61 protein-coding genes (2 of these 61 running past the window's edge) are annotated in these 53,304 nt (G+C 69.1%); 30 read left to right on the top strand and 31 right to left on the bottom strand.

Annotated elements, in window-relative coordinates:
• Together gap and AT699_RS24480 are read left to right on the top strand one after the other, a co-directional pair.
• Positions 1-303, top strand: partial view of a type I glyceraldehyde-3-phosphate dehydrogenase gene (gene gap, locus AT699_RS24485; protein WP_006385607.1) — the final stretch only. 708 nt of this gene lie to the left of the window's left edge; only the last 303 of its 1,011 coding nucleotides appear in the window; its start codon lies beyond the left edge, outside the window; its stop codon occupies positions 301-303.
• Between the two features lie 97 nt (positions 304-400).
• Positions 401-1,594 carry a phosphoglycerate kinase gene (locus AT699_RS24480; protein WP_024070157.1) on the top strand — a complete coding sequence of 398 codons (1,194 nt, stop codon included), beginning with the start codon at positions 401-403 and terminating at the stop codon, positions 1,592-1,594.
• 88 nt (positions 1,595-1,682) lie between these two features.
• Here the strand turns inward: AT699_RS24480 and AT699_RS24475 are convergent, their stop codons facing one another.
• Positions 1,683-2,666, bottom strand: coding sequence for a Bug family tripartite tricarboxylate transporter substrate binding protein (locus tag AT699_RS24475; RefSeq protein ID WP_024070156.1), 984 nt, complete (start codon positions 2,664-2,666; stop codon positions 1,683-1,685).
• A 297-nt stretch (positions 2,667-2,963) separates the two neighbouring features.
• Here AT699_RS24475 and AT699_RS24470 point away from each other — a divergent pair, with 297 nt between their 5' ends.
• Complete coding sequence (locus AT699_RS24470; RefSeq protein ID WP_006385603.1) at positions 2,964-4,655, top strand: SulP family inorganic anion transporter; 1,692 nt, start codon at positions 2,964-2,966, stop codon at positions 4,653-4,655.
• 29 nt (positions 4,656-4,684) lie between these two features.
• On the opposite strand, the gene fabI is transcribed toward AT699_RS24470, so the two are convergent.
• From fabI to AT699_RS24430, 8 genes are all read right to left on the bottom strand, one after another.
• On the bottom strand, positions 4,685-5,458 hold the full coding sequence (gene fabI, locus AT699_RS24465) for an enoyl-ACP reductase FabI (RefSeq protein WP_006385602.1): 774 nt from the start codon (positions 5,456-5,458) through the stop codon (positions 4,685-4,687).
• Complete coding sequence (locus AT699_RS24460; protein WP_020926697.1) at positions 5,455-6,639, bottom strand: acetate/propionate family kinase; 1,185 nt, start codon at positions 6,637-6,639, stop codon at positions 5,455-5,457. The genes fabI and AT699_RS24460 overlap by 4 nt, the downstream gene beginning before the upstream one ends.
• 76 nt (positions 6,640-6,715) lie before the next feature.
• Complete coding sequence (locus AT699_RS24455) at positions 6,716-7,660, bottom strand: phosphate acetyltransferase (protein WP_024070154.1); 945 nt, start codon at positions 7,658-7,660, stop codon at positions 6,716-6,718.
• Entirely contained in the window at positions 7,657-10,059 is a 2,403-nt protein-coding gene (locus AT699_RS24450; protein WP_024070153.1) for a DUF3141 domain-containing protein, read from the bottom strand. Before AT699_RS24450 ends, AT699_RS24455 begins: the two co-directional genes overlap by 4 nt.
• Before the next feature lie 184 nt (positions 10,060-10,243).
• Complete coding sequence (locus AT699_RS24445) at positions 10,244-10,645, bottom strand: VOC family protein (protein WP_006385598.1); 402 nt, start codon at positions 10,643-10,645, stop codon at positions 10,244-10,246.
• A 19-nt stretch (positions 10,646-10,664) separates the two neighbouring features.
• Complete coding sequence (gene yfcF / locus AT699_RS24440) at positions 10,665-11,300, bottom strand: glutathione transferase (RefSeq protein ID WP_024070152.1); 636 nt, start codon at positions 11,298-11,300, stop codon at positions 10,665-10,667.
• 158 nt (positions 11,301-11,458) lie between these two features.
• On the bottom strand, positions 11,459-11,788 hold the full coding sequence (locus AT699_RS24435; RefSeq protein WP_024070151.1) for a DHCW motif cupin fold protein: 330 nt from the start codon (positions 11,786-11,788) through the stop codon (positions 11,459-11,461).
• Between the two features lie 49 nt (positions 11,789-11,837).
• The gene (locus AT699_RS24430) at positions 11,838-12,323 is read right to left on the bottom strand and encodes a GNAT family N-acetyltransferase (RefSeq protein ID WP_026383191.1); all 486 of its coding nucleotides are present in this window, start codon (positions 12,321-12,323) and stop codon (positions 11,838-11,840) included.
• 190 nt (positions 12,324-12,513) lie between these two features.
• Between AT699_RS24430 and AT699_RS24425 the strand changes: the two genes are divergently transcribed.
• The 3 genes from AT699_RS24425 to AT699_RS24415 all read left to right on the top strand — a co-directional run bounded on the left by AT699_RS24425 (position 12,514) and on the right by AT699_RS24415 (position 14,523).
• The gene (locus AT699_RS24425; protein ID WP_035181969.1) at positions 12,514-13,464 is read left to right on the top strand and encodes a DnaJ C-terminal domain-containing protein; all 951 of its coding nucleotides are present in this window, start codon (positions 12,514-12,516) and stop codon (positions 13,462-13,464) included.
• Positions 13,465-13,466: 2 nt separating this feature from the next.
• Positions 13,467-13,784 (top strand): chaperone modulator CbpM, encoded by a 318-nt coding sequence (locus AT699_RS24420; protein WP_006385593.1) that lies wholly within the window; start codon positions 13,467-13,469, stop codon positions 13,782-13,784.
• Between the two features lie 124 nt (positions 13,785-13,908).
• Complete coding sequence (locus tag AT699_RS24415; RefSeq protein ID WP_006385592.1) at positions 13,909-14,523, top strand: glutathione S-transferase family protein; 615 nt, start codon at positions 13,909-13,911, stop codon at positions 14,521-14,523.
• Here AT699_RS24415 and AT699_RS24410 read toward each other — a convergent pair whose 3' ends face one another.
• From AT699_RS24410 to AT699_RS24400, 4 genes are all read right to left on the bottom strand, one after another.
• Positions 14,524-15,171 (bottom strand): DsbA family protein, encoded by a 648-nt coding sequence (locus tag AT699_RS24410; protein ID WP_006385591.1) that lies wholly within the window; start codon positions 15,169-15,171, stop codon positions 14,524-14,526.
• A gap of 99 nt (positions 15,172-15,270) precedes the next feature.
• On the bottom strand, positions 15,271-16,746 hold the full coding sequence (locus AT699_RS24405) for an inorganic phosphate transporter (RefSeq protein WP_006385590.1): 1,476 nt from the start codon (positions 16,744-16,746) through the stop codon (positions 15,271-15,273).
• A gap of 154 nt (positions 16,747-16,900) precedes the next feature.
• Positions 16,901-17,026, bottom strand: a complete 126-nt coding sequence (locus tag AT699_RS32405; protein WP_020926707.1) for a hypothetical protein — start codon at positions 17,024-17,026, stop codon at positions 16,901-16,903.
• A gap of 43 nt (positions 17,027-17,069) precedes the next feature.
• On the bottom strand, positions 17,070-18,194 hold the full coding sequence (locus tag AT699_RS24400) for a D-alanyl-lipoteichoic acid biosynthesis protein DltD (protein WP_024070150.1): 1,125 nt from the start codon (positions 18,192-18,194) through the stop codon (positions 17,070-17,072).
• Between the two features lie 265 nt (positions 18,195-18,459).
• Between AT699_RS24400 and mog the strand changes: the two genes are divergently transcribed.
• From mog to AT699_RS24385, 3 genes are read left to right on the top strand one after another with little or no spacing between them, the layout of a single operon-like run.
• Positions 18,460-19,107, top strand: coding sequence for a molybdopterin adenylyltransferase (gene mog, locus AT699_RS24395; RefSeq protein WP_024070149.1), 648 nt, complete (start codon positions 18,460-18,462; stop codon positions 19,105-19,107).
• 39 nt (positions 19,108-19,146) lie between these two features.
• Entirely contained in the window at positions 19,147-19,494 is a 348-nt protein-coding gene (locus AT699_RS24390; protein WP_006385587.1) for a hypothetical protein, read from the top strand.
• Positions 19,494-20,378 (top strand): peptidoglycan DD-metalloendopeptidase family protein, encoded by an 885-nt coding sequence (locus AT699_RS24385; RefSeq protein ID WP_172561412.1) that lies wholly within the window; start codon positions 19,494-19,496, stop codon positions 20,376-20,378. The genes AT699_RS24390 and AT699_RS24385 overlap by 1 nt, the downstream gene beginning before the upstream one ends.
• A gap of 14 nt (positions 20,379-20,392) precedes the next feature.
• Here the strand turns inward: AT699_RS24385 and AT699_RS24380 are convergent, their stop codons facing one another.
• From AT699_RS24380 to AT699_RS24360, 5 genes are all read right to left on the bottom strand, one after another.
• Complete coding sequence (locus AT699_RS24380; protein WP_006385585.1) at positions 20,393-20,719, bottom strand: hypothetical protein; 327 nt, start codon at positions 20,717-20,719, stop codon at positions 20,393-20,395.
• A 162-nt stretch (positions 20,720-20,881) separates the two neighbouring features.
• Positions 20,882-21,145: a translation initiation factor IF-1 gene (gene infA, locus AT699_RS24375; protein ID WP_006385584.1), complete on the bottom strand. Its 264-nt coding sequence runs from the start codon at positions 21,143-21,145 to the stop codon at positions 20,882-20,884.
• Between the two features lie 517 nt (positions 21,146-21,662).
• On the bottom strand, positions 21,663-22,202 hold the full coding sequence (locus AT699_RS24370; RefSeq protein ID WP_006385583.1) for an SRPBCC family protein: 540 nt from the start codon (positions 22,200-22,202) through the stop codon (positions 21,663-21,665).
• Positions 22,199-22,558, bottom strand: a complete 360-nt coding sequence (locus AT699_RS24365; RefSeq protein WP_006385582.1) for an ArsR/SmtB family transcription factor — start codon at positions 22,556-22,558, stop codon at positions 22,199-22,201. Before AT699_RS24365 ends, AT699_RS24370 begins: the two co-directional genes overlap by 4 nt.
• A 52-nt stretch (positions 22,559-22,610) precedes the next feature.
• On the bottom strand, positions 22,611-23,042 hold the full coding sequence (locus AT699_RS24360; protein ID WP_024070146.1) for a GFA family protein: 432 nt from the start codon (positions 23,040-23,042) through the stop codon (positions 22,611-22,613).
• Positions 23,043-23,240: 198 nt separating this feature from the next.
• On the opposite strand from AT699_RS24360, the gene phnC reads away from it, so the two are divergent.
• From phnC to phnE, 3 genes are all read left to right on the top strand, one after another.
• Positions 23,241-24,083 (top strand): phosphonate ABC transporter ATP-binding protein, encoded by an 843-nt coding sequence (phnC, locus tag AT699_RS24355; RefSeq protein WP_024070145.1) that lies wholly within the window; start codon positions 23,241-23,243, stop codon positions 24,081-24,083.
• A 29-nt stretch (positions 24,084-24,112) separates the two neighbouring features.
• Positions 24,113-25,093: a phosphonate ABC transporter substrate-binding protein gene (gene phnD / locus AT699_RS24350; RefSeq protein WP_006385579.1), complete on the top strand. Its 981-nt coding sequence runs from the start codon at positions 24,113-24,115 to the stop codon at positions 25,091-25,093.
• Between the two features lie 77 nt (positions 25,094-25,170).
• On the top strand, positions 25,171-25,965 hold the full coding sequence (gene phnE / locus AT699_RS24345) for a phosphonate ABC transporter, permease protein PhnE (protein ID WP_020926712.1): 795 nt from the start codon (positions 25,171-25,173) through the stop codon (positions 25,963-25,965).
• Between the two features lie 33 nt (positions 25,966-25,998).
• On the opposite strand, the gene AT699_RS24340 is transcribed toward phnE, so the two are convergent.
• Genes AT699_RS24340 through AT699_RS24330 form a run of 3 tightly spaced genes read right to left on the bottom strand, consistent with a single transcriptional unit; the run spans position 25,999 to position 29,347 of the window.
• The gene (locus AT699_RS24340; protein ID WP_024070144.1) at positions 25,999-26,490 is read right to left on the bottom strand and encodes a hypothetical protein; all 492 of its coding nucleotides are present in this window, start codon (positions 26,488-26,490) and stop codon (positions 25,999-26,001) included.
• Positions 26,487-27,458 (bottom strand): Bug family tripartite tricarboxylate transporter substrate binding protein, encoded by a 972-nt coding sequence (locus AT699_RS24335; RefSeq protein ID WP_024070143.1) that lies wholly within the window; start codon positions 27,456-27,458, stop codon positions 26,487-26,489. The genes AT699_RS24340 and AT699_RS24335 overlap by 4 nt, the downstream gene beginning before the upstream one ends.
• Positions 27,459-27,514: 56 nt before the next feature.
• Positions 27,515-29,347: a gamma-glutamyltransferase family protein gene (locus AT699_RS24330; protein ID WP_024070142.1), complete on the bottom strand. Its 1,833-nt coding sequence runs from the start codon at positions 29,345-29,347 to the stop codon at positions 27,515-27,517.
• A 107-nt stretch (positions 29,348-29,454) separates the two neighbouring features.
• Here AT699_RS24330 and AT699_RS24325 point away from each other — a divergent pair, with 107 nt between their 5' ends.
• Complete coding sequence (locus tag AT699_RS24325; protein ID WP_024070141.1) at positions 29,455-30,414, top strand: LysR family transcriptional regulator; 960 nt, start codon at positions 29,455-29,457, stop codon at positions 30,412-30,414.
• Positions 30,415-30,455: 41 nt separating this feature from the next.
• On the opposite strand, the gene phnN is transcribed toward AT699_RS24325, so the two are convergent.
• The 4 genes from phnN to phnF all read right to left on the bottom strand — a co-directional run bounded on the left by phnN (position 30,456) and on the right by phnF (position 33,793).
• A complete protein-coding gene (phnN, locus tag AT699_RS24320; protein ID WP_006385572.1) occupies positions 30,456-31,034 on the bottom strand; it encodes a phosphonate metabolism protein/1,5-bisphosphokinase (PRPP-forming) PhnN in 579 nt (192 codons plus the stop codon).
• Positions 31,031-31,774: a DUF1045 domain-containing protein gene (locus tag AT699_RS24315; protein WP_024070140.1), complete on the bottom strand. Its 744-nt coding sequence runs from the start codon at positions 31,772-31,774 to the stop codon at positions 31,031-31,033. The genes phnN and AT699_RS24315 overlap by 4 nt, the downstream gene beginning before the upstream one ends.
• 2 nt (positions 31,775-31,776) lie before the next feature.
• Positions 31,777-32,973: an alpha-D-ribose 1-methylphosphonate 5-triphosphate diphosphatase gene (locus AT699_RS24310; protein ID WP_020926717.1), complete on the bottom strand. Its 1,197-nt coding sequence runs from the start codon at positions 32,971-32,973 to the stop codon at positions 31,777-31,779.
• Positions 32,974-33,070: 97 nt separating this feature from the next.
• A complete protein-coding gene (gene phnF, locus AT699_RS24305) occupies positions 33,071-33,793 on the bottom strand; it encodes a phosphonate metabolism transcriptional regulator PhnF (protein ID WP_006385569.1) in 723 nt (240 codons plus the stop codon).
• A 184-nt stretch (positions 33,794-33,977) separates the two neighbouring features.
• On the opposite strand from phnF, the gene phnG reads away from it, so the two are divergent.
• The 8 genes from phnG (at position 33,978) to AT699_RS24265 (ending at position 40,324) form a co-directional block, all read left to right on the top strand.
• Complete coding sequence (gene phnG, locus AT699_RS24300) at positions 33,978-34,448, top strand: phosphonate C-P lyase system protein PhnG (RefSeq protein WP_006385568.1); 471 nt, start codon at positions 33,978-33,980, stop codon at positions 34,446-34,448.
• A gap of 1 nt (position 34,449) precedes the next feature.
• Positions 34,450-35,067, top strand: a complete 618-nt coding sequence (gene phnH / locus AT699_RS24295) for a phosphonate C-P lyase system protein PhnH (RefSeq protein ID WP_024070139.1) — start codon at positions 34,450-34,452, stop codon at positions 35,065-35,067.
• Between the two features lies 1 nt (position 35,068).
• On the top strand, positions 35,069-36,184 hold the full coding sequence (locus AT699_RS24290; RefSeq protein WP_020926721.1) for a carbon-phosphorus lyase complex subunit: 1,116 nt from the start codon (positions 35,069-35,071) through the stop codon (positions 36,182-36,184).
• The gene (locus AT699_RS24285; protein WP_024070138.1) at positions 36,181-37,071 is read left to right on the top strand and encodes an alpha-D-ribose 1-methylphosphonate 5-phosphate C-P-lyase PhnJ; all 891 of its coding nucleotides are present in this window, start codon (positions 36,181-36,183) and stop codon (positions 37,069-37,071) included. Before AT699_RS24290 ends, AT699_RS24285 begins: the two co-directional genes overlap by 4 nt.
• On the top strand, positions 37,068-37,844 hold the full coding sequence (gene phnK, locus AT699_RS24280) for a phosphonate C-P lyase system protein PhnK (protein ID WP_006385564.1): 777 nt from the start codon (positions 37,068-37,070) through the stop codon (positions 37,842-37,844). The genes AT699_RS24285 and phnK overlap by 4 nt, the downstream gene beginning before the upstream one ends.
• 2 nt (positions 37,845-37,846) lie before the next feature.
• Positions 37,847-38,563, top strand: a complete 717-nt coding sequence (phnL, locus tag AT699_RS24275; protein ID WP_047993249.1) for a phosphonate C-P lyase system protein PhnL — start codon at positions 37,847-37,849, stop codon at positions 38,561-38,563.
• Positions 38,564-38,565: 2 nt separating this feature from the next.
• Entirely contained in the window at positions 38,566-39,771 is a 1,206-nt protein-coding gene (locus AT699_RS24270; RefSeq protein WP_024070136.1) for an alpha-D-ribose 1-methylphosphonate 5-triphosphate diphosphatase, read from the top strand.
• 118 nt (positions 39,772-39,889) lie between these two features.
• A complete protein-coding gene (locus AT699_RS24265; protein ID WP_006385561.1) occupies positions 39,890-40,324 on the top strand; it encodes a hypothetical protein in 435 nt (144 codons plus the stop codon).
• A gap of 113 nt (positions 40,325-40,437) precedes the next feature.
• Here the strand turns inward: AT699_RS24265 and AT699_RS24260 are convergent, their stop codons facing one another.
• Positions 40,438-41,748 (bottom strand): dicarboxylate/amino acid:cation symporter, encoded by a 1,311-nt coding sequence (locus AT699_RS24260; RefSeq protein WP_006385560.1) that lies wholly within the window; start codon positions 41,746-41,748, stop codon positions 40,438-40,440.
• 334 nt (positions 41,749-42,082) lie between these two features.
• On the opposite strand from AT699_RS24260, the gene AT699_RS24255 reads away from it, so the two are divergent.
• Together AT699_RS24255 and fba are read left to right on the top strand one after the other, a co-directional pair.
• Positions 42,083-42,982: an SMP-30/gluconolactonase/LRE family protein gene (locus AT699_RS24255; protein ID WP_053499955.1), complete on the top strand. Its 900-nt coding sequence runs from the start codon at positions 42,083-42,085 to the stop codon at positions 42,980-42,982.
• Positions 42,983-43,155: 173 nt separating this feature from the next.
• Positions 43,156-44,220 (top strand): class II fructose-bisphosphate aldolase, encoded by a 1,065-nt coding sequence (fba, locus tag AT699_RS24250; RefSeq protein WP_006385558.1) that lies wholly within the window; start codon positions 43,156-43,158, stop codon positions 44,218-44,220.
• Between the two features lie 85 nt (positions 44,221-44,305).
• On the opposite strand, the gene AT699_RS24245 is transcribed toward fba, so the two are convergent.
• Positions 44,306-44,761, bottom strand: a complete 456-nt coding sequence (locus tag AT699_RS24245) for a GFA family protein (protein ID WP_024070134.1) — start codon at positions 44,759-44,761, stop codon at positions 44,306-44,308.
• 171 nt (positions 44,762-44,932) lie between these two features.
• Between AT699_RS24245 and AT699_RS24240 the strand changes: the two genes are divergently transcribed.
• The 6 genes from AT699_RS24240 to AT699_RS24220 all read left to right on the top strand — a co-directional run bounded on the left by AT699_RS24240 (position 44,933) and on the right by AT699_RS24220 (position 49,658).
• Positions 44,933-45,814 carry a phosphoribosylaminoimidazolesuccinocarboxamide synthase gene (locus AT699_RS24240; RefSeq protein WP_006385556.1) on the top strand — a complete coding sequence of 294 codons (882 nt, stop codon included), beginning with the start codon at positions 44,933-44,935 and terminating at the stop codon, positions 45,812-45,814.
• A 258-nt stretch (positions 45,815-46,072) separates the two neighbouring features.
• On the top strand, positions 46,073-46,231 hold the full coding sequence (locus AT699_RS32020; RefSeq protein ID WP_006385555.1) for a DUF5993 family protein: 159 nt from the start codon (positions 46,073-46,075) through the stop codon (positions 46,229-46,231).
• Positions 46,232-46,242: 11 nt separating this feature from the next.
• Entirely contained in the window at positions 46,243-46,815 is a 573-nt protein-coding gene (locus AT699_RS24235) for a disulfide bond formation protein B (protein WP_024070133.1), read from the top strand.
• 74 nt (positions 46,816-46,889) lie between these two features.
• Entirely contained in the window at positions 46,890-47,411 is a 522-nt protein-coding gene (gene purE / locus AT699_RS24230) for a 5-(carboxyamino)imidazole ribonucleotide mutase (RefSeq protein ID WP_026383173.1), read from the top strand.
• Positions 47,412-47,416: 5 nt separating this feature from the next.
• A complete protein-coding gene (locus AT699_RS24225) occupies positions 47,417-48,607 on the top strand; it encodes a 5-(carboxyamino)imidazole ribonucleotide synthase (RefSeq protein ID WP_024070131.1) in 1,191 nt (396 codons plus the stop codon).
• 4 nt (positions 48,608-48,611) lie between these two features.
• Positions 48,612-49,658, top strand: coding sequence for an L-threonylcarbamoyladenylate synthase (locus AT699_RS24220; RefSeq protein WP_024070130.1), 1,047 nt, complete (start codon positions 48,612-48,614; stop codon positions 49,656-49,658).
• 16 nt (positions 49,659-49,674) lie between these two features.
• On the opposite strand, the gene AT699_RS24215 is transcribed toward AT699_RS24220, so the two are convergent.
• Genes AT699_RS24215 through AT699_RS24200 form a run of 4 tightly spaced genes read right to left on the bottom strand, consistent with a single transcriptional unit; the run spans position 49,675 to position 52,894 of the window.
• Positions 49,675-50,502 (bottom strand): IclR family transcriptional regulator domain-containing protein, encoded by an 828-nt coding sequence (locus AT699_RS24215; RefSeq protein ID WP_006385550.1) that lies wholly within the window; start codon positions 50,500-50,502, stop codon positions 49,675-49,677.
• A complete protein-coding gene (locus tag AT699_RS24210) occupies positions 50,502-51,143 on the bottom strand; it encodes a 3-oxoacid CoA-transferase subunit B (protein WP_006385549.1) in 642 nt (213 codons plus the stop codon). Before AT699_RS24210 ends, AT699_RS24215 begins: the two co-directional genes overlap by 1 nt.
• Positions 51,144-51,152: 9 nt before the next feature.
• Positions 51,153-51,833, bottom strand: a complete 681-nt coding sequence (locus tag AT699_RS24205) for a 3-oxoacid CoA-transferase subunit A (protein WP_006385548.1) — start codon at positions 51,831-51,833, stop codon at positions 51,153-51,155.
• Between the two features lie 44 nt (positions 51,834-51,877).
• A complete protein-coding gene (locus tag AT699_RS24200; RefSeq protein ID WP_024070129.1) occupies positions 51,878-52,894 on the bottom strand; it encodes a Bug family tripartite tricarboxylate transporter substrate binding protein in 1,017 nt (338 codons plus the stop codon).
• Positions 52,895-53,249: 355 nt separating this feature from the next.
• Here AT699_RS24200 and AT699_RS24195 point away from each other — a divergent pair, with 355 nt between their 5' ends.
• Positions 53,250-53,304 carry the 5' portion of an amino acid ABC transporter substrate-binding protein gene (locus tag AT699_RS24195; protein ID WP_006385546.1) on the top strand. Its footprint extends 968 nt past the window's final position, so 55 of the gene's 1,023 nt are visible here — the first part of the coding sequence; its start codon is at positions 53,250-53,252; its stop codon lies off the right edge, out of view.

Below are 53,304 nucleotides of genomic sequence, written 5' to 3'. Positions count from 1 at the left end.
GTCCCGACCATCAACGTGTCGATCGTCGACCTGTCCTTCGTGGCCAAGCGCGACACGACCGTCGAGGAAGTGAACGGCATCCTGAAGGCCGCCTCGGAAGGCGAGCTCAAGGGCATCCTGGACTACAACACCGAACCCCTGGTCTCGGTGGACTACAACCACAACCCGGCCTCCAGCACCGTTGACGCGTCGCTGACCAAGGTCTCGGGCCGCCTGGTCAAGGTTTCGTCCTGGTACGACAACGAGTGGGGCTTCTCGAACCGCATGCTCGACACCACCGTCGCGCTGATGTCGGCCAAGTAAGCATCGCTGTCGGATCGAAGGGGACGAACAGGTTTTCCGCCACGGCGGAAAGCGGGTTCGTCCCCTTCGTTCGCCAACTCTAGGAGACGCAAAGCATATGTCCAAGGTCAATACCCTGTCCGCGCTGGCCAAGGCCGGCGCCCTGTCCGGCAAGCGCGTGTTCATCCGCGCCGATCTGAACGTGCCGTTCGATGACGCCGGCCGCATTTCCGAAGACACCCGCATCCGCGCCTCGGTGCCCGGCATCCGCCTGGCGCTGGACGCCGGCGCCGCGGTGATGGTCACCTCGCACCTGGGCCGCCCCAAGGAAGGCGAGCTGACCGAGGCCGATTCGCTGGCCAAGGTCGGCCAGCGCCTGTCCGAGCTGCTGGGCATGCCCGTGCCGCTGGTGCGCGACTGGGTCGACGGCGTCAAGGTCGAGCCGGGCCTGGTGGTGCTGCTGGAAAACTGCCGCGTCAACGTCGGCGAGAAGAAGGACGACGAAGCGCTGTCGCGCAAGATGGCGGCGCTGTGCGACGTCTACGTCAATGACGCCTTCGGCACGGCGCACCGCGCCGAGGCCACCACGCACGGCATCGCGCGCTTCGCGCCGGTGGCCTGCGCCGGCCCGCTGCTGGAAGCCGAGCTGGACGCGCTGGGCCGCGCGCTGCACGAGCCGAAGCGTCCGCTGGTCGCGATCGTCGGCGGCTCCAAGGTGTCGACCAAGCTGTCGATCCTGCAATCGCTGGCCGACAAGGTCGACCAGCTGGTGGTGGGCGGCGGCATCGCCAACACCTTCATGCTGGCGGCCGGGCTGCCGATCGGCAAGTCGCTGGCCGAGCCGGACCAGGTGGAGCAGGCGCGCGCCGTGATCGAGCTGATGAAGCAGCGTGGCGCGGATGTGCCGATCCCGGTGGACGTGGTGTGCGCCAAGGCGTTCGGCGCGGACGCCGAGGCCACCGTCAAGGCGGCCGATGACGTGGCCGCCGACGACATGATCCTGGATATCGGCCCGCAGACCGCGCAGCAGCTGGCCGAGATCCTCAAGCAGGCCGGCACCATCGTCTGGAACGGCCCGGTCGGCGTGTTCGAGTTCGACCAGTTCGCCAACGGCACCAAGGTGGTGGCGCAGGCGATCGCGGATTCCGAGGGCTTCTCGATCGCGGGAGGCGGCGACACGCTGGCCGCGATCGCCAAGTACGGCATCGGCGAGCAGGTCGGCTACATCTCGACCGGCGGCGGCGCGTTCCTGGAATTCCTGGAAGGCAAGACCCTGCCGGCGGTGGCGGTGCTGCAAGAGCGGGCCCAGTAATCTTTCCGCCCGCGCGATGAAAAAGCCGCTCCGAAAGGAGCGGCTTTTTTTTCATGGGCCGGAGACCACATTGTCCGCCGCGGGGCATTTATTCCATCTTCGCGCCCGACAGCTTCACGATGCCGCCGTAGCGGCCGACCTCGGCGCGCATGAAATCATCGAAGGCCGCGGGCGTCTGGCCGGCGGGGACGATGGCGCCCATGGATTCCATGCGCTGGCGCATGGCCGGGTCGCTGGTGATGGCGTTGATGTCGCGGTTCAGGCGGGCGACGATGTCGTCGGGCGTGCCGGCCGGGGCGACGATGCCGTACCAGGCCGAGGCATACATGTCGCTGACGCCCACTTCGGCAAAGGTGGGCACGTCCGGCAAAGCGGGCAGGCGCTGGCGCGAAGCGACGGCGAGGGCGCGCAGGGCGCCGGCCTGGACCTGGGCCAGCGAGCCGGTGTCGATCATCATGTCGACCTGGCCCGCGAGCAGGTCGGATACGGCGGGGCCGCTGCCTTTGTAGGGGATGTGCAGGATGTCGACGCCGGTACGCGCCTTGAACATGGCGCCAGCCAGATGCTGCGACGAGCCGACGCCGCCCGAACCGTAGTTGAGCTTGCCGGGCGCGGCCTTGGCGGCGTCCACCAACTGCTGCACCGACCGGTAGGGCGACTGCTTGGGCACTTCCAGGATGTTGGGAATCTCGGCGACGAAGGCGACGGGCGTGAAGTCCTTGACCGGGTCGAAGCCCAGGCGCGCATACAGGTGCGGGTTGGCGGCGTTGGTCGAGCTGGTGGCGACCAGCAGGGTGTAGCCGTCTGGTTTCTCGCGCACGAATGCGGCCGTGCCGATGTTGCCGCCGGCGCCGGCCTTGTTGTCGACGATGACGGTCTGGCCCAGGCGTTCGGTCAGGCGCTGCGCCAGCATGCGCCCCAGGGCGTCGGTGGCGCCGCCCGGAGGCCATGGCACGACCAGCTTGATGGGACGGTCGGGGTAGGCCTGGGCGTGGGACAGCGCGGGGAAGGCGGCAAGTGCGGCGAATGCGAGCGCGGCGCCGGCGGCGCGGCGCAGGAATGCGTGGGGCATGCTGGGGTCTCCTGGCGCGCGGTCCATGGGTTCGGCCGCGCTCTTGTTCAAGGGCCGCTGGACGGCCCCGTGAGCGGCCGCGAGGCCGCATCTGTTGTGCCCCAGACTCTACGCAATCCCCAGATTGATAAAAAGGGATAAATATTTAAGGAAGTCGATTCCTTTTTGGAATGAAGGCGCGTTTACGGTCGATCGGCGCTTGATTCTCCCCCGGTTTGGGGGACGCGGACTGGTGTAGGCTTGGCGCTCGCCCGCGCTCCGCGGTATCCGTCCACGTTTCGCCTGCCCCGCAGCACCATGAACCTACGTTTTCTTCCTGGCCTGAACAATTTCCGGGGCATGACCCGGGAGTCCGCGGGCCGCGATATTGCCGCGGGCCTGAGCGTGGCCGCGGTGGCGCTGCCGGTGGGGCTGGCGTATGCCGCGATGATGGGCGTGCCGCCGGTGGCGGGGCTGTGGGCGGCCATCGCGGGCATGCTGGGGTACGCGCTGTTCGGGTCGTCGCGCACCTTGATCGTGGGGCCGGACACGGCCACCTGCACACTGATCGCGGCGACGCTGACCGGCATGGCGCTGACCTCGCCCGAAGACCGCCTGGTGGCGGCGACCGGCATTGCGCTGACCGTGGGGGTGGGCTGCCTGATCGCGCGGCTGCTGCGGCTGGGCGTGCTGGCCAACCTGCTGTCGCGGCCGGTGCTGATCGGCTACATGGCGGGCGTGGCGGTGACGCTGGCGCTGTCGCAACTGAGCGGCCTGACCGGCGTGGGCCTGCGCAACAGCGGGCTGGTGCATCCGTTCCTGGAACTGTCGCGGCGCGTGTCGGAGATCCGCATTCCGACGCTGTGCCTGGGGCTGGCGTCGTGCCTGCTGCTGGTGGCGATCAAGCGCTGGCGGCCGACCTGGCCGGGGCCGATCATGCTGGTGGTGGGCGCCTGCCTGCTGTCGTGGCTGTTCGATTTTCCCAGCCTTGGCATCGCGGTGGTGGGCGAGGTGCCGGCGGGCCTGCCGGCGCTGCGCCTGCCGGTGCGGCTGGACGGCGTGGACAACATCCTGCTGGGCGCGGCGGGTGTGCTGGTGGTGAGTTTTTCCAGCGGCATCGTGACGGCGCGCAGCTTTGCCGCGCGCACCGGCGAACACGTCGATCCGAACCGCGAGCTGGTCGGTTTCGGCGCGGCCAACGTGGCGGCCGGGCTGTTCCAGGGCTTCGTGGTGACGGGGGCCGATTCGCGCACGGCGGTGGGCCTGGCCGCGGGCGGCTCGTCGCCATTGGTGGGCGTGAGCGCGGCGGTGGCGCTGGCCGTCGTGGTGGGCCTGCTGAGCGCGCCGCTCTATTGGCTGCCGCAGGCGGTGCTGTCGGCGATCCTGCTGCTGGCGGCCGCCAGCCTGTTCGACGGCCAGGCCTTCATGCGGCTGGCGCGCATTTCGCGCATCGAGCTGGCCTTCGGCATCCTGGCGGCCGTGGGCGTGGTGGGCTTCGGCGTACTGCAGGGCGTGGCGGTGTCGGTGGGCGCGACCCTGCTGTACGCCATGTACGTGTCCGGCAATCCGCGCGATGCGCTGCTCGGGCGGCTGCCGGGCGAGTCGGTGCTGGGCAAGATGCACCTGAACCCGCAGGCGCAGCCGGTGCCGGGCGCGGTGATCTGGCTGTTCGAGTCGTCGGTGTGGTTCTTCAACGCGGACGCTTTCCGCCGGCGCGCGCGCGAAATCATCGAGCAGGCCGGCGATGTCACCTGGTTCGTGCTGGACGCCGAAGCCATGACGCAGGCCGATGCCGACGCCATCGAGGCGCTGTACGAATTGCGGCGCGAGCTGCGCGACCGCGGGATGGTGCTGCTGGTGGCGGGCGGCCACGGCCAGTTCCGCATGGCGCTGGAGCGCTCGGGCCTGGCCGAGCGCATCGGCCGTGACAAGATCTTTGCGTCGCCCGAACAGGCGGTCGAGGCCATCGAGCGCTGGCGCCAGGGGCCGGCGCCAGCCACGCTCTCCTGATACTCGGCGCGGGCCGTGGCGCCCGCGCCTCAATCGATGATGTGATAGCCGCCGTCGATATACAGCGTCTGCCCGGTCATGCGGCGGGCGGCGTCGGTGGCGAGCCAGGCGGTGGCCTCGCCGACGTCGTCGATCGACACCAGGCTGCGCGCCGGCGCCTTGGCCTGGGCGCGGTCGAGCAGCGCGTCGAACTCGGCAATGCCCGAGGCGGCGCGGGTCTTGAGCGGTCCGGGTGAGATCGCATGCACGCGGATGCCCTGCGGGCCGAGCTCGGCCGCCAGGTAGCGGGTGGCCGATTCCAGCGCGGCCTTCACCGGGCCCATCATGTTGTAGTGCTCGACCACCATCTGCGAGCCGTAGTAGCTCATGCAGAACAAGGTGCCGCCGGTCGGCATCAGCGGCTCGGCCAGCTTGGCCATGCGGATGAACGACCAGCACGACACGTCCATGGCCGTCAGGAAGCCGGCGCGCGAGCAGTCGGTGACGCGGCCGTGCAGGTCGTCGCGCGGGGCGTAGGCGATGGAATGCAGCACGAAGTCCAGGCCGCCCCATTCGGTCGCGATGCGCTCGAACACCGCCTCCAGCTCGCCCTCGCGCAGCAGGTCCAGCGGCATCAGCAGCGGCGCGTCGACCTGGCGCGCCAGCGGCTCGACGTGCGGGCGGGCCTTGTCGTTCAGGTAGGTCACGGCCAGTTCCGCGCCCATGGCGCGGAACGCCTTGGCGCAGCCCCAGGCGATGGAGTCGGCGTTGGCGATGCCGGTGACCAGGCCGCGCTTGCCGGCAAGAGGCAGGGCGGCGCTCATCGTTGCTTCACCAGGGCCAGCGTGTGCTGCGCGATGATCAGTTCTTCGTTGGTGCGCACCACGTACACGCCGATGCGGCTGTCGTCGCTGGAAATGCGCGGCCCGTGATGCGCATTGCGCTCGGGATCCAGCTTGATGCCGAGCCAGCCCCAATGCTCGCTGATGGCCTGGCGGATCTCGGCCGAGTTCTCGCCGACGCCCGCGGTGAAGACGATGCCGTCGATGCCGTTCATGGCGCAGCCCAGGCCGATCATGCCTTCGGCCACGCGCCAGGCGAAGTACTTGAGCGCCAGCCTGGCCGACGGCGCGTCGCTGGCCAGCAGCTCGCGCATGTCGTTGCTGATGCCCGACAGGCCCTTCATGCCGCAGTCGTGGTACAGCAGGTGCTCGATGTCGTCGTGCGACATGCCCTGTTCCATCATCCACAGCACCACGCCCGCATCCAGGCGCCCGGGGCGCGTGCCCATGGGCAGGCCTTCGAGCGCGGTGAATCCCATGGTGCTGTCGACGCTCCTGCCCTGGTGCATGGCGCAGGCCGACACGCCCGAGCCCAGGTGCGCCGCGATGATCTTGCCCATCGCGATCTCGGGCAGCGCCTGGCGCAGCCGCTGCGCGATGTACTCGTACGACAGGCCGTGGAAGCCATAGCGGCGCACGCCCTGCTGGTAGAGGTTCTCGGGCAGGGCGTAGCGGTCGGCCACGTCGGAATGGCTGCGATGGAAGGCGGTGTCGAAGCACGCCACCTGCGGAATCCACGGGCGCCGCTCGCGGATCACGCGGATCGGCGCCAGGTTGTTGGGCTGGTGCAGCGGCGCCAGCGGCGTGAAGGTGTCCAGCTTGGCGAGGATGGCGTCGTCGATCAGCACCGGCTCGGCCAGGTCGGGGCCACCGTGCACCACGCGATGGCCCACGGCCAGCGGCGCGCCGCCCAGGTGGCCGCTGAGCCAGGTGCCGACCACTTCCTGGCCGTTGGGCACGTCGGGCGCGTGGCTGGGCGCGATGTCGCGTTCCACCAGCGTCTGGCCGGCGGCGTCGCGCACCCGCAGGCGCGGATGGCTGGTGCCGATGCCTTCGAGCTGGCCGCCCAGGCGCGGCGCCAGGGCCTGCTTGCCGTCGATGTCGTACAGGTAGAACTTGATGCTGGAACTGCCGGCGTTGATGACGAGAATGGTGTCGGACATGGAGTCGATCGCCTCTTGATGCAACGGACAAGGCGGGGCCGGGGCCCCGCCGCTCATTCACGGCCTGTCGGCCCGCCTAAGCCAGCGGGCGCGCCTGCTGGGCGGCCAGGTGGTGCGCGTAGATCGCCGCCACCGCGCAGGACGCCAGGCGCGAACGCGGGCTGTCGGCGCGGCTGGTCAGGATGATGGGCACGCGCGCGCCCAGCACGATGCCGGCGGCCTCGGCGTTGGCCAGGAAGGTCAGGTTCTTGGCCAGCATGTTGCCGGCTTCCAGGTCGGGCACCACCAGCACCTGGGCCACGCCCGCCACCAGCGAGCGGATGCCCTTGATGCGGGCGGCGTCGGGGCTGATGGCGTTGTCCAGCGCCAGCGGGCCGTCGAGCACGCCGCCGCTGATCTGGCCGCGGTCGGCCATCTTGCACAGCGCGGCGGCCTCGATGGTGCTGGGGATGCTGGGCGTGACCTGTTCCACCGCCGACAGGATCGCCACGCGCGGCTCGCCCAGGCCCAGGCCGTGGTGCAGGTCGATCACGTTGCGGATGATGTCGGCCTTGGTTTCGAGGTCCGGAAAGATGTTGATGGCCGCGTCGGTGATGAACAGCGGCTCGGCGTAGGTCGGCACTTCCATGATGAACACATGGCTGATGCGCCGGCCGCTGCGCAGGCCGGTGGCGCGCGCCACCACCTCGTGCATCAGTTCGTCGGTGTGCAGGCTGCCCTTCATCAGCAGCGAAGCCTCGCCGCCGCGCACCAGCGCCACGGCGGTCTCGGCCGCGGCGTGGCTGTGCGGCGCATCGACGATGCGGGCGTCGCCCAGGTTCAGCTTGTGCTGCGCGGCCGTGTCGCGGATCTTGAGTTCCGGCCCCACCAGGATGGGGCGCAGCAGGCCCAGGTCGCGCGCTTCCAGCGCGGCCGACAGCGACGGTTCGTCGCAGGGATGGGCGATGGCGCAGGCCGCGGGCGCCAGGGTCTGGGCGCGCGCGATCAGTTTGTCGTAGTGCGTGGAGGTGGGCAGGCTCATTCCGGCTTGGCCTTGGCGGTGGCGGGTTTGCGGACGCGCGCGGGCGCGGCTTCCTTCTTGCGGGCGGCGGCCTTGACCGCGGCCTGCGGCGTGGACTTGGCGGCGGCCGCCGTGGCGGCGCGGCGCGCACGGGGGGCGGGCGGCGCCGGCGGCGACGGTTGCAGTTTCGCGGTGGCGGCGCGCACGGCCTTGCGCGCGCCCGGCGCCGGTTCATGCTTTTGCGCGCGGCGCGCGGCGGTCTCGAAGATCCGTTCCATCTCGGCCAGGCTGTCACGCGCCGCCGGACTCAGGGGCTGGGCCGCCTCGAGCACGTGTTTCATGGCCTCCAGCGCCTCGCGGATGGCGGCGGGCGACGAGTCTTCCAGCAGCTTCGGCATGGTCTGCAGCACGGCCGCGGAATCGAGCCGCATCATCATGGCCTGGTCGCGGGTGATGTCCTTGAATTCCTGCAGCGTCATGGCGTTGCCGGCCTCGGCCCGCATCTTGCGGATCAGCGCGAAGCTGCGTTCGTCCAGGCCGCCCTCGGCGCCGGCCACGTACAGCAGCATGCGGATGGCGGCCACGCGCAGGCCGCCTTCCTGCAGCAGCGAGCGCAGTTCGGCGGCGCGTTCTTCCATGAAGCGGCGGTGTTCGGGCGATACGCCGGGGTGGCGGCGCGGCTGGCCATCCTTGCCGCCCAGCCCGGCCAGGTCCTGCACCAGCGGCGAGCCGTAGACGCTCATGAAGGTGCGCTCGTCGGCCGAATCGCGCAGTTCCTGGAAGATGTTCAGGCTGGTCTCGACCAGCTTGGAGAACATCTCCTGGGCCAGCAGGAACGGGTTGTCGGGCGACACCGGCTGGCGATGTTCGCGCACCTGCTCGGCCACCTGGGCGATGGGCGCGATCAGCGGGTTGCGGTCGGACACCAGTTCGTAGGGCAGGCGCAGCGGATGCAGGCGCTGGCTCCATTCGGCCGATTGCGGCGTCACCAGGGCGCGCACCCAGGGCTGCACGAAGCTGCGGTACATGCCCAGGTTGATGTCGGAGATGCGGGCCACGGCGGCAAAGCGCAGGTCGTCGTCTTCCTTGCGTTCGACGATGGCGCGCACGTCGTCCATGCGGCGCTGCTCGAACGACAGCACGTAGTTGCCATAGGCCAGGTCGGCGTTGGGCGTGTCCGGCGTCTTGTCGGCGATCTCGGCCTGGTAGATGCCCGGCGGCAGCACATCGATCATGTCGATGTTGGAGGTGAATTCCTGGTGTTCCTTGCGCGCCACGCTGCCGGACACGAAGATGCCCAGGTGGCCGATGCTTTCATGCACGGCGTAGACGATGGTCTGGTCGTGCGCCAGCACCTCGGCGTCGTCCTGGTACAGGTCGGGAATCCAGCCCAGCGCCTGCGGCGGCGGGGTGATGTTGTCGCCCTTGGAGCAGAACACCACGATGGGCGAGCGGATGTTGCGCAGGTCGATGCGGATGCCGTCCGACGTGACCAGCCCGGCGGTCGACAGCCGGTTGCCGACGAACAGGTTGTCGACGATGTACTGGATTTCCGGCCCGTTCAGGAACACGTGGCCGCCCCACCATTTCTCGAAGCTCAGGTAGCGGCCGGCTTCGGTGTCGACCTTGGAATACAGGTTGTACTGCTTGGACCAGAGCGTGTTGGCCGGGTTGAGATTCTCGAAGTTCTGCACCAGCCAGGCGCCGTCGAACTTGCCGTCGCCCAGGTCGCTGGTCAGGGCGGTGAGCCAGCTGCCGCCCAGCAGGCCGCCGGCGTAGCGCATCGGATTCATGCCGCGCCAGCCCGCCCAGTAGGACAGCGGCGCGCCGGCGATGATGATGGGGCCGAACAGCTCGGGACGCACGGCGGCGGTCATCATGATCTGCCAGCCGGCCTGGCAGTTGGCCACCACCACCGGCTTGCCTTCGGCGTCGGGGTGGCGCGCGATGATCTCTTCCAGGAAATGGGCCTCGGCCTTCATCACGTCTTCGACGGTCTGGGTGGGCACGGGCTGCGGCAGGAAGGTGGCGAAATAGCAGGGATGGCCGGCGCGCACCGCCACGCCGATCTCGCTCTCGGGCTTGAAGCCGCCGATGCCGGGGCCGTGGCCGGCGCGCGGATCGACCACCAGGAAGGGGCGCTTGATCGGGTCGACCGTCACGCCCTCGGGCGGCTTGATGCGCAGCAGGCCGTAGTTGACCGGCCTGGGCAGTTCGCGGCCGTCCAGCACCAGTTCGTACTCCATGCTGAGCACGTTGGGGGCCCGCTTGGCCATGTGGTCGTGGTACTGGTTGCCGCGCTGGCGCATCACATCGGCGTACAGCACGCCGCGCTGCCAGGCGTCCACAGCGTATTCATAGGCGGCCGTCCAGGGGTTGAAGGACGGGGCGGGGACGCGATCGTTGCCGGATCCGGCCATGGCGATCTCCTATAGGTAGCACCCGGCAGCGGGTGCTACCGGACCGGTTCCTCAAGTGGAACCAGCTGACTTGACCCCCCCATTACACCTGAATGGATGTTGCATCGCAACATGGGGACGGTTGATGCAGGTCAAACGTCGGGGACTATCCGTCCCTGCTTGTTCGCGGCAGCCGCGCCCGGCCTCACGGCGCGTCGTGGCAAACGGCTTCGATACGGTTGCCGGATGGGTCCGACAGAAAGGCGGCGTAGTAATGCGGGTGGTAGTGGGGGCGCGGGCCGGGGGCGCCTTCGTCACGCCCGCCGTGGGCCAGCCCGGCGGCATGGAACGCGTCCACCGCGGCGCGGCTGGCGGCCTTGAAGCACCAATGGCGGCGCGCCGGCGCGCTCGGCGACGCGGCCGGATCGGCCTGCACGCTCAGGTAGGTGTGGCCGGAATCGCCGGGGCGGCAGCGTTCGCCGTAGCCCAGCGCGTCGGCGTGGTCGTAGACCTTGGCCGCGCCCAGGGCGGCCATGACGGCGTCGTAGAAGGGCCGGGCGGTGTCGAGCCCGGCGACGCTGATGGAGACGTGATCCAGCAATTGCATGGCGGCTCCGAGTGGTGGATCAGGCGCGGGCGGCCGCGTTGTGATCCAGCCATTTGCGCACCGAGGGCCGCTGCCATTGGATCTCGACATACTCGCGCAGCGGGTCGGGCAGGCCGTCCTGCCACAGGCGGCGCAGCGCCACCGCCAGGTCCAGGTCGGCGATGCACCAGTCGTCGAACAGGCTGGCCTGGCCCGCGCCGATCAGGGCGCCGGCCACGTGGATCAGCTTGGCCGCGGCCGCATGGCCGGCGTCGGACAGGGGTTGTCCGGCGGCGCCGTAGAACACCGATTCGGTCGGCCGTTCCTGGCGCAGGGCGCCCAGGTCGCTGCGCAGCCAGGCCTGCAGCTGGCGGGCGCGGGCGCGCTCGCGCGGCTGGGCCGGGTACAAGGCGGTACAGGCCGGCGCCGGATGCAGGTCTTCCAGGTACTCGGTGATGGCGGTCGATTCGGTCAGGTTGAAATCGCCGTGGGTCAGGGCCGGCACGCGCGCGGTCAGGGCGCGGCACTGGTAGGGCTGCATGCGCTGTTCGCCCGCGTCCAGATCGATCAGGCGGACCTCGAAGGGCAACTGTTTTTCGGCCAGCGCCACATAGGCCGACATGGCGTAGGGGCTGAGGAACTGGGAATCGACGTACAGCGTAAACGGGGCGCCCAAGTGGATCTCCGGTCAGGCGATTGAAAAACCTCCAACGCTGCGCCTTCGGCTTGCTGCCCCGGAAAAGGGGCTTTCATCTCGAGGCGGCGCGGCGTTGAAAAAGGGGTGCGTAGCGCAAAGCGTAACGCAACTGAAATTTCGCGTGTCGCGCCGGCGCGTCAGTCGACGATGAACAGCCTGGCGCCGGTGGCGGTGGACGAGCGATGCGGCTCGGCCTGGTCGGCCACCTGGTAGCTCATGCCGGGTGTCAGCACGAAGGTGCGACCGTCTTCCAGCTCGGTATGCAGCTCGCCTTCCAGGCAGAACAGGATGTGGCCCTTGCTGCACCAGTGGTCCGCCAGGTAGCCCGGCGTGTATTCGACCATGCGCACGCGCAGGTCGCCGAACTGGCGGGTGCGCCAATAGGCCATGCCGGTGTCGCCGGCATGTTCTGTGGCTTCGACCTCGGACCAATCGGTGGTGCCGAAGGGGATGTTGCTCATCTTCATGTGTTTTTCCCTTGGGGGCGGCGCGCCCCGCGCGCCGCGAATGGAGGACTCAGGCGGCCAGCTTCTTCTGCCAGAACATGGCGCGGCCGGTGTCTTCGTCCAGCGAATAGCCTTCGTAGCCCAGCTTGCGGTACAGGCCCTGGGCCACGTCGTTGCCTTCCAGCACTTCCAGCGTGATCTTGCAGCAGCCCAGCCGGCGGGCGCGGTCTTCCAGCGCGGCCAGCAGCTGCTTGCCCACGCCCTGGCCCTGGAACCGGGGCGACACGCCCAGGTCGTGCAGGTTGACCAGCGGACGGCAGGCGAAGGTCGAAAATCCCTCGATATAGATGGCCACGCCGGCCGCCTCGCCGTCGACCCGCGCCAGCAGGGCGCGCGCCGTCGGCCGCTTGGCCAGTTCCGGAATCAGGTTGCGCTGGGCGTACTCGGGCAGGGGCGTGTTGCCGCCCATGGGGCCGCTGGCGTATTCGTTGAGCATGGCCAGCACCTGCTGGCCGTGTTCCGGGTTGTTGAAGTCGACGTCGATGATTTCCAGCACGATCGGTTCCTGTTCATTGGCGATGGCCTGCCGCGCCCGGCGGCGGGCGCGGCAACCGTCCATTATGCGCGAAGCCGCGCGGCTGACGAAACGCATTGAAAAATCGCACCGTAACCCCTATCTTCTTTCCATTCAGGGCCGAATCCGGCGCGAGCCGCCTTTGGCTGCAACCCTTACCATGGGCTGGGAAATGGAGTTCAAGGACTACTACAGCATTCTTGGTGTGGAGCGCGGCGCCTCCGAAGACGAGATCCGGCGCTCCTACCGCAAGCTCGCCCGCAAGTACCACCCCGACGTCAGCAAGGAAAGCGACGCCGAGGCGCGCATGCGCGACGTCAATGAAGCCTACGACGTGCTGCGCGACAAGGAAAAGCGCGAGGCCTACGACAATCTCGCCGCCGGCGTGTCGCCGGGCGGGGGCTTCCAGCCGCCGCCGGGATGGGACGAGGGCTTCGAGTTCCACCGCGGTCCGGCGTCGGGCGAAGAGGCCCAGTTCAGCGAGTTCTTCTCGTCGCTGTTCGGCGGCCGCGGCCGCCGCGGCGCGCCGGGCCAGGGCCACCAGCAGGAATTCCGCGCCCGCGGCGACGATCACCACGCGGCCATCGAGGTCGACCTCGAAGACGCTTTGCAGGGCGCCACCCGCGACATCAGCCTGCGCTCCATGACGGTGGACGACCAGGGCCGCCCGCAGGTGCAGACCCGCACGCTCAGCGTGCGGATCCCCGCGGGCGTGCGAGAGGGCCAGTTCATCCGCTTGGCCGGGCAGGGCATGCCGGGCTACGGCGGCGGCGAGAACGGCGATCTGTACCTGGAGGTCCGCTTCAAGCCGCACGCCCGCTACCGCGCCGAAGGCCGCGACCTGTACATGACGCTGCCGGTGGCGCCGTGGGAAGCGGCGTTGGGCGCCAAGGTCAATGCGCCGACGCCGGGCGGCACGGTCGAGGTCTCGGTGCCCGCGGGGTCCGGCAACGGCCGCAAGTTGCGGCTGCGCGGCCGCGGCATTCCGGGCGATCCGCCCGGCGACCTGTACCTGGTGCTCGAGCTGGCGCTGCCGCCGGCCGACACCGAAGCGGCCAAGGAGGCCTACCGCAAGATGCAGCACGACCTGCCGTTCAACCCGCGGCGCCACCTGGGGGTCTGATCATGAAGAAAGTCGTCATCAGCAGCGCCACCGTGGTGGGCAAGTCGCAGCCGCTCAGCGCCGACGACCTGGCCCGCGCCTGCGGCGCGGAAGTCGAATGGGTCGCGCAACTGGTCGAGGTCGGCATCGTCGACGCCAGCGGGCCGCGTCCGGCCGAATGGCGCTTCTACAGCGTCGACCTGCAGCGCGCGCTGGATGCGCGCCGCCTCGAGCGAGACTTCGGCGCCGGCCTGGATGCCGTGGCGCTGATCCTGGACCTGAGCCAGGAAGTGCGCCGCCTGAAGGCGCAACTGCGCGCGCTGGGCGCGACCGGCGAATAGGGCGGACGGTGGACAGGGCGGCCGGCGGACAGGCGCCTGGTCGCCGGTGACGGTACTGGCCGCGGCTGGGCGGCCTGCGGCACAATGGCCGCAGGGGCCGCGCCCCGGAACCAGGAGACCGCCCATGCTGACCCTCTATCACGCCCCGCGCTCGCGCTCTTTCCGCATCCTCTGGCTGCTCGAAGAGCTGGGCGTGCCCTACGACACCGAGATGGTGTCGATCCGCCGCCGCGACGGCTCCGGCCATATCCCGCCCGACTACATCGACATCCACCCGCACGGCAAGGTGCCGGCGCTGGTGCACGACGGGGTGCCGGTGTTCGAAACCCCCGCCATCGCGCTTTACCTGACCGACCTGTTCCCCCAGGCCGGCCTGGGTCCGGTCATCGGCGATCCGCAACGCGGTCCCTACCTGACCTGGCTGGCCTACTCGACCGGCGTGTTCGAGCCCGCCATGACGGAGCGCGTGTTCAAGACGGCGCACCAGCAGGGCACGATGGGGTGGGGCTCGGCCGACGAGGTCGAACAGGTCGTGACCCGGGTGCTGCAGGCCCGCCCGTATTTCCTCGGCGAGCATTTCAGCGCCGTCGACATCGTGCTGGGCGGCACCTTGCAGTTCATGATGCAGATGAAGGTGATTGCCGAGAACCCGGTGTTCTCGGCCTATGCCGAACGGCTGGCGGCGCGTCCGGCGATGCACCGCGCCTTGCAGCGCGACGGTGACATCGGCGAAGGCTGACTACCCGAGCCGGGCGCGCAGGTCCGCCTGCCATTGCGACGGGCGGCCCAGGAAGCGCGACGGTTCCAGCAGTTCGCAGGCGCCGTCGCGTTCCAGCGCCAGCGTCGGAAAGCCCGAGCCGCGCAGCCGCCCGAGCAGCGCGCGGCTTTCGGCAATGTGGCGATCGGTGGCCGCGCCTTCGGTGGCGGCATAGGCCTCCTGGAAGGCGGCGCCGTCCAGGCCGGCGTCTTGCGCCAGGCGCCGCAGTTCGGCCGGGTCGGCGATGCGCCGGCCCTCGACGTAATGGGCCCGTTGCAGGCGTTGCAGCAGATCCAGGCCACGGCCGCCCAGCAATTGCGCCGCCAGGATGGCGGTGGTGGGCGGGGCCGAGTCGAATACCGCGCCGCTGTCGCGCAGCAGGCCGTCGAAATAATCCGGACCGAACTGCTGGCCGGTCAGGCCGGCGATGCGTTCGTCATGCGGCATGACGTAGCGCCGCAGCGCGTCGGTGACCGGCTGGCGGTTGCCGCCGGTCATCATGCCGCCGCCGTGCAGCGCAATGGCCAGGCCGTCGATGCCGCGGGCGGCCTGCACCAGCGGCGCGGCGCCATAGCACCAGCCGCAGAGCGGGTCGTAGATGTAATGCAGGATGGGGAAAGGGGTAGCCATGGCGCCATGGTAGGGGCGCGTCCGCGCGGGACATAGCCCGTCGCGGTAGCCACTGTGTTGCGCCGGCCGCGCAGATCGTTCGCGCGGCCGGTGGCGGCGTCAGCCGGCGATCTGCACGCCGATCCAGAACAGGCCGGCCGCCAGCAGCATCGAGGCGGGCAGGGTCAGGACCCAGGCCAGCAGGATGTTGCGCACCGTGCCGCCCTGCAGGCCGCTTTTGTTGGCGATCATGGTGCCCGCCACGCCCGAGGACAGCACGTGGGTGGTGGAGACCGGCAGGCTGAAGACGTTGGCCAGGCCGATGGCGCCGACCGCGGTGAGCTGCGCCGACATGCCTTGCGCGTAGGTCATGCCCTGCTTGCCGATCTTCTCGCCCACCGTCAGCACCACGCGGCGCCAGCCGACCATGGTGCCGGCGCCCAGCGCCAGCGCCACCGCCACGATCACCCAGAAGGGCGCGTATTCGGTGGTGGCGGTCAGGTCGGCGCGCAGGCGCTGCAGGTCGGTGCGTTCACGCGCCGGCAGGCCCTCGATGCGCGCCACCTTCTTGGCGGTGTCGTCCAGGCACAGCAGGTAGCGGCGCACGTCGATGCGCTTGGCGGCGGACAGGTCGGCGTAGTTGCTGACGCCGCGCAGGTCGGCCTGCAGCGCGTCGATGGTGGCCAGGGTCAGTTGCGGGTCGCAGCGGAAATTGCGCGGCAGGTCCGAGGCGGAGCCGGCGCGCTTGAGCGCCAGGAAGTCGCCCAGCATGGCTTCGTTGCGCTGGTAGAAAGCGCTCAGGTGGGTGGCGGCGTCGCGGGTGCGCTCGATCTGGTAGGTGGTGCTGTTGGTGTCCAGCACGAAGTTGGCCGGCACGATGCCGATCAGCACCAGCATGATCAGGCCGATGCCTTTCTGGCCATCGTTCGAGCCGTGCACGAAGCTCACGCCCATGGCCGACAGCACCAGCACCAGGCGGTTCCAGAACGGCGGGTGTTTCTTGTTGTCGATGGCGCGGCGCTGTTCCGGCGTCTTGTGCATCTTCGACAGCGGCAGCCAGCGCTTGAGCGCCAGCAGCAGGCCGCCGGCCACCAGGAATCCGGCCACCGGCGACACCACCAGCGAGGCGCCGATGTCGATCGCCTTGCCCCAGTTCACGCCATCGGCCAGCGGCAGGTCGGTGATCAGCGCGTTGGCCAGGCCCACGCCCAGGATCGAGCCGATCAGCGTGTGCGAGCTGGAGGCCGGGATGCCGAAATACCAGGTGCCCAGGTTCCAGGCGATGGCGGCGGCCAGCATGGCGAACACCATGGCCAGCCCGCGTCCGGTATCGACGTTGATCAGCAGTTCGACCGGCAGCAGGTGGACGATGGCATAGGCCACGCCCACGCCGCCCAGCAGCACGCCGAGGAAGTTGAAAATGCCCGAGAGCACCACCGCCAGGTGGGGCGGCATGGCCTTGGTGTAGATGACCGTCGCGACGGCGTTCGCCGTGTCGTGGAAGCCATTGATGAATTCGAAGGCCAGGACGAACGTCAGGGCCAGGACGAGGCTGAGGCCGACCCAGAGATCTAGGCCGTGGAAGAGGGAGGGCATGGGGGGCGGGGAGAGGTTCCGGCGAGCCCAGATTATTACAGATTTGTGACCTGTCCCCGGTTGCTGGGGGCAATTTTCTCGACGCCTTTCCGACGGGGCTCCCGCCGCGCGGGGCCATGGCGGGCTGGCCGGGGCCCGGGCGCCGGCCAGCCCGCTAGAACTTCTGGTACTGGAACTCGATTTCCAGCGGCTTGCCCAGATTGGCCGACGTGTCGGCCTGGATCATCATGACCGCCAGCAGGCCCAGGTAGAGCAGGCACAGCCACAGGGTTTTTCTCATCGCGCGGCGTCCTTGGCCAGGGAAGGGGTATCGGGGAACGGGTTCACGGGCGGAAGACCTCGGCGATGCGCTGGTTGACACGCAGCCAGCCCAGTTCGCCCAGGTGCTGCACGTCGCGCAGGGTGCCGATCTCGTAGGGGGCGTCGTACATGTTCATGCAGGCCATGGCGTAGCGCGCGCACAGCGCGTCGACCTGGCGCTGGATCGGGGCGAAGCGGTCCAGGTCCTTGAACACCAGCGGGTGCAGCGGCTGCATCACGAACAGCGCGTTGACGCCATGGTTGCGCAGCAACCGCATCAGCGCCTCCAGTTCGCGCAATTCGTCCTTGCCGGTCAGCGGCCGCGGCAGGAAGGCGGTCTTGCCGCCGGCCGGGACGGCCTGCAGGTATTTGTCGAAGAAATCGTCGCGCACGGCGTAGCGGTTGCGCGCCATCCGCGCCTGTTCGGCTTCCTGCGCCTCGCGCGCCAGGGCGTCCCAGTCGACCACCCGGGCGGCCGCCGCCGGGCCCGCCGCTTCGGTCTCGGGCGCCGGGGCGGCATGGGCCGGCGTCCACAGGTCGACCAGCCGCTGGCGGAACACATAGGCCTGCTCGGCGGCCATCGACCACGCCACCCGGGCATCGCCCTTGTCGCGCAGCCAGCGCGCCAGTTGCTCGCGGCCCTCGGGCTGGCGCACCAGGCGCGGCAGCAGGGGATTGGCATGTTCGCGGAATTCGTCCGGCCCCAGGCCGCCGTCGCCATCGAACCAGCCTGGCGATACCATGATCACCACGCGCGAGGCCGGCGACAGGTCGTCGGCCAGCGCCGCCAGCACCAGTTGCATGCCGAGCGACTGGAAGCCCGAATGGCCGTAGGCCATGACCGGCATGCGCAATTCATCGGCCAGGAAACGGTAGGGCACGAAGCGCAGGTCGGTGCTGGTGAGTTCCGACGACCCCATCACCACCAGCCGGTCGCCGGTGCGCAGCGCCTGGCTCAGGCGCGACAGGTTGCGGGTCTGGTCCTGCAGGGTATTGCCGAGGTTGTGGATGTAGACGCCCGTTGCCGCGTCCGGCGCCGGGCCGGTGCGCAGGGCCAGCCCGTGCCAGGCGCCCAGGCCCGCGGCCAGCGCGACCGTCAAGGCCAGCGCCGCCGCCAGCGCATGCTGCCCGAGTGTGCGTTTGAACATGAGGAACCAGGAGGCGCGGCGCGCGGGTCGGGGTGGAAGGGAAGATTGTGAGCGGATGTTATCCAGCGCCCATGACCGATACAAGCGCGCAAACCCGGGGATTCCCCTTTTTGCCACAGGGACGGCAGGCCCGTCCGCGGGCCCAAGGGGGGAGAATGCGCTAGCATCCTTGTCTGGCGGACTCCTGGATTACCAGGATTGACCGCGTCCCGGCCCGCCGGGACGGTGGTTGCCGCCATCCGCCCACTCCACGCCCCGCCTGCCCATGACCGCTCCTGTCCGCATCGCCCGCCGCCACCCCGACGAACTGATCATCGGCCTGGTGTCGATTTCCGACCGCGCCTCGACCGGCGCCTACCAGGACCAGGGGTTGCCGGCGTTGCGCGAATGGCTGGGCGGGGCGCTGGCTTCGCCGTGGCAGGCCGTGGAGCGGCTGATTCCCGACGAGGCGGGGCGCATTTCCGACACCCTGATCGAACTGGTCGACACCTGCGGCTGCGACCTGGTCCTGACCACCGGCGGCACCGGCCCGGCGCGGCGCGATGTCACGCCCGAGGCCACGCTGGCGGTCGGCACCAAGGAAATGCCGGGCTTCGGCGAACAGATGCGCCAGATCAGCCTGCGCTTCGTGCCCACGGCGATCCTGTCGCGGCAGGTCGCCGTCATCCGCGAACGGCCATCGCACGCCGCCCTGATCGTCAACCTGCCGGGCCAGCCCAAGGCGATCCGCGAAACCCTCGAAGGCCTGAAGGCCGATGACGGCACGGTGCTGGCGGCGGGCATCTTCGCGGCCATTCCCTACTGCATCGATCTGATCGGCGGCCCCTACGCCGAGACCCATCCCGAGGTCATCGCGGCCTTCCGCCCCAAGTCGGCGCGCCGTCCGCAACCGTCGCCGGACGCTGCGGTATAGTTGGCCGCCTCTTTCCATTCATTGCCAGAGAGTCCCGATATGAAGGTCCGTACCGCCTTGTCCCTTGCCGCCGCCGTGCTTGCCGTGTCGGCGTGCGCCAACGTCAAAGACGTCCGCCAGCGTGATCCGGTGTTCTACGGCTCGACCCAGCGCACGGCCGAGGACTACACCAACTGCGTGGCCGACGCCTGGAAGAGCCTGGACGTGAATTTCGAACGCAAGACGGTGCGCAACGGCTTCGAGCTGATCCAGTCGGACAGCCTGGGCGTCGAGGCGGTGCTGACCACCACCACCTGGAAGGGCAAGACCGAGGCCCGTCTGTCGACCCGCATCGCGCGGCGCGACCAGACCTTGATCGAACCCGCCAACCTCTGCCTGCAACAGTGATGCCGCAACGCCGAGACATGCTGCGGCTGGGCCTGGCCGCGGCGGCGGTATGCCTGGCGCTGCCGGCCCGCGCCAGACAGGCGCCCGCCGCGCAGGCGGGCGGCTACATCAGCCGCAAGCTCAACGCACCGGTGCCGGGCGGCGTGGCCGTGCTGGCGCTGGGCGACGCCGCGACGGCGCCCGAGGTCACCTACCGCGACCGCCGCGTGCTGGTGGTGCGCGAAGACGGCAAGCAATGGATCGCCGTGGTCGGCATCCCGCTGGCGGTCAAGCCCGGCCCGCAGGAGGTCACCGTGCGCGACGCCGGCGGCTCGCGCCAGTTGCCCTTCACGGTGGGCGCCAAGGAATACGTGGCCCAGCACATCACGCTGAAGAACCCGCGCCAGGTCAATCCCGATCCCGACGACATGAAGCGCATCGAGCGCGAAATGGCCGAGCAGAGCGCGGCCAACCGCGCCTACCGCGCTGGCGTCACGCCCAGCAACGTGCTGCTGGACCGGCCGGTCAGCGGCGGCCGCCTGTCCAGTCCGTTCGGCCTGCGCCGCTTCTTCAACGGCGAAGAGCGCAATCCGCATTCCGGGCTGGATTTCGCGGTGCCGGCCGGCACGCCGATCAAGGCGCCGGCCGCGGGCGTGGTGTCGCTGGTGGGGGATTACTTCTTCAACGGCAAGACGGTCTTCCTGGACCATGGGCAGGGCTTCGTCAGCATGTTCTGCCACATGTCGGCGATCGACGTGAAGGTGGGCGATAGCGTTGCGCGCGGCGGCGTGGTCGGCAAGGTCGGGGCCACCGGCCGCGCCACGGGGCCGCACTTGCACTGGAATGTCAGCCTGAACGATGCGCGGGTCGATCCCGCGATCTTCATCGGCGCCTTCAAGCCCTGACGGGGGCGGCGTCCTCAGGCGGGGGCGGCGGCCTGCTCGGGCCGCAGCGCTGCGGCATCCTGCGACTGCTGCAGCGCGATGCGGTGCAGGATGTACTGGTGCATGCGCTCGGCGTAGCGCATCTTTTCCAGCATGTCGTGCAACTGCACTTCCTGGTCATCCAGGCAGTTGTCGTACTTGGTCTTGGCCTCGGCGTAGGTCAGGCCGGTATTGCGCAGGCTGTTGATGAACGCCTCGCGCGACTGATGCAGCAGGCGCAGGCCTTCTTCCCCCTTGGCGAAGCGTCTTCGCGTCAGGGAGAGCTGGTCGGCGGCTTCCTTCAGTTCCTGGGTCAGATCCATCTTGCTGCGTATGCGTTGCCGCCGGGCCGGGCGCCGGGCGGAGCGCCATTCTTTCACGAACCGGGGTCTTGCGCATTACTACGGCAGCGCGCGGGCGGGCTTAAGGCCGCGTGGCGCGCCAGGGCGGGGCGGAAGGCCGGCACATGCCGGCCCCGCGGTTTCTCAGCGGCGATGCTGCTGGGGACGGCTCGGGGCGGGGCCGCGCTCATCCTTGTGGCGGAAGTTGATGCGGCCCTTGGTCAGGTCGTACGGCGACATTTCCAGGGTGACGCGGTCACCGGCCAGGATGCGGATGCGGTGCTTGCGGATGCGGCCGGAGGCGTAGGCGCCCACTTCGATGCCGTTATCCAGGGTGACGCGGTAGCGGCTATCGGGCAGCACTTCGTCAACGATGCCATCCAGTTCGATGAGTTCTTCTTTAGCCATTCTCTACTCCTTGATCAATACGCGCCGCCATGCCGTCGGCATGGCGCGCCACCGGAGCGGCGAGCGCGTCGGACTCTGATAGCCAGGTCCAGCGGTTGAACGTAAAACGTCCGGGCAAGCGCGGGTATGGGCCATGGCATCCCGAGTGGATGTCTGAAATGACGGATACTCGCGCCGCGAGGGCAGTGTGCGCGCGATGCGCAGCTTGGTCGCGGGTTGGCGCTTGTGGCGCGTCGCCGGAAGAAGCGGGTTGGAGTGTCTGCTGCAACGGCGCGCGGCGCGGGTTGCGCCATGGGCCAGGGGCAGGTTTCACCCAAGAAAACCGGTTGCAGCGTCGCAGGTATGCCAGGCGAAAGTCCGGCATGGCCCGTAGTAACTGCGGGTAGGCGCTCGACGTGAACGAAGCCCGGTTTTTGCGGAAAAATCACGCACTTATGTTACTGCAAAGCGCAATGATTAGCCAGTTTTTATCCGGCTTCGTGGCGTGATAGTTGCTATTGAACGACTGACCGGCTTTTCATTGCGCGGGGATGCGCGCCTGGTAGTCGGCTTCCCAGCGCAACAGCGCCGACCAGAAGGGGCCCGGTTCGCGCCCCGCCAGGCGGGCCGACAGTACTCCCAGATGCGTATGCCAGCCGCCGGCTACGTCGATCATGCCGGCACGCGAAGCCAGTTTGCGATGGGTCAGCACCAAGCGGGTGTCGTCCCCTTGTGGGGACAGTTCGAACGTCACTTCGGACGGTTCGCCGGGCGAGCCTCCCCAGGTGAATGCCAGCAGCCGCGGCGGCTCGCAACGCGTGATGACGCCGTGGGTGGTGACGCCGTTCTCGTACGGCCTGTATGGCTCGGGGGTGGGCTCGGCCACGGACGACAGGTCGGCATGGACGAAACGCAGCGTAACGCCGCCGCCTTCGCGCAATTCCATGTCGCCGGTCGCCAGCCACAGGCCGCGCTTGTCGGATTCGGTCAGGAAGGCCCAGACCCGTTCGACGCTGGCGGGCAGCACGCGGGTAAAGCAGAGGGACGTGGGGCTGGTGACGACACCGTATTCACTCATGTTGGCTCTCCGGGGGAGTCCGGCCGGGGCGCATGGGCGGCCAGCGCGGCTTCAAGCGCGTCCAGCCTGCCCGACCAGAAATGTTCGTAGAAACGCAGCCATTGCATGGCTTCGGCCATGGGGGCCGGCTCGAGGCTGCACACGTGGCTGCGGCCCTTGACGGTGCGCCGCAGCAGGCCGGCCCGTTCCAGCGCCTGCACGTGCTTGGAGGCGCCGGCGAAACTCATGCGCAGGGGCGCGGCCAGTTCACCGATGGTCCGGTCTCCGCCCGCCAGGCTTTGCAGCATGTCGCGGCGCGTGGGGTCGGCCAGCGCGCGAAAGACGGCATCGAGGGAGGAAGGCATTGATTCAACCATAGGGTTGAATATAGCCTGCCGTTCATATCGAATTCAACTGTTTGGTTGAATTTTATGTAACCGCGTGGGGCAAGGCCGCTTCGGCATCTTCATAGGCCCCCGGATAGCGCGGCAGGTTGTCGGTGATGTCGAACCACGGCGCCTTGCTGGCGACGTGGCAATGCGCGGACGGCCTGATGCCCGGGTCGTCGTCCAGGGCGCCCAGCGGCAGGCCGTAGATGTCGGGCGTCTGGTCGAAGCGGCTGAGCAGCGGCGTGCCGCAGGCCTCGCAGAAGCCGCGGTAGTTGCCGGGCGACGAGCAGTACCAGGTGACGTGGTTTTCCCCCTTGGTCCAGGCGAAGTCGGCGGCCTGCACCGTGGCGCGGCTGCGGAACGCGGCGCCGTGCGACTTGCGGCACATGGCGCAATGGCAATTGAGGGCGTCGGTGAGCGGGCCGGTGATCTGGTAGGCAACGCGGCCGCAGAGGCAGGAACCGTTGAGCATGATGACCGCCTGTCGGGAAGAGGGGATGCCTTGAATATACCCGGGGCCCGCGACAGCGGCGCGGCCATATATGACGGATGTCTTTCAGTTGGTTGCCATGGCCCCTATTTTCCGCCAAATGATTCGATCCCCGGGTCATCGCGTTGTCATGCCGCGAAAACAGAATGCGCGAATGAACCAGACCAAGGGGATTCAACGATGACCTACGCCATCGAAGTACAGGGGCTGAGCAAGTCCTTCCATCCCGGCGCGCGGGCGCTGGACAACGTCGACCTGCGCGTGGCCGACGGCGAGATGGTGGCACTGCTGGGCGCCTCGGGCTCCGGCAAGTCCACTCTGCTGCGCCACCTGGCCGGCTTCGTGGTGGGCGACGCCGGGCAGGGCAGCGTGACCGTCAATGGCCAACTGATCCAGCGCCACGGCCGCCTGTCGCGCAATGTGCGCGGCGCCCGCGCCGGCATCGGCTTCGTGTTCCAGCAATTCAACCTGGTGGGCCGCCTGCCGGTGATCACCAACGTGCTGACCGGCCTGCTGCCGCGCGTGCCGATGTGGCGCAGCCTGACGCGCGTGTTCCTGCGGGCCGAAGTGCGCCAGGGGCTCGACGCGCTTGCCCAGGTTGGTATAGACGACTACGAATTTCAGCGCGCTTCGACGCTGTCCGGCGGCCAGCAGCAGCGCGCCGCCATCGCCCGCACCCTGGTGCAGAACGCCCGCGTGATCCTGGCCGACGAGCCGATCGCCTCGCTCGATCCGGAATCGTCACGTCGCGTGATGGACACGCTGGCGCAGATCAATCGCAGCCGCAAGGTGGCCGTGGTGGTCTCGCTGCACCAGGTCGATGTCGCCCTGCGCTACTGCCCGCGGGTGGTGGCGCTGCGCCATGGCAAGGTGGTCTACGACGGTCCCTCGGCCGAGCTGACGCCGGCCATGCTGCGCGACCTGTACGGCTCGGAATTGAGCGAGCTGCTTCCCGAATACACGCCGCAGGTCCTGCCCATGCCGGGCCTGGCGCCGCTTTCCCGACAGGCCTGCGCGGCCTGACCTTACCCGTTCCCTACCCGGAGCTTTCCATGCTACGCAGAACCTTTGTTGCCCTGATCGCCGCTGCCGCCTTGTCCACGCAAGTCCATGCGCAAGAGGCCAAGCCGTTGAACTTCGGCATCATTTCGACGGAGTCGTCGACCAATCTGAAGTCGGTGTGGCAGCCCGTCATCGACGACCTGAGCCGCGCCATCGGCGTGCCGGTCAAGCCGTTCTTCGCTTCCGACTACGCCGGCATCATCGAAGGCATGCGCTTCAACAAGGTGCAGCTGGCCTGGTACGGCAACAAGTCTGCGATCGAAGCCGTGGACCGCGCCAGCGGCGAAGTGTTCGCCTCGGTGATCGACAAGGACGGCAACCCGGGCTACTGGTCGTTGCTGATCGTCAACAAGGACAGCGACATCAAGAGCCTGGACGACCTGCTCAAGCGCCGCGGCCAGCTGACCTACGGCGCCGGCGATCCCAACTCGACCTCGGGCACCGCCGTGCCCGGCTACTACCTGTGGGCCGCCAACAAGATCGAGCCCAAGACCTTCTTCAAGGCCGTGCGCGTCAGCAACCACGAGACCAACCTGCTGTCGGTGATCAACAAGCAGGTCGACGTGGCCGTCAACAACACCGAGGCGCTGGAGCGCTATCGCCTGAGCACCGGCAAGGACGCCAACGACAGCGTGCGCATCCTGTGGAAGTCGCCGCTGATCCCGGCCGATCCGCTGGTCATGCGCACCGACCTGCCGGCCGACATGAAGGCCAAGATCCGCGACTTCTTCGTCAACTACGGCAAGGGCAAGGACGCCGCGCGCGAGATGGCCAACCTGAAGGCGCTGACCTACCAGGGCTTCCGCGCCTCGGACAACCAGCAGTTGGTGCCGATCCGCCAGATCGAACTGGCGCGTGAAAAGGCCAAGATCGAGGCCGATGCCACCATCGGCCAGGCCGAGAAGCAGAAGCAGCTGGCCGAGCTGGACGCCAAGCTGGCCAGCCTGGGCCAGCCGACCGCCAAGCAGTAACGATGCCACGCGGCGCCGGCGCTTGCCCGTCAAGCGCCGGCGCCGCGTCCATCCGATTTTTCTATTCCGGAATCCCCATGACCCTGGCCGTGCCTTCTTCCCGTTCCCCCGCCGCGCCGCGCTCGTCGCTGCCGGTCCTGCTCGTATGGGCCTTCGTGCTGGCGCTGCTGGTGATGTCCTGGCGCGGCGCCGACATGCGGCCGCTGGACCTGTTGCGGGACTCGGGCAACATGGCCCAGTTCGCGGCCGACTTCTTTCCGCCCAATTTCCGCGACTGGCGCATGTACCTGGACGAGATGATCGTGACGGTGCAGATCGCGGTGTGGGGCACGTTCCTGGCGATCGTGGTGGCCGTGCCGCTGGGGCTGCTGTGTTCGTCGAACATGGTGCCGGCCTGGGTCTACCAACCGATGCGGCGCCTGATGGACGCCTGCCGCGCCATCAATGAAATGGTGTTCGCGATGCTGTTCATCGTGGCGGTGGGCCTGGGGCCCTTCGCCGGCGTGCTGGCGTTGTGGGTGCACACCACCGGCGTGCTGGCCAAGTTGTTTTCCGAGGCGGTCGAGGCCATCGACCCGCGCCCGGTCGAGGGCGTGCGCGCCACCGGCGCCAACGCGCTCGAAGAGATCGTCTATGGCGTGATCCCGCAGGTGCTGCCGCTGTGGATCTCGTACTCGCTGTACCGCTTCGAGTCGAACGTGCGCTCGGCCTCGGTGGTGGGCATCGTCGGCGCCGGCGGCATCGGCACGGTGCTGTGGGAAATCATCCGCAGCTTCCGCTATGCGGAAACCTGCGCGGTGATGATCATCATCGTCGGCTTCGTGGTCGTGATCGATATGGCGTCGGCCCGCATCCGCCGCGCGTTGATCTGAAGGCCGGGGCGCGCCGCGGCGCGCCCCTTTGGCTCAGTCGGCCGGCGTGAGCGCCAGGAAGGCGGGCAGGGCCAGCAGTCCCGCCAGCCGGGCGGCGGCGATGTCCGCCGGCGCCAGCGCCGCGCGCGGCATCAGGAAGTTGACGGTGCCCAGGCAGGCGCCGTCGAACACCACCGGCACGTTGATCACCGATTGCAGGCCGAGCGCCTGGATGGCGTCGTGATCGTCGAAGAACTCGCGGATCGCGTCGCTGCCCTCGCCGATGAAGACCTTGCGTTCGAGCAGGACGTGGCGGCCCCAGGCGGTGCCGCGCTTGTCCTTGCTGCCGCCGGGCGGATAGGCGGCGGGGTTTGAGCTGTACAGCCGCACCACCCGCATGCGTTCGGCGTCATGGCGGTTGATGGTGCACAGCGTGTGCCCCAGCGTGGCGTGGGCGTGCGTGTCGAGCGCGGCGAAGGCCGCCGGGGCCGAGGCCGCGTCATAGGCTTGCGCGAGGCGCTCGACGGTGTCGGACGTGATGCTCATTCGGCGGTGATTCCCAGTTCCTTGATGAGCTTGCCGTACTTGTCGGCATCGCGCGCCAGCACCTGGCCGAACTGCTCCGGCGTGGTGTCCAGCAGCAGCACGCCCATGTCGCCCATCTTCTTGACGACGTCGGGCCGCTTGAGAATCTTGTTGATCTCCTGGTTCAGCCGCGTCGTCAGTTCCGGCGGCATGCCGGCCGGGCCGAAGGCGCCGTACCAGACCGACAGTTCGTAGCCGGGCAGGGTCTCGGCCACGGTCGGCGCCTCGGGCAGCAGCGGCGAACGCTGTTCCTCGGTGACGGCCAGCAGCTTGAGCTTGCCGGTCTGCACGTGCGGCAGGGTCTGGGTGCCGGCGCTGAACAGCACCTGGGTGCGGCCGGCCACCGTGTCCAGCACCGCCGGCGCGCCGCCGCGGTAGGGAATGTGCATCATCTTCACGCCCGCGGCCTTCTCGAACAGCGCGGCGCTCAGGTGGTTGGTCGAACCCTGGCCGGCCGAGGCGTAGGCCACCTTGTCGGGGTTGGCCTTGACGTAGTCGATGAATTCCTTGACGTTGGCGGCCGGCACCGAGGGATGCACCACCATGGTGTTGGTGACCAGCGCCAGTTCGGCGATCGGCGTGAAGTCCTTGACGCCGTCGAACGGCATGTTGCCGTAGAGCGCCTGGTTCATGGTGTGGGTGCTCATCGAGCCGACCAGCAGCGTGTAGCCGTCGGGTTTGGCGCGCGCGACGAAAGTGCTGCCGATGTTGCCCGAGGCGCCCGAGCGGTTCTCGACGATGACGGGCTGGCCGAGCGATTGTGTCAGTCCTTCGGACAGCACGCGCGCCAGGATGTCGGTGGAGCCGCCGGCGGCCCACGGCACGATCAGCGTGATCGGCTTTTCGGGCCAGGCGGCCTGCGCCAGCGCGGGCGCGGCGCACGCCACTGTGAGGGCGCAGGCGCGCAACAGTCGTCGGATGGTTTTCATGGTGTTTACCCCTTGCGATAAGGCCGGTCTCGTCGCCGGCTGGATGGAAAATCGGTTCATCGGCCGACCGCGTAGCCCTGCATGCCGCGCGGGTTGGCGGCGGCGCGCAGCAGCAGGCCGCCGCCGGCCGCGGGCTCGCGGGTGCAGGCGCTGATGCGGCCTTCGGACCAGTTGGGGCCGACACGCAACTCATGGCCGGCCTCGCGCAGCGCTTGTTGCGTGGCTTCGGCCAGGCGGCCCTCGACCGTCAGGCGGTTCAGCGTCAGCGCGCGCGGCCAGAACGAGCCCGGGAAATGATCGATGTGCCAGGACGGCGCATCGATCGCCTCCTGCAGGTTCAGGCCCATGGCATGGCGCAGGAAGAAGGCCACCGTCCACTGGTCCTGCTGGTCGCCGCCGGGCGTGCCGAAGGCCATGTAGGGTTGGCCGTCGCGCAACACCAGGCCGGGCGACAGCGTGGTGCAGGGCCGCTTGCCGGGTTGCAGCTGGCCGGGCACGCCGTCGTCCAGCCAGGTCATCTGCAATCGCGTGGTCAGCGGGAAGCCCAGCGCCGGCACCACCGGGCTGGACGACAGCCAACCGCCGGACGGCGTGGCCGCGACCATGTTGCCGTCGCGGTCGATGACGTCGATCTGGCAGGTATCGCCGACGAAGATCTCGCGCGCGGCCCATTCCGCCACCGGCGGCAGCGCCGCGAAAGTCGGCTCGCCCACGCCGAAGCGCGTGTCCGAGGCAGCCAGCGTGCGGGCGGCGGCCTCCAGGTCGGGCAGGCGCGGCGCCCGGCCGGCGGGAGAGCCGGGTTGCAGCGTGGCGGCGGCGCGGGGGCCGATGCCGCTGGCGCGCGCCCGGGCGTAGTCGTCGCTCAACAATGCGGCCAACGGCACGTCGACGAAATCGGGATCACCGTACCAGGCGGCGCGGTCGGCGAAGGCCAGCTTGGCGGCTTCGGCCACGCGGTGCACGAACTGCGGCGAGGCCGGGTCCAGGCCGTCCATCTCCAGGTGGCGCAGCAGCGCCAGCTGTTGCAGGTGTACCGGGCCTTGCGACCACACGCCGCACTTGGCCACGGTGTAGCGGCCGTATTGCAGCGTGACGGGATCGTCGTAGCGGGCGCGCCAGTCGGCCAGGTCGGCCTTGCGCAGCAGGCCGCGATTGCGCTGGCCGGTGGTGTCGCGCACGGCTTCATGGGTGTAGTAGGCGTCTATCTCGTCGGCCACGAAACCGCGGTACCAGATGGCCAGCGCGGCATCGATGCGGCCATTGCGGTCGGTTGCCGCCGCGTGCGCCTCGTCCAGGATGCGGGTGTAGGTGGCGGCGATGGCCGGCGTGCGCAGCAGCGCGCCGGGCGCGGGCACCTTGCCGTCGGGCAGCCAGACGGCGGCCGAGCTGGTCCATTCGTCGCGGAACAGGGCCTGCACCGCCAGGATGGCCTGCGAGATGCGCGGCACCAGCGGAAAACCGTTGCGGGCGTAGTCGATGGCCGGGCGCAGTACGTCGGCCAGTTCCCAGGTGCCGTAGTCGCGCAGCAGGGTCAGCCAGGCGCCGAACGCGCCGGGCACGGTGGCGGGCAGCAGGCCGATGCCGGGCACCAGGTCCACGCCCAGTCCGCGAAAGTAGGCGGGCGTCGCCAGCGCCGGCGCCGGTCCCTGGCCGCACAGGGCGCGCATGCGGCTCTCCCGTTCGCTCCACAGCAGGATCGGCACTTCGCCGCCGGGGCCGTTCAGGTGCGGCTCGACGATCTGCAGCGTGAAGCCGCCGGCCACCGCGGCGTCGAAGGCATTGCCGCCGCGCTCCAGCACGCCCATGGCGACCTGCGAGGCCAGCCAGTGGGTGGACGAGACGACGCCGAAGGTGCCGCGGATTTCCGGACGGGTGGTGAAGGTGGACATGGACGGTACGGGCAAGGATGGGTTTCGTCGCAGTATAGGAGCCTGAAATAACTCAGGAAGCCATTGTTGGCATAATTGAATAACCAATCAGTTATAGGAATGCGCCCGTGACCTGGGATGCCGCCCGACTTGCCAACCGCCTGCGTCAACGCCACCTGGTGCTGCTGGAAAACATCGCCCGCCACGGCACGCTGACGCGCGTGGCGGCGGCCACCGGCATCAGCCAGCCGGCCGCCACCAAGGCGCTGGCCGAGCTGGAGGCCATTTTCGGCGCGCCGCTGTTCCTGCGCACCGGGCGCGGCATGCAGCCCACGCCGCTGGGCGAGCTGGCGCTGGTGCGCGCCCGGCGCATGCAGAGCGACCTGGACCTGTGGGCGCGCGAGGTCGAGGCGCTGCACGATGGCCGGGCCGCCCACCTGCACGTGGGCGTGGTGCCGTATGTATCGAGCGCGCTGCTGACCGCGGCCATTGGCCGGCTGCACCAGCGCCATGGCGTCACCCTGACGCTGCACCGGGCGACGACCGATCACCTGGTGCCGATGCTGCGGCGGCACGAACTCGACTGCGTCATCAGCCGCGCCACGTCGACGGTGGCGCAAGATGACCTGGACCATCGGGTGCTGTACCGGCAGCGGCCGCGCGTGATCGCGCACAGCCGCCTGGCGCAGCGCCTGGCGCGGCGGGCGCCGGACTGGGCGCAACTGGCGGGGATGGACTGGGTGCTGCCGGCGGTGAACACGCCGACGCGGCAATTGATCGTCGAACACTTCATCCGCGCCGGCCTGCGCTCGCCATCGCCGGTGCTGGAGGCCTATTCCACCGACGTGATCGAAGGCATGCTCAGCGCCAACCCCGCGCTGGTGTCGGTGGTGCCGGAAGACATCGCGCGCGAGCTGTGCCAGCGCGGCAAGCTCGGCATGGTGCCGTGGGATTTCGGTTGGGAGCTGCCGCCCATCAACCTGATCCGCCGCCGGCGCGAGCAGGCGCTGGCGGCCGAGGAACGCTTTTCGGACATCCTGCTGGAGTTGTGCGCGGACCTTGGCCAGGACGCGCGGCCGCGGGCTTGAGGCGTGCGGCCGCGTCCGGGCTGCCTGGCGCTCCGCGCGGTCTATGCGATGAGGCGGCCGCGGGCGATATCCAGCAATTCGGCGGCGGCGGCTTCCGGCGCGCCGTTGTTGGCGACGCGCAGCAGGCGGCAACCGTCGGGGACGGGGAAGTCCTGCGCGGCGCGCAACAGGCGCTGGCTGATCTGTTCAGGGGATTCGCGGCCGCGCGCCGCCAGCCGCTGCGCTAGCCGCGCGGGATCGACGGTGATCTCCACCGCCGTCAGCGCCGGATAGCGCCGGTGCGCTTCGGCCAGGTGGGCGCGCGAGCCGTTGACGATGACGGCCGCGCCGCCGTCCAGCCAGGTATCGACCTCGATGCCGATGCCGTAATGCAGGCCGTGGCTGGCCCAGCGCAGGGCGAAGCAGCCCAGTGCGGCGCGGCGCGCGAATTCATCGACGCTCAGGCGCAGCGCGTCCTCGCTGGCGCCGCTGTCGCGGGTGATGTAGCGGTGCGCCACCAGCACCGGTTCGTCGCCGCGCAGGCCGGCGCGCAGCAGCCGCAGCAGGGTGTCCTTGCCGCTGCCGGACGCGCCCATCAGGTAGACCAGGCGTTCGCCGCTGGCGGGAACGGGCGGGTTCATGCCGCGGCTGGTCCTTCCAGGTAGGCCGCGCCCGCCGCGTCGACGTGGCCGCCGTCGAAGCGGTAGTGGCGCGCCGCGATGAAGTCGGCGCCCGCTTCCGGCTGTACATACACGCTCACGCCGGGCACCGGCATGGGCTGGCCGCGCAATGGGTCGGCGAAGGCGGCGATGCCTGCCCGGGCCTGTTCCAGCGCTTCGCCGTCGAGCTTGCCGGTCAGCGTGATGTGGAAGGTGAAGGTATCGAACACGTAGGGGTAGCCCCAGCGCGCCAGCATGGCCTGCTGTTCGGGCGATAGCGCATGCGCCTGGCGCCGGGCCAGTTCGTCGGCGCCGGGCGCGGCGCGCAGGTCGTCCAGGCCGCGCACGGCGGCGGCGGCCAGGGCGTTGATGCGGGCGCGGCCGTCGGCGTCGGAGGATGCGATGCGCCAGGCCAGGAAGCCGCGCAGCGGCTCGCATTCGAGCTGGATGCCGAAGGCGCTGTCGCCGGCGGCGAGGCGGCGCGCGGCGGCGTCCACATCCCGCGGCGTGGCGCCGGCGCGCAGCCGGAAGGGCGGCTTCAGCGTGGCGTGCAGGCCGTAATGGCGCGGCGCCGCGGTCCAGTCGCGCGCGGCCTCGGGCTGGCCGGGCAGTGGCGGCAGGGCCGCGCCGGTGTCGGCGCAACGGCCCAGCCAGCGGCTGCCCAGCTCACGCCAGGGGCCGGTGGGGGCGAGATACAGCGCGTAGCGGTGGGCCGACGGCATGGTCAGGCCGCCATGCGCTGGTGGCGGTCGTCGCCGAAGGCGCGGGTGGCGTAGCGCAGCTCGCCGCCGACGATGGCGGCGCAGACGCGCGGCAGTCCGGGCACCTGGTCGTCGACCACGATGGCGTCGGCGATCAGGCCGGGCGCCAGCATGCCGCGATCCTGCAGGCCGGCGGCGCGCGCCGGGTTCAGCGACACCAGGTTCCAGGCCTGCTCCAGGGGCAGCACGCCGTCGTTCACCAGGCGCAGCGCCGCCGCCAGCGGCGCGGGGTAGTAATAGTCGGAGGTCAGGATGTCGCACAACCCGGCGCGGACCATTTCGGTGGCGCTGGGGGCGTTGGTGTGGCTGCCGCCGCGCACCACGTTGGGCGCGCCGAACACCACCGAGTTGCCCAGGTCGCGGGCCACGCTGGCGGCGTCGCGCGTCAGCGGGAATTCCGCCACGCCGCAACCCAGTTGGTGGTAGTAGCGGCGGGTGGCGGCGTCGGGATCGTCGTGCGAGGCGACCCGCAGTCCGGCCGCCTGGGCGCTGGCGGTCAGCTCGCGCATGGCGTCGGCCACCGAGTCGGCCGCGCCCATGGCGCGGCGGATGCGCTCCTGGAAGGTGTCCAGGTCGCATTCGGCGCGGTCGGCGTATTGCAGCAGCTTGCGGTCATCGCCCAGGCGGCGCGCCATGCTGGGCAGGTGGTCATTGAGGGCGACGAAGCGCACGCGCCCGTCGCGGATCCATTGCTGGGCGGTCTCGACGCCGCCGACGTGGTGGGTCTCGAAGCGCAGATGCACGTAGTGGCGCGCGCCCATGAGGTGCCGCATGCGTTCGAGCGCGGCGAACATGCGCTCGGCGTAGGCCTCGCCGCGCAGGCCGCCTTCCCACGACAGCGTGACGCCGTGGAATTCGGTGGTGATGCCGTTGGCCAGCAACTGGCGGTCGACGTCGAACAGCGCGCCGTCGTAGGGGAAGGTGACGCTGGGGCGCGGCATGATGGCGCGCTCGAAGGCATCGCCGTGCAGGTCGACGATGCCGGGCAGCACCAGCAGGTCGCCGGCGTCGAACCAGGCCGCGCCGCGCGCGGGCGTGCCGCCGGCGTCGTCGATCAGTCCGGCGTGGAATCGCAGGCTGGCGTGCTCGATGCCGCGCGGGGTCAGGATACGTTGGCCTGTGACACCGGCCAGGGGCGAGGGGGCGTGTGCTTGGTTCATGAAGGGAAGTTAGCGGTGTTGCATTACAACCAGATGTCTAGATGAGTGAAATCGCCGTGCCGCCCGCGCGGCCGCCGGAAAGCGGCCGCAGCCGCGCTCAACTGTCGTCCGCCACCATGAGTTGCACCAGGTCGCCCACGAAGCGGGTGATGCTGTATTGCAGCGGCGCGCCGGCCTGGTCGACGTTCAGGGCTTCCACCTGCAGGATCGGGCGTGTCTTGGGTTGGCCCAGGATGCGCGCCACCTCCGGCGACGGCAGGGTGGCGGTGATGCGCGACCACTTGCGGGTGTAGTCGCCGATGCCGTAATGGGCGTAGACCTTGGACACCGAGCGCAGGGTGTTCATGCGCTCGATGAAATCGGGGAAGCGCTTTTCGTCGAAGTAGTGTTCCGAGGCGCTGATGGGGCGGTTCTCGGCCTTGCCGACCATCTGCACCCGCAGCAGCGGGGCGTTGCGCGCCAGGCCCAGGTGCTTGGCGATCTCGGCCGCGCGCAGCGTCTGGCTGCCCAGCGCTTCGAGGTGGCCCAGCATGCCCTGGCTGCGCAGGTTCTCGGAAAAGCGCGTGCGCTTGCCGATGGCGTAGTCGATGGCGTGTTCCTGCACGAAGGTGCCGCGGCCCTGCTCGATGCGCACCAGTCCGCTCTGTTCCAGTTCGCCCATGGCGCGCCGGATGGTGTGGCGGTTGACGGAGAACTTGGCGGCCAGTTCCGGTTCGGAGGGCAGTTGTTCGCCCGCCGTGTACAGCTTGTTGCGGATGTCGTCCGCCAGGGACTCGCCAATCTGTCGCCACACGGCGATGCCGGAACCTCTTTCGACCATGGAATGTGCTCGTGCTGTCATATCAGCTTCATCAGGAATGGCTGTGATTGTGCACCAAGCGGCGGGCGGGGGATAGGCGATGCGTCCCTGCCGCAACTGTCATCAAAAATTCACACCAGGCTGTTGAACTTGCTTCTGAACGCGATCATACTCCATCCAGTCGTCTAGACGTTTAGAGGAAATAATGGACCATCCACAAACAGCGCAGGGCGGAATCCAGGCGCGACGGACCGCCTGGATGCGGGTGTTGGCGCTGGCCGATCCGGCCATGCTGGAAGGGGCCTTCGGCTCGCTCGGCGGGCTGCCGCCGCACCAGATGCTGCGCCCGGCGCAGACCGGCATGGCCATGGTGCGGGCCCGCAGCGGCGGCACCGGGGCGCGTTTCAACCTGGGTGAAATGACGGTGACACGCTGCGCCGTCAGCCTGGACAACGGCGTGGTCGGCATCGCCTACGTGCAGGGCCGCTCGTTGCGCCATGCCGAGCAGGCCGCGGTGGCCGACGCGCTGCTGCAACTGCCCGACTGGCACGACACGGTGCAGGCGCAGCTGATCCAGCCGCTGGCGCGCGAACGCGCCGAGCGCATCGAGCGCCAGGCGCGCGTGGCGGCGCAGACCAAGGTCGAATTTTTCACGATGGTGCGAGGCGAGGACTGACATGCATCAAGAACTTCTTGGCGCCGCGGCCGCCAGCCGCCGGCTGTTGCCGGGCTTCGCGGATCCGGTGAACGATGCGCAGACCACCTTCCGCACCGCGCTCGATGCCATGGCGCATCCGGGCCGCGTGTACGACGTGGCCGCCACCTGCGGCGTGCCGGCCGGCCTGTCGCCGGCGCTGACCGCGCTGTTGCTGACGCTGGTGGACGTGGACACGCCGCTTTGGCTGCCGCAGGGCCTGGACGCCGGCGTGCTGGACTTCCTGCGCTTCCATTGCGCCTGCCCGGTGGTGCCGTCGGCCTCGCTGGCGCGCTTTGCCGTGGTGCCGGCCGGTAGCGCGGCGCCGACGCTGGCGTCCTGCCACCCGGGCGACCCGGCCTATCCGGACCTGTCCACCACGCTGCTGATCGAGGTCGCATCGCTGGACGCCGGCCCCGAGGTTTCGCTGGCCGGTCCCGGCATCCAGGGCCGCCAGGCGCTGCGCGCCGCCGGCCTGCCGGAAGGCTTCTGGCGCGACTGGCGCATCAACCATCAACGTTTCCCGCTGGGCGTCGACGTGTTCCTGACGCACGGACGGCAACTGTGCGCGCTGCCCCGCAGCACGCGCGTGGAGAGCTGACATGTACGTGGCCGTCAAAGGTGGCGAACGCGCCATCCTCAATTCCTACCGCATGCTGGACGACTACCGGCGCGGCGACCGGGCCTTGCCCGAACTGAGCCTGGACCAGATCCGCGAACAGATGCCGCTGGCGGTGTCGCGCGTGATGGCGGAAGGCTCGCTCTACGATCCGCAACTGGCGGCGCTGGCGCTCAAGCAGGCCGCCGGCGACGTGATCGAGGCGGTGTTCCTGCTGCGCGCCTACCGCACCACGCTATCGCGCTACGGCTACACCCAGCCGATCGACACCGGCGCCATGCGCCTGCAGCGCCGCATCTCGTCGACCTTCAAGGACGTGCCGGGCGGGCAGATCCTGGGGCCGACCTACGACTACACCCAGCGCCTGCTGGACTTCTCGCTGGAAGCCGAGCGCGAGGCCGACGCCCTGCCGGCGGCCGGCGAGCCGCTGGACAGCGCCATGCCACGCGTGACGGACCTGCTGGCGCACGACGACCTGATCGACGCCGAGCCGGTGCCCGAAGGCGATCCCGAGCCCTTCGACCTGACGCGCCAGCCGCTGGACTTCCCGGCCTCGCGCGCGGCGCGCCTGCAGAACCTGGCGCGCGCCGACGAGGGCTTTCTCTTGTCGATGGGCTATTCCACGCAGCGCGGCTACGGCAACACGCATCCGTTCGCCGCCGAGATCCGCTACGGCTCCCTGGAAGTCGAGATGCACATCGAGGAACTGGGTTTCGCCGTGACGGTGGGCGAGATCGAGATCACCGAATGCCAGATGGTGAGCCAGTTCTCCGGCAATGCCGAGGAAGGCCCCAAGTTCACCCGCGGCTATGGCCTGACCTTCGGCTACGGCGAACGCAAGGCCATGTCGATGGCGCTGGTGGACCGCGCCCTGAAGGCGCGCGACCTGGGTGAACGCGCCGATGCGCCGGCCAACGACCATGAGTTCGTGCTGTACCACAGCGACAACGTCGAGGCCTCCGGCTTTGTGCAGCACTTGAAGCTGCCGCACTACGTGGACTTCCAGGCCAACCTGGAACTGCTGCGCCGCCTGCGCGCCGAACGCGCCGCGCCGGCCCCCGAGACCACCCGCCAGCTGGACGAGGCCGTTGCCCCATGAAAACTTCCCATACTCCCGGCGCCGCGGTCGAACGCGACGACCACTACAACTTCGCCTACCTCGACGAGTCCACCAAGCGCATGCTGCGCCGCGCGCTGCTCAAGGCGGTGGCGATTCCCGGCTACCAGGTGCCGTTCGGCAGCCGCGAGATGCCGCTGCCCTACGGCTGGGGCACGGGCGGCATCCAGGTGACCGCGTCGATCATCGGCCCGGGCGACGTGCTCAAGGTGATCGACCAGGGCTCGGACGACACCACCAACGCCATCAACATCCGCCGCTTCTTCGGCCGCGTGACCGGCGTGGCCACCACCGAATCGACCCGCGACGCCAGCATCGTGCAGACGCGCCACCGCATTCCGGAAACGCCGCTGCGGGCCGACCAGATCATGGTGTTCCAGGTGCCGATCCCCGAGCCGCTGCGCTGGCTCGAACCGAGCGAGACCGAGACCCGCACCATGCACGCGCTGGCCGAATACGGCGGCATGCACGTCAAGCTGTACGAGGACATCGCCCAGCACGGCCACATCGCCACCACCTACGACTATCCCGTGATCGTCAACGACCGCTACATGATGCGGCCGTCGCCGATCCCGAAGTTCGACAACCCCAAGCTCGACAACAGCCCGGCGCTGATGCTGTTCGGCGCCGGCCGCGAGAAGCGGGTCTACGCGGTGCCGCCGTACACCCGGGTCAAGAGCCTGGACTTCGAGGACCATCCCTTCACCGTGGAGAAGTGGTCGGAATGCTGCGACCTGTGCGGCTCGCGCGACAGCTTCCTGGACGAGATCATCCTGGACGACGCCGGCACGCGCCGCTTCGTCTGCTCCGATACCGAATACTGCAACGACCGCCAGGCCGCGCAAGCCGAAAAGGAAGCCACCGCATGAACGCCCAACCCTTGCTTTCCGTGCGCGGCATGACGCGCACCTGGGACGGCGTGCACGGTTGCCGCAACGTCAGTTTCGACCTGTTCCCCGGCGAGGTGCTGTGCGTGGTGGGCGAATCCGGTTCCGGCAAGAGCACGCTGCTGTCGGCCGTGTCGTACCAGACCGCGCCCGACGCCGGCAGCGTCTGGTACGACACCCGCGACCAGGGCTTCACCGACCTGGCCGCGCTGTCCGGCGCGCGCCTGCGGCTGCTGGCCCGCACCGACTGGGGCTTCGTGCGCCAGAACGCCCGCGACGGCCTGCGCATGCAGGTCAGCGCCGGCGCCAACATCGCCGAGCGCCTGATGGCGGTGGGCGACCGCCACTACGGCGAGTTGCGCCAGGCCGCGGGCAGCTGGCTGCAAAAGATGGAGATCGACGCAGGTCGCCTGGACGACGCGCCGGCCTCGTTCTCCGGCGGCATGCAGCAGCGCCTGCAGATCGCCCGCAATCTGGTGACCCATCCGCGCCTGGTGTTCATGGACGAGCCGACCGCGTCGCTCGACGTGTCGGTGCAGGCGCGCCTGCTGGACCTGCTGCGCCAGCTGGTGACCGACCTGGGCCTGGCCGCGATCGTGGTGACGCACGACCTGGCGGTGGCGCGCCTGCTGGCGCATCGCACGCTGGTGATGCGCGGCGGCGAGGTGGTCGAAAGCGGCCTGACCGACCAGATCCTCGACGACCCGCAGCATCCCTACACCCAGTTGCTGGTGTCTTCCATTTTGCAGAGCTGACCATGACCGTTGCGACTCCCATGATCGAGGTGCGGGGCCTCGGAAAGATGTTCACCCTGCACAACCAGGGCGGCATTCGCCTGCCGGTGCTGGAGGCGGTCGATTTCGACGCCGCCGCCGGCGACTGCCTGGTGCTGGCCGGCCCGTCGGGCACCGGCAAGAGCACCCTGCTGCGCTGCCTTTACGGCAACTACCTGGCCACCGAAGGCAGCATCCGCGTGCGCGCCGGCGACAGCTGGGTCGAGCTGGTCGGCGCGCCCGAGCAGCGCATTCTGGCGCTGCGGCGCGACGTCATCGGCTACGTCAGCCAGTTCCTGCGGGTAATCCCGCGCGTGTCGGCGCTGGACGTGGTGGCCGAGCCGCTGCGCATGGCCGGCATCGACGCCGGCGAGGCGCGCGAGCGCGCCGCCGCCATGCTGCGCCGCCTGAACGTGCCGCAGCGGCTGTGGGGGCTGGCGCCCGCCACGTTCTCGGGCGGCGAACAGCAACGGGTCAACATCGCCCGCGGCTTCATCGCCCGGCATCCCATCCTGCTGCTGGACGAGCCGACCGCGTCGCTGGATCCGGACAACCGCGCGGTGGTGGTGGCGCTGATCCGCGAAGCGCGCGCCGCCGGCCGCTGCCTGCTGGGCATCTTCCACGATGAAGAAGTGCGCGACGCGGTGGCGTCGCGGGTCCTGGCCCTGCGTCCCGCGCAGGCCGCCGTCGAATTGGAGTGAGCATGACCAGCACCTACCTGACCCACGCCCACGTCGTCTTGCCCGACCGCGTGCTGGAAGACAGCGCCGTCCTGATCGACGACGGCGTCATCGCCGCCATCGCGCCCGATGGCGCCGCGGCCGACCGCGAGATCGACCTGCGCGGCCTGACGCTGGTGCCGGGCCTGGTCGACCTGCATTGCGATGCCATCGAAAAGGAAGCCGAGCCGCGCTCGAAAGTGCTGTTCCCGCTGGATTTCGCGGTGGCGCAGGTGGATCGCCGCAACGCCGCGGCCGGCATCACCACGCCCTATCATGCGCTGTCGTTCGCCAACAGCGAATGGGGCGTGCGCAACAACGACACCGCCGCGCAGGTGGTGCGCAGCGTGCGCGCCTTCCGCCAGCACAGCCTGGTCGACAACCGCGTGCACTGCCGCTACGAAGTGACCGACGCCACCTCGGTGCCGGTGTTGCGGCAGCTGATGGACGAGGGCGCGGTGGACCTGCTGTCGGTGATGGACCATTCGCCGGGCCAGGGCCAGTTCAAGACGCTGGAGTCATACCTGCAATACATGATCGGCAACCACGCCATGAGCCGCGAGCAGGCCGAGGAGGCCGCGCATGCCAAGGCGCGCGCCAAGGATGGCGCGGTGCAGCGTGTGGAAACGCTGCTGGCGCATGCGCGCGACCGGGGCATCCCCACCGCCAGCCATGACGACGATTCGATCCATCGCATCGCCACCATGCGCAACCTGGGCGTGGCGATGAGCGAGTTTCCGATCACGCTCGATACCGCCCGCGCCGCGGTGTCCTGCGGCCTGCCCACCATCCTGGGCGCGCCCAACGTGCTGCGCGGCAAGAGCCAGAGCGGTTCGATGCGCGCCATCGACGCGATCCGCGCGGGCGTGGCCAGCTGTCTGTGCTCGGATTACCAGCCCTCGACCCTGATCGCCGCGGCCTTCGCGGTGACGGCGCAGACCGACCTGACGCTGCCGCAGGCGATCGCGCTGGTGACGGCGAATCCGGCCGACGCCTGCGGCCTGGCCGATCGCGGCCGCATCGCGGTGGGCCAGCGCGCCGACCTGGTGGCCGTGGCGCAGGTTGGCGCGTTGCCGCTCATCAGCCATACCTGGAGCGCCGGCCGCCTGGTGTTCTCGACCCACTATGCGCCGGCGCGCGCGCCGACGCCCGCGCGCGCGGCCGAGGCCGACGGCCTGGTGGCGGCCTGAGGAAACCGCCAGACCTTGTCGCCGGACAAGCGGGCGGCACGCGCATCTGGTTAAATGGGCGGACGAGGACGCCGCCAGCGGGCGAGCGGCCCGTCTGCCTTATTTTCCGGAGCGCGTGATGGCACGATTCAATTTCACCCAGGACCCCGAAGAACCCGATCTCTGGGCCGCCGAAAACGTGCCTGTGGGCGAGGGGCGTCCGCCCATCCACGTCATGGTGCAGACCGACGGCGAGGAGCCCTCCGGCGCGGCGTCCAAGGTGGTCAAGGCCATCATCGACAATCTCGATGAGCAGGTCCTGGCCGCGGCCGACTTCCTGCTGGACAACTACTCGTACGAACACTACAAGAAGCTCGGCATCGAGGACGACCAACTGCTGGGCGAGGAAACCGCCGAGGCGATGGCCGGGAAGGCCGTGCTGCGCGCCCTCTGGCTGTTCGACGAGGACGGCGACGGCTATGAACTGTGGTTCACGCTGCCCTGGGACCCGGTGCACACCTACGACGTGGAATTCGAGGACGGCGCGCCGGTGTCGTGTTCGGTCAACGACTGAATCCACGCGGCGGCCCCAGGCGGGCCGCGGGATCGGCCGACTCATGAAAAACGGGCCCCGCATTCATCGCGGGGCCCGTGCTTGCGGTTCTGGAACGAGTCGGCGCGCCTGGCTCAGGCCTCGCGCGAGGCCGTGCGCGGCGGCGCTGAAACCGCGCCGGTGGCAGTGTCGGCGGCGGCATCGGCGGCCGCCAGGTCCTCTTCCTTGCCTTCCATCTTGGCGATGACGGCGGTGGCCAGGCTGTTGCCGACGACGTTGGTGGCGGTGCGGCCCATGTCGAAGAACTGATCGATGCCCATGATCAGCAGCAGGCCGGCCTCGGGCAGGTGGAACATCGGCAGCGTCGCCGCCACCACCACCAGCGAGGCGCGCGCCACGCCCGCCATGCCCTTGCTGGTCACCATCAGCACCAGCAGCAGCGTCAGTTGCTGCGAGAAGCTCATCTCGATGTTGTACGCCTGCGCGATGAACAGCACCGCGAACGACTGGTACATCATCGAGCCGTCCAGGTTGAACGAGTAGCCCAGCGGCAGCACGAAACCCGAAATGCGCTTGGACACGCCGAAACGCTCCAGCGCCTCGATGGTCTTGGGATAGGCCGATTCGCTGCTGGCGGTCGAGAAGGCCAGCAGGGTCGGTTCCTTGATCAGGCCGCCCAGGCGGAAGGTCGAACGGCCCAGGAACAGGTAGCCCACGCCGAACAGGATGGCCCACAGCAGCGCCAGCCCCAGGTAGAACTCGCCGATCAGCTTGCCGTAGCTGACCAGCACGCCCAGGCCCTCGGTGGTGATGGCGGCGGCCATGGCGGCGAACACGCCCAGCGGCGCGAAGCGCATCACGTAGTCGGTGACGCGGAACATGATCTTGGCCAGCTCGTCGATCATGTTGTAGATGGTGTTGTGGCCCTTGCCGCGGATGAACGACAGCGCCGCGCCGAAGAACAGCGAGAACACCAGGATCTGCAGGATCTCGTTATTGGCCATGGCTTCGGCGATGCTCTTGGGGAACACGTGCGCGATGAAGGCCTTGAGGGTGAAGTCGCCGGTCTTCAGGCCGGCCGTGGCGGCCGCGTCGGGCAGCGCCAGGTTCAGGTGCGCGCCGGGCTGGAAGATGTTGACCAGCGCCAGGCCCAGCAGCAGCGAGATGGCAGAGGCCGCGATGAACCAGAACATGGCGCGCAGGCCGATGCGGCCGACGGCGCTGGCATCGCTCATGCTGGCCAGGCCGGACACCAGGGTGGCGAATACCAGGGGCGCGATGATCATCTTGATCATGCGCAGGAAGATGTCGGTGATCAGGCTGAAGTACGAGGCGATTTCCTTGGCCTCTTGCGCGTTCTGCGCGTACTTGTTGCAGAAATAGCCCACCACGACGCCCAGCACCATGGCGATGCCGATGTAACGCGTCAGCTTCTTTGTATTCATCTTCAAAAACAGGAAAACGGGGATCGTCGCGGTCGGCCCGGGGGAAGGCCTTACCCGCCGGCATGGGGCGGGGCGGATCGGTCCAATGACGGATATGCCGGAGGGCAACCGGCGCGGGTTAACCCTTGGGGCGCGATGTTAACGCCGCCAACCTGACAGTTAGTTGTCAGGTTGGGGACGGGTCAACCCCGACTGCCGCCGCGCCGGCCTCATGACAAAATGGCCTGGCCCCGGGACGCCCAGGCGTTGCCCCGGGGCGGGCGCCATCCATACAGATATTGGGCCTGCCAGGCCCGCCGTCACCAATAAGGAGAAAGCCGTGGGAGACAAAGCCATGCCGCAACGCGAATTGTCCGTGCTGGCCTCGGGGTACACCTTCCTGGAGGGACTGCGCTGGCGCGACGGGCGCCTGTGGGCATCGGACTTCTATACAGGCAAGGTCATCGCCGTCGACCTGGAGGGCCGGGTGGAAGTCATCTGCCGGGTCCTGGAGCAGCCGTCCGGCCTGGGGTGGCTGCCGGACGGACGCCTGCTGATTTCCTCCATGAAGGACCGCAAGCTGCTGCGGCGCGAGCCCGACGGCCGGCTGGTCACGCATTGCGACCTGTCCGCCCTGACCGGCGGACCGGTCAACGACATGGTGGTCGACGAGCTGGGCCGCGCCTACGTGGGCAATTTCGGTTTCGACCTGATGGCTGGCGAGCCTTTCGCCACCACCACCCTGGTGCGGGTGGATCCGGACGGGGTGGCCCAGGTGGTGGCGGACGGATTGTGGTTTCCCAACGGTTCGTTCATCACCCCCGACGGCAAGACCCTGATCGTCAACGAGACCTTCGGCAACCGGATCTCGGAATTCGACATCCTGGCGGACGGGGCGCTGGGGCCGCGGCGCGACTGGGCCCACTTCGGCGCCCTGCCGGAGTCGGACGACCTGTCGGTGCTGATCGAAGCGTCGGCCATCGGGCCGGACGGCGGCGCGCTGGACGCCGAGGGCGCGCTGTGGGTGGCCGACGCGATCGGCAAGCGCATCGTGCGGCTGGCGCGCGGCGGCGAGATTCTGGAACAAATCGATACCGGCGAACTGGGCATCTTTGCGGCGGCGCTGGGCGGGCCGGACGGCAAGACGTTGTTCATGGCGGCGGCGCCCGATTTCATCGAGGCCAACCGCCGCGCCCGGCCCGAAGGGCGGATCCTGGTGACGCGGGTGGACGTGCCGCGCGCCGGCCGCCCCTAACGGCGGGCCTGCTTATGGGGGAGGCGCCCGGCCGCGGCTCGGGCGGCCGGTTTAGTCCTGGCGGATAGGGATACCCGTCGTTTCAAGACCTTTCTTCGAATCCCCCGTAAAATCTCACCATTCCGCTTGATTTCAACCATCTTTCAATCGACAGTACCTAAGGAGGACCACTCATGGCCCTAGTCTCCATGCGCCAGTTGCTCGACCACGCCGCCGAGCACGGCTACGGCATCCCGGCATTCAACGTCAACAACCTGGAACAGGTCCAGGCCATCATGGAAGCCGCGGCGGAGACCGACAGCCCGGTGATCATGCAGGCCTCGGCCGGCGCCCGCAAGTACGCCGGCGAAGGCTTCCTGAAGCACCTGATCCAGGCCGCCGTGGAGTCCTACCCGCACATCCCCGTGGTCATGCACCAGGACCACGGCCAGTCGCCCAAGGTCTGCCAGGGCGCCATCGACCTGGGCTTTTCCAGCGTCATGATGGACGGCTCGCTCAAGGAAGACGGCAAGACCATCGCCGACTACGACTACAACGTCGAGGTCACCAAGAAGGTGGTGGACGTGGCCCACAAGCTGGGCGTGACGGTCGAAGGCGAACTGGGCTGCCTGGGCTCGCTCGAAACCATGCAGGGCGACAAGGAAGACGGCCACGGCGCCGACGGCAAGCTGACCATGGACCAGCTGCTGACCGACCCGGAGCAGGCCGCCGACTTCGTGCGCCGCACCCAGCTCGACGCCCTGGCGATCGCCATCGGCACCAGCCACGGCGCCTACAAGTTCACGCGCAAGCCCACCGGCGACATCCTGTCGATCGCCCGCATCAAGGAAATCCACGCCCGCCTGCCCAACACCCACCTGGTGATGCACGGCAGCTCCAGCGTGCCGCAGGAACTGCTGGCCGAGATCCGTGAATTCGGCGGCAACATGAAGGAAACCTACGGCGTGCCGGTCGAGGAAATCCAGGAAGCCATCAAGTACGGCGTGCGTAAGATCAATATCGACACCGATATCCGCCTGGCCATGACCGGCGCCATCCGCCGCTTCTTCGCCGAGAACCCCGAGAAGTTCGACCCGCGCGAATACCTGAAGCCGGCCCGCGCCGCCGCCAAGGCGATCTGTGTGGCTCGCTACACCGAGTTCGGCACCGCCGGCAACGCCAGCAAGATCAAGGCGCTGCCGCTGACCGAGATCGCCGCCCAGTACGCCTCGGGCAAGCTGACCCAGGTGGTGCAGTAAGCCACCGGCCGCCTTCCCCGGAAGGCGGGCAGCAAAAAGGCGGCCCCTGGCGGGTCCGCCTTTTTTTCTTTGCGCGCCGGCCCCGTCAGGCGGGCGGCGCGTTGCGGGGGAAATGCGGCACGGTCCTGTCCACGTGGTGCCAGGACGGGGCCGAGTCCGTCCACATGGTGACGCGGGTGTGGAAGGCCTCGGGGTCGTCCAGTGAACCGGCCCGCACCACCTCGTAGCCCATGCCCTCCGAGCCGCCGAACAGCGGCGTGCCGCAGTCGGCACAGAAGCTGCGCATCACGGTGTGGCCGGAATCGCCCTGGTAGCGGTGCTCGCGCGCCTTGCCGCGCAGCAGGGTGACCGAGCCGGCCGGCAGGATCAGCGCGTGGGCCGGCGCGCCGCCGCTGGAATACTGGCAATCGCGGCAATGACAGGTGGCCGCCATGATCGGCTCTTCGGTCACCGCGTAGCGCACCGCGCCGCATTGGCAGCCGCCGGTCAGGTGGACCTGCGCGTCGGCGTGCGGCGGGCGTTTCTGGGTTGCATCCTGCATACGACTCTGTCTCCTCCAGGGGTAAAGGGGGCGCCGTGACGCGGTGCGCGGCCGGCGCATTTTTGGAATCCGGCCAGACTAACCCGGGGCCCGCCGCGCGGCAAGACGGGGCTATTTGCAGTAACCTATGCGCTTTGCGCGACCCCCATTTTTGCCATAGGCCATTTTTCCGTGACTTCTGCTTTGCATCAATCCAGCATCAAGTCCTTGCCGCTGCTGGGCCGCGGTAAGGTCCGCGACATGTACGCGGTGGGCGACGACAAGTTGCTGATCGTCGCGTCGGACCGCATCTCGGCGTTCGACGTCATCCTCGACGATCCCATTCCCGGCAAGGGGCAGGTGCTGACCGAACTGACCGAGTTCTGGCTGCAGAAGCTGGCCCACATCCTGCCGAACCACTCCACCGGCATCAAGGCCGAAGACGTGGTGGCGCCCGACGAAGTCGACCAGGTGCGCGGCCGCGCCGTGGTGGTCAAGCGCCTCAAGCCGATCCTGGTGGAAGCGGTGGCCCGCGGCTACCTGATCGGTTCCGGCTGGAAGGATTACCAGGCCACCGGCGCCGTCTGCGGCATCAAGCTGCCCGCCGGCCTGCAGCAGGCCAGCCAGCTGCCCGAGCCGATCTTCACGCCGGCGGCCAAGGCCGAGTTCGGCATGCACGACGAAAACGTCGATTTCGCGCATGTGGTCAAGGAAGTCGGCCAGGAAATGGCCGAGCGCATCCGCGACGTCACGCTCAAGCTGTATGCCGAGGCGGCCCGCTTCGCCGCCACCAAGGGCATCATCATCGCCGACACCAAGTTCGAGTTCGGCCTGGACGACGACGGCACGCTGTACCTGATGGACGAAGTGCTGACGCCCGACTCCTCGCGCTTCTGGCCGGCCGACGGCTACCGCGTCGGCATCAGCCCGCCTTCGTTCGACAAGCAGTTCGTGCGCGACTGGCTCGAGACCCAGACCTGGGACAAGACCCCGCCGGCGCCGCGCCTGCCGCAGGACGTGCTGGAAAAGACGGCCGCCAAGTATCGCGAAGCGCTCGACCGCCTGGTGGCCTGACGCGCCGCCCATTCGAAAGACCGCCCGAAAGACCGCCCGATCGCCGGGCGGTTTTTTTTACCCGGCGCAGACCGTTCGTCAGGGAAATCCCTGTTTTTCGGTAAGAATTATTGCGTATTGTTACGTTATACTCGCCGGCAACTTGCAACAGGAAGCCGTCGGCGCGCCCGCGCGGCTTTCTCTCTGTCAACTTGCCGGACGCGGCCCGCAGCCGCCGCCTGGGCCTGGCCGCCCACCGGATGCAGAAAGGAGCTGCGCATGATCATGATGTTGCCTTTCCTGACCGGACTGGTCGCCGTCTGGTTCGGCCTGCTGGGCAAGCGCCGTCCCTGCGTCGCTTTCTGGCTGATCACCCTGGCGGTGTTCGCCGCCTGGTGCCAGTTCCACATGACCAGCCCGCTGGCGCTGTCGCTGTAGGCCCCGCCGACATGATCTTTTCCCGCAATCCCGCGCGCGGCTCGCGCGTGCTCAACGTCCTGGCCCTGCTGGGCGTGACCGCCATCCTCGGGCTGGCCTTCGCCTGGCAATTCGCCTACGACGAATTGCCGTGCCCGCTCTGCCTGCTGCAACGCGTGGCCTTCATGCTGGCCGGGGTGGGGCTGCTGCTGAACCTGCGGCTGGGCCCGTCTCCCATGCACTACGCCATGACCATTGCCGCCTCGCTGGGCGGCATGGTGGCGTCGGGCCGCCAGGTGCTGTTGCACATCGCCCCGGGCGATGCCGGCTACGGCACGCCGTTCCTGGGCCTGCACTTCTATACCTGGGCCTTCATCGCCTTCGGCGCCCTGATCGTGTTCTGCGTGCTGATGCTGTCGGTGGACCGCAAATGGGGCGACAACATGCTCAAGCGGCCGGTGTCGGTGCTGGGCGTGGTCATCATGGCCCTGTTTTTCATCATGGTGCTCGCCAACCTGGGCAGCACCACGCTGCAATGCGGTTTCGGGCCCTGCCCGGACAATCCCGCCGGGTATCTCTGGCTGGGTTCGGGCAATACGCCATAGGGGTGGCGCCGGCGCCGGGTAAAATACCGGGTTTCGCGGCACGGCCGCGGCCTTTCAACGACTCGACACCGGTTATGACAGCCAAGACTTCCGCAGCGGCAGACGCCACCCCCGTGGTGGGCGTGATTATGGGTTCTTCCAGCGATTGGGAGGTCATGAAGCACGCCGTCACCATGCTCGAAGACTTCGGCGTGCCGTACGAGGCGCGCGTGATTTCCGCGCACCGCATGCCGCAGGACATGGCCGAGTACGGCGCCGCCGCGTTCGACCGCGGCCTGCGCGGCATCATCGCCGGCGCGGGCGGCGCGGCCCACCTGCCGGGCATGATGGCGGCCCTGACCGAGGTGCCGGTGTTCGGCGTGCCGGTGCCGTCCAAGTACCTGCGCGGCGAGGATTCGCTGCTGTCCATCGTGCAGATGCCCAAGGGCGTGCCGGTGGCCACCTTCGCCATCGGCGAGGCCGGCGCCGCCAACGCCGCGCTGCACCTGATCGCCACGCTGGCGGGCACCGATGCCGGCCTGCACAAGAAGCTGGTGGCGTTCCGCGCGCGCCAGACGCAGGCCGCGCGCGACATGAAGGTTCCGCCCGAGGCCTGATCCCCATGACGCAATCGACTGCTTTCACCATTGCCCCCGGCGGCTGGCTCGGCCTGCTGGGCGGCGGCCAGCTGGGCCGCATGTTCTGCCACGCGGCGCAAAGCCTGGGCTACAAGGTCGCGGTGCTGGACCCGGCCGCCGAATGCCCGGCGGGCATGGTGGCGGACCTGCACATCCAGGCCGCCTATGACGATGAAGACGGCTTGGCGCGCCTGGCGCAGACCTGTCAGGCCGTCACCACCGAATTCGAGAACGTGCCGGCCGACAGCCTGCGCGCGCTGGCGGCGCGTTGCCGCGTCAGCCCGGCCGCCGACGCGGTCGCCATCGTGCAGGACCGCATCGCCGAGAAGGCCTTCATCGCCAGCCAGGGCATCCCGGTCGCGCCGCACGCCGCCATCCGCAGCGAGGCCGACCTGCGCGCCGCGCCCGACAGCCTGTTCCCCGGCATCCTGAAGGTCGCGCGCCTGGGCTACGACGGCAAGGGCCAGGCCCGCATCGATTCGCGCGAGGCTGCGCTGGCCGCGTTCGCCGAGTTCGGCGGCGTGGCCTGCGTGCTGGAAGCGCTGATGCCGCTGGACTATGAGATCTCGGTCGTGATCGCGCGCGGTTTCGACGGCGCCAGCGTGGTGTTCCCGGTGGCGCGCAACGTGCACCGCGACGGCATCCTGGCCGTGTCGACGGCGGCGCCGGTCAAGCTTGACGCCGCCCACGCCGAACGCCAGGCGCAGGCCACCGCGGCCGCGCAGGCCATCGCGCAGGGCCTGGGCTACCACGGCGTGCTGTGCGTGGAATTCTTCGTGCTCCAGGACGGCAGCCTGATCGTCAACGAGATCGCGCCGCGTCCGCACAACAGCGGCCACTACACCATGGACGCCTGCGTCACCAGCCAGTTCGAGCAGCAGGCGCGCGCCATGGCCGGCCTGCCGCTGGGCAGCACCGACCTGCTGGCGCCGGCCGTGATGCTGAACCTGCTGGGCGACATCTGGTATCCGTCGGCTACCGGCGACACGCAGCGCGAGCCCGACTGGGCCGCCGCGCTGGCGGTGCCCACGGCCAAGCTGCACCTGTACGGCAAGCGCGAGGCGCGCCGCGGCCGCAAGATGGGCCACGTCACCATCGTCGCGCCGACGCTGCAACAGGCCCGGGCCGACGCGGCGCGTGTCGCCGCCGCGCTGGGCATGCAGGCGCCCGAGTAACGCCATGTCCGCTCCGTCCGTCTCCGCCAGCGCCGCGGACATCGCCGACGCCGCCCGGCGCCTGCTGGCCGGCGAGCTGGTCGCGTTCCCGACCGAAACCGTCTACGGCCTGGGCGCGGACGCCGAGAACCCGCGGGCGGTGGGCAGCATCTACGCCGCCAAGGGCCGGCCGTCGAACCACCCGGTGATCGTGCACATCGCGCCGCAGGGCGACCTGTCGTACTGGGCGGCCGAGGTGCCGCCCGAGGCGCGCCTGTTGATCGACGCCTTCTGGCCCGGTCCGCTGACGCTGATCCTCAAGCGCGCGCCGCATATCGCCGACACGGTCAGCGGCGGCCAGGACAGCATCGGCATCCGCTGCCCCTCGCATCCGGTGGCGCAGGCGCTGCTGGCGGCGTTCGCGGCCGGCAAGCCGAACGGGCAGGGCGGCGTGGCCGCGCCGTCGGCCAACAAGTTCGGCCAGGTTTCGCCGACCCGCGCCGACCACGTGCGCGGTGAATTTCCCGACGAGGTCGCGGCCGGCATGCCGGTGCTGGAAGGCGGCGCCTCCGAGGTCGGCATCGAATCCACCATCCTGGACCTGTCGCGCCTGGATCGCGGCGCCGGCCCGGTGCTGCTGCGCCCGGGCCACATCAGCGCGGCGCAGATCGAGGCCGTGCTGGGCGTGCAGGTGTTCGCGCCCGACGCCGCCGCGCCGCGCGCCTCGGGCACGCTGAAGGCGCACTATGCGCCGCGCACCGCGCTGGAACTGGCGTCCGACGCGCGCCTGCAAGCCGCGCTGCAGGGCCGCGGCCTGCCGCCGGGCAAGGTCGTGGTGGTGGCCTACGCACCGCCGCCCGCGGCCTGCGACACGCGCATCCAGTGGCAGCAGGTGCCGGCCGATCCGGCGCGCTATGCCCAGGCGCTGTATGCCTTGCTGCGCGACCTGGATGGCCAGGGCTTCGCGCGCATCATCGTGCAGGCGCCGCCGGACAGCGAGGCCTGGCACGCGGTCAACGACCGCATCGGCCGCGCCGCCGCAGCGTTCACGCTGGATACGACCGACCTCTAGGACGGCGGGCGGCGGCTCAGGCCGCCAGGAATTCCCCGATCCTGGCCACCGCCTGGCGCATCGGCGCCAGGAACTCCCCCGTCAGCCGCTCCAGCGGCACCCGCGCCGCCTTGACGCTGACGTTGACCGCGCCGCAGGCCTTGCCGCTGGCCGAGCGCACCGGCACCGAGATGGCGCGCACATTCAATTCCAGTTCCTGGTCGACCACCGCGTAGTCCTGCTCGCGGATGCGCGCCAGCTCGGCCCGCAGGCGCGCCTCGGTGGTGATGGTGAACTCGGTGTAGGGCTGCAGTTCGATGGCGGCGAAGTAGCGCGCCAGCGCCGGCTCGGACAGCTGCGCCAGCAGCACGCGGCCGATCGACGTGCAGTAGGCCGGCAGCCGGCTGCCCAGCCCCATCGAGGTGGCCAGCAGCCGGTTCACTTCCGAGCGCGCCAGGTACAGCATCTCGTGCCCTTCCATGATGGCCAGCGCGCAGGTCTCGTTGACCGTGGCGCTCAGTTCCTCCAGCACCGGTTGCGCCAGCGAGACGAACGGCGTCGACGAGAAGTAGGCGTAGCCCAGCCCCAGGATGCGCGGGGTCAGGATGTACTGGCGGCCATGCTGTTCGGCGATGCCCAGCAGGATCAGGGTGTGCAGGCAGCGCTGCACCACCGCGCGCGGCAGGCCGGCGCGGCGCGCCAGCTCGGCCGCCGTCTGCGGATGGCGGCGCGTGCCGAAGGCACGGATCACGTGCAGGCCGCGCGCCAGCGTCAGCATGTAGTCGGGATCACCGCGCAGCTGGTCGGGGTGGTCCTCGGGGGCGAGGGGCGCGGCGTAGCCGGGCGGGGGAAGGTTGGGCAGCATCAGCCTGCGCGCAGCGGCGCGCCGGTGCGCGCCTGCAGCGCTGTCAATGTCATGCCGTCGATCATATCCCGGACCCGCAGGCCGTCGGGCGTGACGTCGATCACGGCCAGGTCGGTGTAGATGCGGTCGACCACGCCGGCGCCGGTCAGCGGATAGGTGCAGCGCTCGACGATCTTGGGCGAGCCGTCCTTGCTGTTGTGTTCCATCAGGATGTAGACGCTGCGCGCGCCCACCGCCAGGTCCATGGCTCCGCCCACGGCCGGCGCTTCGCCCGGCTTGTTGAGGGACCAGTTGGCCAGGTCGCCGTTGGCCGCGACCTGCATGCCGCCCATGACGCAGATGTCCAGGTGGCCGCCGCGCATCATGGCGAAGGAATCGGCGTGGTGGAAATAGGCGCCGCCTTCGAGCAGCGTCACCGGCTGCTTGCCGGCGTTGATCAGGTCCAGGTCGATGTCGTCCTCGGCCGGCGGCGGGCCCATGCCGAGAATGCCGTTTTCACTGTGCAGCACGATTTCGCGGCCGGCGGGCAAATGGGCGGCCACCAGCACCGGCATGCCGATGCCCAGGTTGACGTAGCTGCCGTCGGGAATGTCCTGGGCCAGGCGTCGCGCCATGGCTTCGCGGGTAAGGGGAGTGGGCATGGGGATCCTTCAGCTGGAGAACGCGGAGTGGGCCACCTGGGTGACGCGCTTGACGAAGATGCCCGGCGTCACCACGGCCTCGGGCGACAGCTCGCCCAACGCCACCTTGGCGCGCACCTGCACGATGGTGGTCTTCGCGGCCATGCACATGATGGGGCCGAAGTTGCGGGCGCTCTTGCGGTAGGTCAGGTTGCCCCAGCGGTCGGCCAGATCGGCCTTGACCAGGGCGAAGTCGCCGTGCAGCGGCGTCTCGAATACATGGCCGCGGCCATCGATGATGCGGGTTTCCTTGCCGGCGGCCAGTTCGGTGCCGTAGGCCGTGGGGGTGAAGAAGCCGCCCAGGCCGGCGCCGGCGGCACGCAGCCGTTCGGCGATGGTACCCTGCGGCACGCATTCCAGCTCGATGCCGCCGCGCCGGTACAGGTCGTCGAAGACCCACGAATGCGAGGCCTTGGGAAACGAGCAGATCACCTTGCGCACCCGGCCGGCCTTTATCAGGGCCGCCAGGCCGGTCTCGTGGTTGCCTGCGTTGTTGCTGACCACGGTGAGTTCGCGCGCGCCCTGCTCGATCAGGGCGTGCAGCAGTTCGGTGGGCATGCCGGCGCCGCCGAAGCCGCTGACCAGCACGGTGGCGCCGTCGTGGATGTCGGCCACGGCGGCCGCGGGAGTGTCGATGAACTTGTCGATCATGGTTGTTGCTTCCGATGGGGCGCGCGCGGCGCGCCCCGTGTTGCTCAATCCACCGTGATGCGGGCCTGCTGGATGATCCCGGCGTAGCGCGCCGAGTCCTGCCTCATCAGTTCGGCGAACTGCGCGGAGGTGCCGCTGGCCGGCAGGAAGCCGGCATCCAGGAATTTCTGGCGCACGTCCGGTTCCTGCACGATTTCGCTGATCTCGCGCGCCATGCGTTCGATGATCGGCCTGGGCGTGTTGGCCGGCGCCATCAGGCCGGCCCAGGAGCCGGTGACGAAGCCCGGCATGCCGGCCTCTTCCATGGTCGGAATCGACGGCTCGGTGGGCCAGCGCTGCTTGCCGGTGAAGCCCAGCGCCTTCAGGCGGTTCTGCTTGACGTACTGCATCGGCACCAGGATCGGGTCGAACACCATCGACACCCGGCCGCCCAGCAGGTCGGTCAGGATCGGCGCGCTGCCCTTGTAGGCCACGTGCGTCATGGTGATCTTGTTGCGCAGCGCGAAGTCGGCGCCGGTCAGGTGCGCGCTGGAACCGTTGCCGCTGGAGGCATAGGTGAGCTTGTCGGGATGCTTGCGGGCGTATTCCACCAGCTCGGCCACGCTGTTGACGGGCAGGTCCTGCGAGACGAACAGGAACAGCGGCAGGTCGGCCATCTGCGCCACCGGCGTCAGGTCCTCGGGCTTGTAGCCCAGCTTGTAGAGGTGGAAGTTGATGATGTAGGCCGGCAGGATCGACAGGAAGGTGTAGCCGTCCGGGTCGGCCTTGGCCGCGATCGCCGAGCCCACGCTGCTGTTGGCGCCCGGGCGGTTTTCGACAATGATGGTCTGTTTCAGGCGCGGGCCGAGCTTTTCCATCACGATGCGGGTGACGATGTCGGTGGAGCCGCCCGGCGTGTAGGGCACGATGATCTTGATGGGTTTGCTGGGCCAGTCATCCGCCTGGGCGGGGCCGGCGGCCAGGCCGAGGGCGGCCAGGGCGGTGCACAACAGGGTCTTGAGGGCGTGGCGGCGATACCTTGCCGCGGGGCTGCGGAGCTGCGGTTTCCTTGCGAGTGCCATGGATTTGTCTCCTCCATGAATCGGCCGAATGCCGGCGCGCGTCCCGCGGTTTTTGTTGTGGCGCGGCCGGTTTTTCTGTGGGTTGGTGATCGCGCCGTCCAGCGGACAGGGCGCGAAAAAAGTATGGCACGCAGGGCCGCGCCAACCGGGGCGCGCAGCTGCCAATAAAGTTCGATCACCGGACTTCCTGCGCTCGTCCGCATCCATTTGCTACTCGGGTTTCCACTAGGCCGGTGTGCGTTGTTCACGCCGTGGACATGGCGTAATCTGGCGGCCGGCCCGCAAAGCATGGGCTTGGTTTCAGCCGCCGCGGGCCTACAGGCCGGCGCGGGCATCTAATTCAGGAGAAGCAATAATGAAGCGGTTGATTTCGTTTGCTGCCGGCGCGCTTGCCCTGGCGTGCGCATCCC

The organism is Achromobacter xylosoxidans (assembly GCF_001457475.1).
Taxonomy (GTDB): domain Bacteria; phylum Pseudomonadota; class Gammaproteobacteria; order Burkholderiales; family Burkholderiaceae_B; genus Achromobacter; species Achromobacter xylosoxidans.
The sequence above is the reverse complement of the archived record's forward strand: the minus strand, read 5'-3'. Positions and strand labels throughout refer to the sequence as shown.

Excerpts from the sequence above, each read along its gene's own strand:
- AT699_RS24480 (WP_024070157.1), top strand. The coding sequence starts at position 401 with ATGTCCAAGGTCAATACCCTGTCCGCGCTGGCCAAGGCCGGCGCCCTG.
- AT699_RS24475 (WP_024070156.1), bottom strand. The coding sequence starts at position 2,666 with ATGCCCCACGCATTCCTGCGCCGCGCCGCCGGCGCCGCGCTCGCATTC.
- AT699_RS24470 (WP_006385603.1), top strand. The coding sequence starts at position 2,964 with ATGAACCTACGTTTTCTTCCTGGCCTGAACAATTTCCGGGGCATGACC.
- fabI (WP_006385602.1), bottom strand. The coding sequence starts at position 5,458 with ATGAGCGCCGCCCTGCCTCTTGCCGGCAAGCGCGGCCTGGTCACCGGC.
- AT699_RS24460 (WP_020926697.1), bottom strand. The coding sequence starts at position 6,639 with ATGTCCGACACCATTCTCGTCATCAACGCCGGCAGTTCCAGCATCAAG.
- AT699_RS24455 (WP_024070154.1), bottom strand. The coding sequence starts at position 7,660 with ATGAGCCTGCCCACCTCCACGCACTACGACAAACTGATCGCGCGCGCC.
- AT699_RS24450 (WP_024070153.1), bottom strand. The coding sequence starts at position 10,059 with ATGGCCGGATCCGGCAACGATCGCGTCCCCGCCCCGTCCTTCAACCCC.
- AT699_RS24445 (WP_006385598.1), bottom strand. The coding sequence starts at position 10,645 with ATGCAATTGCTGGATCACGTCTCCATCAGCGTCGCCGGGCTCGACACC.
- AT699_RS24435 (WP_024070151.1), bottom strand. The coding sequence starts at position 11,788 with ATGAAGATGAGCAACATCCCCTTCGGCACCACCGATTGGTCCGAGGTC.
- AT699_RS24425 (WP_035181969.1), top strand. The coding sequence starts at position 12,514 with ATGGAGTTCAAGGACTACTACAGCATTCTTGGTGTGGAGCGCGGCGCC.
- AT699_RS24420 (WP_006385593.1), top strand. The coding sequence starts at position 13,467 with ATGAAGAAAGTCGTCATCAGCAGCGCCACCGTGGTGGGCAAGTCGCAG.
- AT699_RS24415 (WP_006385592.1), top strand. The coding sequence starts at position 13,909 with ATGCTGACCCTCTATCACGCCCCGCGCTCGCGCTCTTTCCGCATCCTC.
- AT699_RS24410 (WP_006385591.1), bottom strand. The coding sequence starts at position 15,171 with ATGGCTACCCCTTTCCCCATCCTGCATTACATCTACGACCCGCTCTGC.
- AT699_RS24405 (WP_006385590.1), bottom strand. The coding sequence starts at position 16,746 with ATGCCCTCCCTCTTCCACGGCCTAGATCTCTGGGTCGGCCTCAGCCTC.
- AT699_RS32405 (WP_020926707.1), bottom strand. The coding sequence starts at position 17,026 with ATGAGAAAAACCCTGTGGCTGTGCCTGCTCTACCTGGGCCTGCTGGCG.
- AT699_RS24400 (WP_024070150.1), bottom strand. The coding sequence starts at position 18,194 with ATGTTCAAACGCACACTCGGGCAGCATGCGCTGGCGGCGGCGCTGGCC.
- mog (WP_024070149.1), top strand. The coding sequence starts at position 18,460 with ATGACCGCTCCTGTCCGCATCGCCCGCCGCCACCCCGACGAACTGATC.
- AT699_RS24390 (WP_006385587.1), top strand. The coding sequence starts at position 19,147 with ATGAAGGTCCGTACCGCCTTGTCCCTTGCCGCCGCCGTGCTTGCCGTG.
- AT699_RS24385 (WP_172561412.1), top strand. The coding sequence starts at position 19,494 with ATGCCGCAACGCCGAGACATGCTGCGGCTGGGCCTGGCCGCGGCGGCG.
- AT699_RS24380 (WP_006385585.1), bottom strand. The coding sequence starts at position 20,719 with ATGGATCTGACCCAGGAACTGAAGGAAGCCGCCGACCAGCTCTCCCTG.
- infA (WP_006385584.1), bottom strand. The coding sequence starts at position 21,145 with ATGGCTAAAGAAGAACTCATCGAACTGGATGGCATCGTTGACGAAGTG.
- AT699_RS24370 (WP_006385583.1), bottom strand. The coding sequence starts at position 22,202 with ATGAGTGAATACGGTGTCGTCACCAGCCCCACGTCCCTCTGCTTTACC.
- AT699_RS24365 (WP_006385582.1), bottom strand. The coding sequence starts at position 22,558 with ATGGTTGAATCAATGCCTTCCTCCCTCGATGCCGTCTTTCGCGCGCTG.
- AT699_RS24360 (WP_024070146.1), bottom strand. The coding sequence starts at position 23,042 with ATGCTCAACGGTTCCTGCCTCTGCGGCCGCGTTGCCTACCAGATCACC.
- phnC (WP_024070145.1), top strand. The coding sequence starts at position 23,241 with ATGACCTACGCCATCGAAGTACAGGGGCTGAGCAAGTCCTTCCATCCC.
- phnD (WP_006385579.1), top strand. The coding sequence starts at position 24,113 with ATGCTACGCAGAACCTTTGTTGCCCTGATCGCCGCTGCCGCCTTGTCC.
- phnE (WP_020926712.1), top strand. The coding sequence starts at position 25,171 with ATGACCCTGGCCGTGCCTTCTTCCCGTTCCCCCGCCGCGCCGCGCTCG.
- AT699_RS24340 (WP_024070144.1), bottom strand. The coding sequence starts at position 26,490 with ATGAGCATCACGTCCGACACCGTCGAGCGCCTCGCGCAAGCCTATGAC.
- AT699_RS24335 (WP_024070143.1), bottom strand. The coding sequence starts at position 27,458 with ATGAAAACCATCCGACGACTGTTGCGCGCCTGCGCCCTCACAGTGGCG.
- AT699_RS24330 (WP_024070142.1), bottom strand. The coding sequence starts at position 29,347 with ATGTCCACCTTCACCACCCGTCCGGAAATCCGCGGCACCTTCGGCGTC.
- phnN (WP_006385572.1), bottom strand. The coding sequence starts at position 31,034 with ATGAACCCGCCCGTTCCCGCCAGCGGCGAACGCCTGGTCTACCTGATG.
- AT699_RS24315 (WP_024070140.1), bottom strand. The coding sequence starts at position 31,774 with ATGCCGTCGGCCCACCGCTACGCGCTGTATCTCGCCCCCACCGGCCCC.
- AT699_RS24310 (WP_020926717.1), bottom strand. The coding sequence starts at position 32,973 with ATGAACCAAGCACACGCCCCCTCGCCCCTGGCCGGTGTCACAGGCCAA.
- phnF (WP_006385569.1), bottom strand. The coding sequence starts at position 33,793 with ATGGTCGAAAGAGGTTCCGGCATCGCCGTGTGGCGACAGATTGGCGAG.
- phnG (WP_006385568.1), top strand. The coding sequence starts at position 33,978 with ATGGACCATCCACAAACAGCGCAGGGCGGAATCCAGGCGCGACGGACC.
- phnH (WP_024070139.1), top strand. The coding sequence starts at position 34,450 with ATGCATCAAGAACTTCTTGGCGCCGCGGCCGCCAGCCGCCGGCTGTTG.
- AT699_RS24290 (WP_020926721.1), top strand. The coding sequence starts at position 35,069 with ATGTACGTGGCCGTCAAAGGTGGCGAACGCGCCATCCTCAATTCCTAC.
- AT699_RS24285 (WP_024070138.1), top strand. The coding sequence starts at position 36,181 with ATGAAAACTTCCCATACTCCCGGCGCCGCGGTCGAACGCGACGACCAC.
- phnK (WP_006385564.1), top strand. The coding sequence starts at position 37,068 with ATGAACGCCCAACCCTTGCTTTCCGTGCGCGGCATGACGCGCACCTGG.
- phnL (WP_047993249.1), top strand. The coding sequence starts at position 37,847 with ATGACCGTTGCGACTCCCATGATCGAGGTGCGGGGCCTCGGAAAGATG.
- AT699_RS24270 (WP_024070136.1), top strand. The coding sequence starts at position 38,566 with ATGACCAGCACCTACCTGACCCACGCCCACGTCGTCTTGCCCGACCGC.
- AT699_RS24265 (WP_006385561.1), top strand. The coding sequence starts at position 39,890 with ATGGCACGATTCAATTTCACCCAGGACCCCGAAGAACCCGATCTCTGG.
- AT699_RS24260 (WP_006385560.1), bottom strand. The coding sequence starts at position 41,748 with ATGAATACAAAGAAGCTGACGCGTTACATCGGCATCGCCATGGTGCTG.
- AT699_RS24255 (WP_053499955.1), top strand. The coding sequence starts at position 42,083 with ATGCCGCAACGCGAATTGTCCGTGCTGGCCTCGGGGTACACCTTCCTG.
- fba (WP_006385558.1), top strand. The coding sequence starts at position 43,156 with ATGGCCCTAGTCTCCATGCGCCAGTTGCTCGACCACGCCGCCGAGCAC.
- AT699_RS24245 (WP_024070134.1), bottom strand. The coding sequence starts at position 44,761 with ATGCAGGATGCAACCCAGAAACGCCCGCCGCACGCCGACGCGCAGGTC.
- AT699_RS32020 (WP_006385555.1), top strand. The coding sequence starts at position 46,073 with ATGATCATGATGTTGCCTTTCCTGACCGGACTGGTCGCCGTCTGGTTC.
- AT699_RS24235 (WP_024070133.1), top strand. The coding sequence starts at position 46,243 with ATGATCTTTTCCCGCAATCCCGCGCGCGGCTCGCGCGTGCTCAACGTC.
- purE (WP_026383173.1), top strand. The coding sequence starts at position 46,890 with ATGACAGCCAAGACTTCCGCAGCGGCAGACGCCACCCCCGTGGTGGGC.
- AT699_RS24225 (WP_024070131.1), top strand. The coding sequence starts at position 47,417 with ATGACGCAATCGACTGCTTTCACCATTGCCCCCGGCGGCTGGCTCGGC.
- AT699_RS24220 (WP_024070130.1), top strand. The coding sequence starts at position 48,612 with ATGTCCGCTCCGTCCGTCTCCGCCAGCGCCGCGGACATCGCCGACGCC.
- AT699_RS24215 (WP_006385550.1), bottom strand. The coding sequence starts at position 50,502 with ATGCTGCCCAACCTTCCCCCGCCCGGCTACGCCGCGCCCCTCGCCCCC.
- AT699_RS24210 (WP_006385549.1), bottom strand. The coding sequence starts at position 51,143 with ATGCCCACTCCCCTTACCCGCGAAGCCATGGCGCGACGCCTGGCCCAG.
- AT699_RS24205 (WP_006385548.1), bottom strand. The coding sequence starts at position 51,833 with ATGATCGACAAGTTCATCGACACTCCCGCGGCCGCCGTGGCCGACATC.
- AT699_RS24200 (WP_024070129.1), bottom strand. The coding sequence starts at position 52,894 with ATGGCACTCGCAAGGAAACCGCAGCTCCGCAGCCCCGCGGCAAGGTAT.